The organism is Klebsiella terrigena, assembly GCF_006539725.1.
Classification (GTDB): Bacteria; Pseudomonadota; Gammaproteobacteria; order Enterobacterales; family Enterobacteriaceae; genus Klebsiella; species Klebsiella terrigena.
On record NZ_BJNO01000008.1, the window covers coordinates 57,672 to 113,400 of the forward strand.

Consider the following 55,729-nt stretch of genomic DNA (forward strand, 5'->3'; position numbering starts at 1 on the left):
GCTGGCGGGCCGCCTGATCCCGCGCCAGTCGGTAGCCGATATCTCCTGACGTTCTCCCCCGGCCGCTCACGGTGGCCGGACTCGCTCCCGGCTTTCCCTGCTTCTCTTTTCTTTTTCTTTTTCTTGTTCTTTTTCTTTCTTTTCTCTTTCTCTTGTTGTTTCTCTTTTTCCCTGCGCCCCTCATCTGCTGCGCCGCGCTATCGTTCCCACGCTCATTATTCGCCCGCCATCTAAATAATAATCATTTTCATTTATCAATAGCCTGTGCTATACAACATAGCACAGGCTATAAATGATGATTAATTGACCGCAACGTTGTGAGGGATCCTATGCTGCACCTGCCACCGCTGAAACACCTGATGTTTGCCGCCACTTTGGCGATCCTCGCCGTCGCCCCCGCGCAGGCGAAAGAGAAATTTAAGGTTATCACCACCTTTACGGTGATCGCCGATATGGCGCAGAACGTGGCCGGCGATGCCGCCGAGGTGAGCTCAATTACCAAACCGGGGGCCGAGATCCATGAGTATCAGCCGACGCCGGGCGATATCAAGCGCGCCCAGGGGGCACAGCTCATTCTCGCCAACGGTCTGAACCTAGAGCTGTGGTTCGCCCGCTTCTACCAGCATTTAAACGGCGTGCCGGAAGTGGTGGTCAGCAACGGGATTCAGCCGATGGGCATCAGCGATGGCCCCTATAACGGCAAGCCCAACCCGCACGCGTGGATGTCGGCGGACAACGCCCTAATCTACGTCGATAACATCCGCGACGCGCTGGCGAAATACGATCCGGACAACGCCGACATCTATCGCCGCAACGCCGAGACCTACAAGGAAAAAATCCGCCAGACCATGGCGCCGCTGAAAGCGCAGCTGGCGAAGCTGCCGGAGGATAAGCGCTGGCTGGTCACCAGCGAAGGCGCATTCTCCTACCTCGCCCGCGATAACGGCCTGCAGGAGCGCTACCTCTGGCCGATTAACGCCGACCAGCAGGGCACGCCGCAGCAGGTGCGTAAAACCATCGACACCATGAAAAAAGAGCATATCCCGACCATCTTCAGCGAAAGCACCATCTCCGATAAACCGGCGCGCCAGGTCGCACGTGAAGCGGGCGCCCACTACGGCGGCGTGCTCTACGTTGACTCCCTGAGCACCGCCGATGGCCCGGTGCCGACCTATCTCGATCTGCTGCGGGTGACCACGCAAACCATCGTCCAGGGCATCAACGACGGCCTGAGGAAACAGTCATGAGTACAGCGACGGCCGGGCTGGTCATCGACAGGGTCAGCGTCACCTACCGCAACGGCCATACCGCGCTGCGGGATGCCTCCTTCAGCGTCCCGCAGGGTTCAATTGCCGCGCTGGTCGGCGTCAACGGCTCGGGGAAATCGACCCTGTTTAAGGCGCTGATGGGCTTCGTGCGCCTGGCGCGCGGCGAGATTGCGATCCTCGGCCGGCCGGTCAACCAGGCGCTGCGGCAAAACCTTGTGGCCTACGTCCCGCAGTCCGAGGAGGTCGACTGGTCGTTCCCGGTGCTGGTGGAAGACGTGGTGATGATGGGCCGCTACGGCCATATGGGCTGGCTGCGGCGGGCAAAGCCTCGCGACCACGAGATCGTTGACGCGGCGCTGGCGCGCGTAGGCATGAGCGAATACCGCCATCGGCAGATCGGCGAACTCTCCGGCGGGCAGAAGAAGCGCGTGTTCCTTGCCAGAGCCATCGCCCAGCAGGGCAAAGTGATCCTGCTGGATGAACCCTTTACCGGCGTTGACGTGCAGACCGAAGCGCGGATCATCGCCCTGCTGCGGGAGCTGCGCGATGAGGGCTGCACCATGCTGGTCTCAACCCACAACCTCGGTTCGGTCAGCGAATTTTGCGACTACACCGTGATGGTCAAAGGCACCGTCCTCGCGAGCGGCCCAACCGAAACCACCTTTACCGCCGAGAATCTGGAGCTTGCCTTTAGCGGCGTGCTGCGCCACGTGGTGCTCAAAGGCGGCGAGGATCGCATCATTACCGACGATGAGCGGCCGTTTATCAGCCGTCGGGCTACGGGAGGCGAAGGATGAGCTGGCTGATGGAGCCGTTTGGCTATCAGTATATGCTGAACGCGATGTGGGTCTCCGCCCTGGTCGGCGGCGTGTGCGCATTTCTCTCGTGCTACCTGATGCTTAAAGGCTGGTCGCTGATTGGCGATGCCCTCTCCCACTCGATCGTCCCCGGCGTGGCGGGCGCCTATATGCTCGGCCTGCCCTTTGCGCTGGGCGCCTTTCTCTCCGGCGGGCTGGCGGCGGGCAGCATGCTGTTTCTCAACCAGCGCTCAAAGCTCAAGGAGGATGCGATTATCGGGCTGATTTTCTCCTCCTTCTTCGGTATCGGGCTGTTTATGGTGTCGCTCAACCCGACCTCGGTCAATATTCAGACCATCATCCTGGGCAATATTCTGGCGATTGCCCCGGAGGATATTATCCAGCTGGCGGCGATTGGCTTTATTTCGATAATCATCCTGCTGCTGAAGTGGAAAGATCTGATGGTCACCTTTTTCGATGAAAGCCACGCCCGCTCCATCGGCCTCAACACCACCGGACTCAAGCTGCTGTTCTTCACCCTGCTGGCGGCCTGTACCGTAGCGGCGCTGCAGACCGTGGGCGCGTTTCTGGTGATTTGCCTGGTGGTCACCCCCGGCGCCACCGCCTGGCTGCTCACCGACCGCTTTCCGCGCCTGCTGGCGATCGCCGTCGCCATCGGCAGCCTGACCAGCTTTTTCGGTGCCTGGCTGAGCTACTATCTGGACGGCGCCACCGGCGGCATCATCGTGGTGGCCCAAACGCTGCTGTTTTTGGTGGCATTCGTCTTCGCGCCAAAGCACGGCCTGCTTGCCAGCCGCCGTCGCGCCAGGGAGGCCTCATGCTGACCGCTCTGCTCGAACCCTTCCAGTTCTCTTTTATGATCAACGCCATGCTGGTGGCGGCGATCGTTGCCGTTCCCTGCGCCCTGCTGTCGGTGTTTTTGGTGCTGAAAGGCTGGGCGCTGATGGGTGACGCCATGAGCCACGCGGTATTTCCCGGGGTGGTGGTGGCGTATATCGTCGGCATTCCCTTCGCCATCGGCGCCTTTATTGCCGGGCTGTTCTGCGCTATCGCCACCGGCTATCTTGATGACAATAGCCGCATCAAGCGCGATACGATTATGGGGATCGTCTTTTCCGGCATGTTTGGCGCCGGGCTGGTGCTGTACGTCGCCATTCAGTCCGAGGTGCATCTCGACCATATTCTGTTCGGCGATATGCTGGGCATCTCCGCCAGCGATATCGCGCAAACGTCGACGATCGCCCTGGCTATTGCGCTGATTATTGGGCTGAAGTGGCGCGATTTTCTGCTGCACGCCTTCGACCCGCATCAGGCTAAGGCCAGCGGTTTACGCTGCGGGCTGCTGCACTACGGGCTGCTATGCATGATTGCGCTGACGATCGTCGCGACGCTGAAAGCGGTGGGGATTATTCTGTCGATTTCGCTGCTGATCGCCCCGGGCGCCATCGCGCTGCTGCTGACGCGGCGCTTTATCAGCGCGCTGCTGCTGGCGGTGGCGCTTGCGGTGAGCTGTTCGCTGGGGGGCGTCTGGCTGTCGTTCTATCTCGATAGCGCCCCGGCGCCGACCATCGTGGTACTGTTCACCGTGCTGTTCATCGTGACGTTCGTTTATACGTCGATCCGCGACAGCCGGACGCAGGCCGATTCCGCTGAGGCGTCGGGCCGCGGCTAGCGCCCGGAAAGGTGCCGGCTATTTTTTAGGCCGGTATTTTTCCGGCAGCTCGGGGACCGGGCGGCGGTCATCAATCAGATGACGGATGGTTAATATCGGGTGGCGCCAGAGCATTCGCGGCCCCGCCCAGCGCATAATCTGCTTCATCTCTTCGCGTTTCGCCGGCTGGTAGCAGTGCACCGGGCACTGCTTGCAGGCCGGCTTCTCTTCACCGAACACGCATTTATCCAGCCGCTTATCGGCATAGCCGTTGAGCGCCTGATAGTGCCCCGCGTCGGCCGTGGCATCGGGGCAGCGGCGCTGATAGAGCGAAATCATCCTGCTGATGGTCTCTTTTTCGCGATCGATACGTTTCCCCGCCATAGCCACTCCCCGGCAATAAAGATGCACGTATAATACACCTTCAGGCGGCGCGGCGCAGCCGGTTACTCCCTGAGGATTAGGCCGGTTTATCCAGGTGTCCGAGCGGTTTTTCCGGGAAGCAGACGTCGCGTACCCGGCGCTTGAGCTCCGCCGCGTCGGGGAAGCCCTCATCCTGCTTGCGATCCCAGATTTGCACATCGTCGACGGTGATGGTGAATATTCCCCCGGTTCCCGGCACCAGCGTGACCGAGCCGATGTCGGTGCTGAAGGTGTGCAGCAGCTCCTGCGCCATCCAGCTGGCGCGCAGCATCCAGTTACACTGGGAGCAGTAGGTGATGGTAATGGCGCGCTTAGTCATTTTTATCCTCAATAATTTCCACCTGAATGATCAGGTTCGTTAATCGTTAAGCCGAATTGTAATCAACTTTATGAATAAAATGTGGAGATATAATGAATTAGTTGCAAATGGTAATAATTATCATTAGTATTCGCAAAAGCACAGGGAATGCATTCGCCAGCGCAGGGAAAGAACGGGGTGAATCGACAAATCTGGAAGTAACGCGTGAGCCGATACTAATAATTATCAAGGCGTGGCTACTATGTACAAATCCACTCAATCAACGGCATGGTTTAAGAAAAGCCTGCTGGTGACTTCTTTGCTCGCAGCAATTTATCAGACCTCCGCCGGGGCGGCTGACAGCACCAATAAAAACCTCACCAGCGATGCATTATCCGACGATAGCTCGGAGCTGATGACCGTGACCGCACCCGCCCCCGTGCTGAAAGCCGGCAGCGAACACACCATTAGCGCTCAGGATCTGCAGGACAAAGGCGCCAAAGATTTTGGCTCCATCATGCGCTATGAGCCGCTGATTGGCGCCACCGGTGCCAGCGGCGGTTCGGGCAACGGTAAAAGCGGCTTCGACCGCGGCGGCTACACCGGCTACAACATTCGCGGCATGGAGAGCAACCGCGTCGGGATCGACGTTGACGGCATCGCTCAGCCAAACGCTACCGGACGCAGCTACGTTAGCCGATCGGGCCTCAACACCTTCGGTATTGGCCGCGACTACATTGACCCGTACATGTACGGCAGCATCAATATTCAGTCCGGCGCCACCTCCAGCGAAACGGCCAACAGCTCCATCGGCGGTAACGTCTCTTTCCGCCCGAAATCTGCCGACGACTATCTGCATCCGGGTAAAACCAGCGCCTTCGGCTACCGCAGCGGCTACGACTCTGCCGACCGCAGCTGGCACAACGGCGTCACCATCGCCGGCGGCGACGAGACCCTGCGCGGGATCTTCGTCTACAGCCGTCGCGACGGCCAGGAAACGGAAAATAACAGCGGAACCGTCGATTCGTATCCGGCCAACTGGCACTCCGACGCCTTTATGACCTCCGGGATCTGGCAGCCCAATGACGAGCATAAGCTGACCGGCACCTTTGATTACTACCATAAAACCAACCATACGCACTACGACGCCTGGGACTCCAGCGGCAACAGCGTTATCGGCACCGCCAACCAGACCAGCCAGACGCGCCGCTGGGGGCTGAGCCTGAAAGATGACTGGACGCCGATGAACGACTATATCGATAGCGTGTCGACTAAGGTCTATTACCAGCATACCGAGGCCCACGACTGGACCTATATGCCGGATAGCACCGCCCTCTCCATGGAGACCGTGAACTCGAACTTTGACACCGACACCTGGGGGTTCCAGACCGCGCTGGCCAAATCCGTGGGCCGTCACGACCTGAGCGGCGGCCTCAACGCCAGCACCACCAAAACCCAGCGTCCGTTCAGCCAGTCGCCGGTGCCGAGCGTCTACACCGCGATCATGCAGCCGGAAGCGGATAGCCGCGGCTACATCATCGCCGGCTTCGTGCAGGATAAGATTAACTTCGATCTCGACAGCCATAACTTCGCCGTGATCCCGGGCATTCGCGTCGTGCATCAGTCGACCAAGCCGGAGAACCTCTCAGACCTGACCACCAACAGCAGCGTGCTGACCGGCTCCGCCGTCTCGACGCTGTACGGTAAGAACTCCGACACCCAGGCGCTGCCGTCGCTGGCCCTGCAGTACGATATGACTCCGCGCCTGATGACCTACCTGCAGTACCAGCGCGGGGCGCAGTTCCCGAACGCCAGCCAGCTGTACGGCTCGTGGAACCTCGGTTCCAGCTATGCCGGACGGGCGCAGTACGCGCTGATCGGCAATACCGATCTGAAAACCGAAACCAGCGATAACTTCGAGTGGGGGATGAAGGGCGAAGTGACGGAAGGCATCACCATGCGCACCGCCCTGTTCTACAACAGCTATAAAAACTTTATCGCCTACAGCCGCTACACGCGCTCCGGCAACCCGGATCGCTTCACCAACGTACCGTCGAATATCTATACCATTTATCAGGCGGAAAACCGCGATAAGGCCTATATCTACGGCGGCGAAATCAGCGCCAAATTTAACTTTGGCACCTGGTTTGAAGAGGTTAACGGCCTGAGCGCCACCCTCGCCTACGGCTACAGCGAAGGGAAATCGAAGTCCAGCTATAACGGCGACAAGTACGTCGACCTCGATAGCGTCGCGCCAATGAAGGCGATCGTCGGCGTCGCCTGGGACGACCCGGCAAAAGTCTACGGTACCGCGCTGACCGCGACCTTTGTGAAGGGCAAACGCGCCAGCACCACCAACCGCGAAAGCTATACCAACACCGGCTCGGCAATCACCGACTCCACGAGTGAATATATGCGCGTGCCCGGCTACGGTATGCTCGACTGGACCGCTTACTGGCAGGTGGCGAAGAACGTGCGCCTGAACGGCGGGGTTTACAACATTACCGATCGTAAATACTGGGATTACCTGAGCAGCCGCAATATCGAGACATCGACCAACCAGGATGCCAACGATAAAGCGCTGGCGACGATGCCTGGCCGTACCTGGCAGCTGGGCGTGAACGTCGATTTTTGATAGACCCAATAATAAGAAACCTGCCCCCGGCCGCGATGCCGGGGATACTCATCGTAGAGAAGGATGTGAATTATGCGAGACGCTCAACATCAACATGCCCCGCTGTGGCAGCACTATCTGACCACTAAAGCGCAATCCTCCGCCAAATACGCCCGCGATATCGCCGCCGAAATGGGGATCAGCGAAGCCGAGCTGACCGAAGCCCGCCTCGGCTACGATGCCGTGCGCCTGCAGGACGACGCCCGCGCGATCCTGGCCGCGCTGGAAGCGGTCGGCGAAACAAAGTGTATTTGCCGTAACGAATATGCGGTCCACGAGCAGGTCGGCGAATTTACCCACCAGCACCTCAACGGCCACGCCGGGCTGGTGCTCAACCCGCGGGCCCTCGACCTGCGCCTGTTTCTCAGCCAGTGGGCCAGCGCGTTCCACCTGACCGACGGCGATCGCCAGAGCATTCAGTTTTTCGATCATCACGGCGACGCGCTGCTGAAGGTCTACGCCACCGAACAAACCGATATCGCCGCCTGGGATGCGCTGATTGCCGGGCACACCCAGAGTGAGCCGACGCCGCTGGCGATCCGTCCGGTCGAGGCAGCAAAATATGCTGACGCCGTCGACGGCGCCGCGCTGGAGAGCGAGTGGCGCGCGATGACCGACGTGCACCAGTTCTTCGGCCTGCTGAGAAAGCATAACCTGGCGCGCCAGCAGGCTTTCCGGGCGGTGAGCGACGACCTCGCCTGCCGCATCGAAAACGATGCCCTGCCGCGCCTGCTCGGCACCATCCGCGAAGAGGGCAACGAAATTATGATTTTCGTCGGCAACCGCGGCTGCGTGCAAATCTTCACCGGCGCGCTCGAAAAGCTGCTGCCGATGCGCGGCTGGCTCAATATTTTCAACAGCACCTTTACGCTGCACCTGCGCGAAGAGAGCGTTGATGAGGTTTGGGTGACCCGCAAACCGACCTCTGACGGTCACGTCACCAGCGTCGAGCTGTTCGCCAAAGACGGCACGCAGATAGCCCAGCTCTTCGGCCAGCGCAGCGAAGGCCACCCGGAGCAGGAGCAGTGGCGCAGCCAGGTTGACCGTCTGACGACGGAAGGACAGCTCGCATGAACCGCTGGCTCGTACTGCTGACGGCCTTGCCGCTGTTTGCCAGCGCCGCCGCCGAGCGCATTGTCTCTCTCGGCGGCGAGGTCACCGAAGTGGTTTACGCCCTCGATGCCCGGCAGCAGCTGGTTGCCAAAGACAGCACCAGCACCTGGCCCGCCGAGGCGCAGGCGCTGCCGGACGTCGGCTATCTGCGCCAGCTCAACGCCGAAGGGATCCTCTCGCTGCGCCCGACCCTCGTGCTGGCCAGCGCCCAGGCCCAGCCTTCGCTGGTGCTAAAAAAGGTACAGGAAAGCGGCGTGAAGGTCGTTGACGTGCCGGGCGGCTACAGCCTGGCGTCAATCGATAGCAAGGTCGCCACGATTGCCGCAGCCTTAGGTAAACAGGCGCAGGGCGATGCGCTGCTGCAGAAGGTGCACCAGCAGATCGCGCAGATCCCCACCCAACCGCTTAACAAGCGGGTGCTGTTTATTCTCAGCCACGGCGGGATGAACACCCTGGTCGCCGGGAAGCAGACCGCGGCCGACGGGGCGATCCGCGCCGCAGGCCTGCAGAACGCGATGCAGGGCTTCGACCACTATCGCAGCATGTCCCAGGAGGGCGTGGTCGCCAGCCTGCCGGACCTGGTGGTAATTTCCGCCGACGGGCTCAAGGGCATGGGGGGCGAAGCGGGACTGTGGAAGCTTCCCGGCCTCGCGCAAACCCCGGCGGGCCGCCATAAGCAGGTGCTGGTGATTGACGATATGGCGCTGCTCGGGTTTGGTCCGCGCACCCCGCAGGCGGTCATCACGCTGCGGCAGAAAGCGGAGCAGCTGCCCTGATGCGTGCCGCTCCCGCCCGTACTCTGTGGCTGATGCTGCTGCTGCTGGCGGGGCTGACGCTGTTCGCCACCACGCTTGGGGCGATGCGTCTGCCGCTCGCCAGCCTGTGGCCGTCCGGAGATGAGATGCTGCGCCATATCTGGCTGACGATCCGTCTGCCCCGCGTGCTGCTGGCGCTGCTGGTCGGCGCCGCGCTGGCGCTCTCCGGCTGCGTGATGCAGGGGCTGTTTCGCAACCCGCTCGCCGACCCCGGCCTGCTGGGGATCAGCAGCGGTGCGGCGCTGGCGGTGGCCTGCTGGCTGGTGCTGCCGCTGTCGGTGCCGGTACTGGTGGCGCTGTATGCCCCGATGTTGGCGGCCTTTATCGGCAGCCTGGCGGTGATGGTGGTGATTTTTATCCTTAGCCGGGCCGGCGACGGTTCGCTGTCGCGCCTGCTGCTGGTGGGGATTGCCATCAACGCGCTGTGCGGCGCGCTGGTGGGGGCGCTGGCGTGGATAAGCAACGATACCCAGCTGCGCCAGCTTTCCCTGTGGGGAATGGGCAGCCTCGGCCAGGCGGAGTGGTCTACGCTGCTGGTGGCGGCCACGCTGATGGTCCCGGCGTCAGCGGCGGTATGGCTGATGGCCTCGCGCCTCAACCTGCTGCAGCTTGGCGATGAGGAAGCGCACTATCTCGGGGTCAACGTCAGGGCGCTGCAGCGGCTGCTGCTGCTGTGCAGCGCCCTGCTGGTGGCGGCATCGGTCGCCATCAGCGGGGTGATCGGCTTTATTGGCCTGGTGGTTCCGCATCTGATGCGGATGTGGCTGGGCCCGGACCATCGCGGCCTGGTCCCCGGCTCGCTGCTCGCCGGCGCGATTTTACTGCTCCTCGCCGATACCCTCGCCCGCACCGTCGCCGCGCCCGCCGAAATGCCGGTCGGCCTGCTGACCAGCATGCTCGGCGCTCCGTGGTTTTTATGGCTCATTTTCCGCCAGCAGAGGACGAACGATGGATAACCACTATACCGCCCGCTCGCTGTCGCTGCGCGTCGGCCGACGCCTGCTGATTGACGATATCTCCCTGCAGCTAAGCGCGGCCGGAATGACCGCGCTGATTGGCCCAAACGGCGCGGGCAAATCAACCTTGCTCCGCCTGCTGACCGGCTTTTTAACCCCCGACAGCGGCGAACGGTGCGTGGAGGGCCGGCCGCTGGAAAGCTGGACGCCGGAGGCGCTCTCCCGCCGCCGGGCGGTGATGCTGCAGCGCACTCAGCTGCACGCCGACTGGCCCGTTGAGACGGTGATCGCCATGGGGCGCTCGCCGTGGGGCAAAACCCCGGACCTGCAGACCCTGCGCAGGGTAATGGCGGAGACCGGCTGCGACCATCTCGCCGGCAGACGCTACCCTTCACTCTCCGGCGGCGAGCAGCAGCGGGTGCAGCTGGCCCGCTGTCTCGCCCAGCTGTGGCGCGACGACGCGCCGCAGGGCTGGCTGTTTCTTGATGAGCCAACCTCGGCGCTGGACCTTTACTATCAGCAGCACCTGCTGCGCCTGCTAAAACGGCTGACCCGCGGCGGCCTGCTGCACGTCTGCATCGTGCTGCACGATCTTAACCTCGCCGCGCTGTGGGCCGACCATATCCTGCTGATGCATCAGGGAAAGCTGGTGGCGGAAGGCACGCCGCATGAGGTGATACGCCAGCCGATCATCAGCCGCTGGTACGGCGCCGACGTGCGCACGGGCCAGCACCCCGACCACGCCATTCCGCAGGTCTATCTGGCGCCCTAATCCCTCCACGAAGCGCGCGGCCGTCCGCGCGCTTCGCTGCAATGACATAACGTTCTGGCGTTGTCCGTACAATTCACGGTATTACCTGCTGAGCAACCGGCATAGCAATAAGCAATAACCCGCAACCGGAATACAGCCATTACAGCAGCGGGCACTTGTGAGCAAGTTTCGCTATGTTAGCTTTAGGATAATCGCCTGCCGCCCTGCCTCTATTTTTCCCCACGCGCACAAGGCGAGGAAAAGATTGCCCCGCTGCATTATCGCCTCTTCTTGCTCAAACTCATTTAGCTCATAAGTTTTACTCTGATCACATTTCAAACGATTTCTCTTTGCTCACCGCCTTTTGTTTCTATAAAAGAAACACACAAGGATAGAAAAACCACTCTGTTGTTAAAACAGGCCGTGAGAACAAAAATAAAGAGAACATTGATATGGCAGAACAACCGCTTTCTACAGCCAAGGTAAAAAATACCGGGCGCGTCCGATTTCTGGTGCTCGGGCTCGTGTTTATCAACATCATCATTAACTACATGGATCGCACCAATCTTTCCGTTGCCGCCACGCAAATGGCTGGAGATTTGCAGTTCACGCCGTTGCAGATGGGGCTGGTGTTTTCAGCCTTTGGTTGGATTTATGCCGCGCTACAAATACCCGGCGGATTTGTTATCGACCGCTTCGGGGCGCGCATTGTTTACGGCGTAGGGTTGTTTATTTGGTCGTTGATTACCGCCCTGCACGCGATTGCCAACAGCTTTGGCGGCCTGGTTGGCTTACGCCTGGGCGTCGGCGCATTTGAAGCGCCAGTCATGCCTTCCAATAATCGCGTGATTTCCAGCTGGTTCCCGGAAAACGAACGCGCCAGCGCCATCGGTATTTACTCTTCTGCGCAATTTGTTGGCCTGGCCTGCATGACACCGCTGCTGTTCCATATTCAGGAGCTGTATGGCTGGCGCGGTTTATTCCTGATTACCGGCGTCGTCGGGATGGTCTGGGCAGTGGTGTGGTATTACCTGTACCGCGAGCCGCTGGAACATAAAAGCGTTTCAAAGGCAGAGCTTGATCATATCCGCCAGGGCGGCGCAATTCTGGAAAGCCGTCAGGAAGCAGCCAAACGCAAGTTTGCATGGAGCGACCTGGCACTGATGTTCCGCAGCCGCAAACTGATTGGCATTTACTTTGGTCAGTTCACTATCTCCGCCACCTTCTGGTTTTTCCTGACCTGGTTCCCGACCTATCTGGTGCAATATCGCCATATGGATTTTATTAAGTCTGGCTATATCGCCTCCGTCCCTTATCTGGCGGCCTTCTTCGGGGTATTGCTGGCGGGGTTTGTCTCAGACCGTTTAATCAAACGTGGGGTCAGTGCAAGCTTTGCGCGTAAAGCCCCGGTAATTCTCGGCATGTCTTTAACGCTGTTTATCCTGGGTGCCAATTACACCGACAGCCCGACGCTCATCATTCTTTTCATGTCGATTGCTTTCTTTGGTAACGGCCTTGCCACCATCACCTGGGTGTTTGTGACGGCACTCGCGCCGCGTCATTTAATTGGTCTGGCAGGTGGGGTGTTTAACTTTACCGGCGCGCTATCGTCCATTGTGGTGCCCATTGCAATTGGCGCGCTAATCGACGGGCATAACTTTGCCCCTGCGCTGGCATTCATCGCCATTCTGGCAGGGCTTGGGATTTGCTCTTACCTGTTTGTGGTTGGGCGCATCGACCTGGACACGCCACCAGAGGTTAAGCCGCAGGAGTCACGAGTTGGGCGGTGAGTTGATTGAGCTGAGCAAGGCGCGGGGCAACCTGTTGTTTATCGGCGTCCCACATTCCGGCAAAAGCGATGGCTGCGTTGTGCGCCCCCAGAGGCTGAGCCATCGAAAGCTCGCCATCTTCATGGCGCCAGACAACGTGGCCAGACTCTCGCTGCTGGGCAAGTTTGGGGGCCATTTCCCGCCAGTGTTCAGGCGAGAAACGCGCTTGCAATGCCTCGTCGGTTTCGCTGGCAAGCAATGCCATTCCGATAACCGATTGCCATGCCGGAAGCGTGTGGAAACCAGCCAGAGCCTGGCTAACCTGGCTGCCCGGTTCAGAGTGATAGATGTAGATAACCTGGTCTTCCCACAGCACGCCGAGCGCCACCACGATATCTTTCGGCGCATGGCGTTCAAGCAAAGGCAAAGCCTGGGAAAACAGTGCAGAACCGCGAATCGCCTGTGCTGCCAAAGCGTGAATGCCCGGCCCAGGCAAATAGCGGCGTTGTTCATCCTGCTGGGTCAGACCAATCGCCGCCATGGTCATCAACAGGCGATTAACGCGGGTGGCATTAATCCCCATCAGGCGCGCCAGCTCCCGGCAACCAATTGCCCGGCCGCTGGTGACCAGATACTGCAAACAACGGATACCGTCGATAAGACTTTGATTCGGTTGTGATGACATAGCGCGCTTCAAATTCATTTAAGAACCACGATTTTATCGTCAGTTTTACAGGAAACAAACTTTATGCAAATTTTTCAGCAAACCCACGCCCGGGAATTCCCTTCTCAACAATTAAAAACAGACTTGCTGGTTGCCGGCGGCGGTCTCGCCGGGTTATGCGCAGCCCTTGCTGCCGCTCGCGATGGTTTGAACGTGGTTTTGGTGCAGGACAGGCCCGTTCTGGGGGGCAACGCATCGAGCGAAGTCCGTCTGTGGGCCAACGGGGCTACTTCACATATGGGGAACAATAATCGCTGGTCGCGCGAAGGCGGCATCATGGGTGAAATCATGGAGGAGAACGTTTACCGGAATAAAGAAGGCAATCCGGTGATGTTTGATCTCGTTTTGTTGGATATGGCCCGCAGTGAACCCAATCTGACGCTGCTATTGAACACCGCGTTATATGAGGTTTCTACCGAAAGGCAACGTATTACCAGCGCCAAAGGCTTCAACGCCATTAACGAAACCTTTTATGACATTGCCGCCAGCCAGTTTTGCGATGCGACCGGCGATGGCGTGCTGGGGCATCTAGCCGGGGCTGAATATCGCGTAGGCGCAGAAGACCCGGAAGAGTTTGATGAAAAAATGGCGCCGGGCGATAGCTTCGGCCACAAACTTGGGCACTCCATCTATTTCTACACCAAAAAAGGCAGCACGCCGGTTAACTTCATTCCCCCCTCCTTTGCCCTGAAAGATATCGAAGAAATCCCCCGCTACACGCGCCTGACATCAACGCTTAACGGTTGTGATTTATGGTGGCTGGAATGGGGAGGTCGCCTTGATACCATCCATGACAGCGAAGAAATTAAGTGGGAACTGTGGAAAATCGTCTGGGGTGTTTGGGATTACATTAAAAACTCAGGGCAATTCCCGGATGCTGAAAATATGACCATCGAGTGGGTCGGCGCGATCCCTGGTAAACGTGAAAGCCGCCGCTTTGTTGGCGACCACATCCTTTGCCAGCAAGATATTATTGAGCAGCGTGACCACTACGACGCGGTGGGTTACGGCGGTTGGTCAATTGATCTTCATCCGGCTGATGGCGTTTACAGCAAGCACGACGGCTGCCGCCAGTTCCACAGCAAAGGCACCTATACCATTCCTTATCGCAGCTTATACAGCCGTTCTATGGAAAACTTATTCCTGACCGGGCGTCTGATTTCCGCCTCACATGTCGCTTTTGGCAGTGCTCGCGTGATGTGTACCTGTGGTTTATTAGGCGAAGTGGTTGGCCGGGCGGCGGCGTTGTGCCACCAGCAGCAAATCACTGCACCACAGCTGGCAGAACAAAACCGCATCGGTTCACTGCAACGGCATCTACAACAAACCGGCTGCTATATCCCTCGCCAATGGTTGAGTGACCCGGCGTCTGGCGCACATGTGAGCACCAGCAGCGAATGGCAATTAACTGAGCTGCCGGCAAACGGTACATGGAAGGCATTGAATGAGCGCATGGCATTACTCCTGCCGCTCAAAGCGGGTGAAATCTTGCCTGAGTTGAATTTCACCTTACGTGCAGGTTCGCCGCAGCTGCTTAAAATCCGCCTGTTAGGCAGTGAACGCGCGGGTAATTTCACCCCTGAAACGCCACTGGGCGAGTGTGAAATTTCTGTCTTTGAAGCGGGTGAATACAGCGTGCAATTCCATTATCAAAGCGCACGCGATGAATATTTGTTCATCGTTTATGAGAGCAATGAACACATCGATATTGCGCTAAGCGACGTGCAGCTTCCGGGAATTATGACGGTGTTTAATGGCCTGAACGCCAGGGTTGCGAAGCATACACGCCAGGTCGCTGATGGCAACTATGGCGTGGATGAGTTCGATTTCTGGTTGCCGCGCCGCCAGCCAAATCAAATTCTTCCGGCACTTCGCCTGGCTTCACCACTGCGTTGCTACGCGCCAGAAAACCTGGTCAACGGCCGTTTGCGCCCGGAGCAGCACACCAATGCATGGGTACCTGCCGCTGACGATAGTTTGCCGACTGTGACCTGGCGTTGGGAACGGCCGCAGACATTACGCGCGCTAACGCTGGTGTTCGATAACGATTTTGATAACGCCATGGAAACGGTACAGATGGGCCATGCGCTGGCGGTGACGCCGCATTGCGTGACCCACTACCGTTTATGGGTTGATAACACCTTACTGGCGGAAGTATTCGACAACCGCCATTCCGTTTGCGAGCATCGTTTGCCCGAAACCATCAGTGCCCAACAGGTTAAACTGGAGATGGTAAAAACAGCCGGAAGCATTGCCGCGCTCTACTCTTTGAACGTCCGATAGACGAAAGCCACCGCAGTCTTAGCTGCGGCGGCTTACCTTCACCACAAAAATCATAAAATTCAGTTAATTAATAAAATCGATTCTCGCCAGCGAACTTGACTCTCATTTGGCTCAGGGTGTTGATGCCAATCGTAAGCGCCCTAATCCTATCGTGAGCCGCGCGATCGTCCGCGCCACCCGCTTTAGCAACTGGAACGCGGATCGCTGCATCTCGTTTCGTCACTTTCCCTGAAAGTCGTCTCTCCGTTATGATGTCTCTCCCATGTGATACCAACGAAAACAAAAAAGATCGCAACTAACACAGGGCATCTCCATGAGCCGATACCATGTATCCGGTAGTGAAGGCCAGTATGAGAAAGACTCTGGCGAACAAGTTTTGGCTAATAAGCTGGGGATCGCTGCTTCTGAAGAGATAGATGGGGCTGAACTTGTCCTGCTAGAACAACTCTACCAGGCGGTTTTTGAAGAACATTTCCCGGAAGGACAACTCAACGTAGCCTTGTTAAAAAGCTGGCATCGCCGCTGGTTAGGTAACATCTATGAGTGGGCTGGACAAGAAAGAGCAGTAAACATCAGCAAAGGTGGCTTTATGTTTGCCCCTTCAGCGCAGTTGCCAAAACTGCTGAACGAATTCGACACCAGGTATCTGGCTCAATACACGCCGTGTAGCGGCATGGACGAAGAACAACTCATCACCGCTATCGCCATTACCCATGTCGAGCTGATACTTATCCATCCATTCAGAGAGGGAAACGGGCGCCTGTCGCGACTGTTAGCCGACGTAATGGCCGTTCAGGGTGGGTACAAGCCGCTGGATTATCTAAGCTGGGAACAGAACAAAACCCAGTATATCTCGGCTATCCATGCAGGCGTATCAATGGACTACGAGCCGATGAGACACTGGGTCAGAGAAGCATTAAGAAGGGGCTAAACCGCAAGACGTAAATGAGCGAATTTTTTGCGCGTTGCTTCAAGGGAAGCTTCGATCTTCTCTGAGGACTGCCCTGTTTCAACAGCCGTAGAGGTTGCCACTGAGCGAACGATGTCAGCACGAGATGGCTTAGCGTAGCTTGCCTGAGTTTTTTTGTTGTTGCTCATAGTTACTCCTGAAAAGCTGGATCTGGGCTGAAAATCATTGCACAAACATTATACCAAATTTTCTATGTGAATTCACATCAAGCCCGTCCAATACTAAGTCCTTTCAGTAATGCATAAAGGATATAGACAGCCTGGGTTTCCAGGCCTGTAGCATGTGTGACAGCAGCTTTCGGCGCATCACGTCTGGCTGCCAACGTTTACGGGTTGCCACATCTTTATAGGTAATGTTGAATGGCTGCCCTACCGCATTGGTAACGCATTTTATCGTAATGATTGGTTTTGCTGTTGTACTGATTTTGACACCAGAACCCAGGGTGAATCTCTAGGGTTGTCAGTGATAAGATACGGCTTTCGTTCAGGACTAGGTAAGTAGATAACACGTCCTTGCTGGTCGAGATCAGGTTTCACGTCGATAGATAACTTATTGATTATAAACGACTGATTTAGTGTTATTTCATAAATGTATACCGGCAGTTTAAGTGTGTATACCAGATAGTAGTCAGAATACTTCTGGTATACAAATTTTGAGATTTATATGAGTTTACGTGGGTTTCACTTGGGGCCACATGAGCACTCAAAGACTTAAAAAACGAGTAAAATCAAAATGAAAGAGTCTATTGACAAGGATCTATCAGACCACACTCCGATGATGCAGCAGTATCTGAAGCTGAAAGCGCAGCATCCGGAGATCCTGCTGTTCTACCGCATGGGCGACTTTTACGAGCTGTTCTATGACGACGCTAAACGCGCCTCGCAGCTGCTTGATATCTCGCTGACCAAACGCGGCGCTTCGGCGGGCGAGCCGATCCCGATGGCCGGGATCCCCCACCACGCGGTGGAAAACTACCTCGCGAAGCTGGTGAATCAGGGCGAGTCGGTGGCGATTTGCGAGCAGATTGGCGATCCGGCCACCACCAAGGGGCCGGTCGAACGGAAAGTCGTGCGCATCGTCACGCCCGGCACCATCAGCGATGAAGCCCTGCTGCAGGAGCGTCAGGATAACCTGCTGGCCGCCATCTGGCAGGACAGCAAAGGCTTTGGCTATGCGACGCTGGATATCAGCTCCGGACGTTTTCGCCTCAGCGAGCCGGCCGATCGCGAAACCATGGCGGCAGAGCTGCAGCGCACTAACCCGGCAGAGCTGCTGTATGCCGAAGATTTTGCCGAAGCGGCGCTGATTGAAGGCCGCCGCGGCCTGCGCCGCCGTCCGCTGTGGGAATTTGAAATCGACACCGCGCGTCAGCAGCTGAATTTACAGTTCGGCACCCGCGACCTGGTGGGCTTCGGGGTTGAGAACGCCCCGCGCGGCCTGTGCGCGGCGGGCTGCCTGCTGCAGTACGTCAAGGATACCCAGCGCACCTCCCTGCCGCATATCCGCTCGATTACCATGGAGCGCGAGCAGGACAGCATCATCATGGATGCCGCCACCCGCCGTAACCTTGAGATCACCCAGAACCTGGCCGGCGGCACCGACAATACCCTCGCCTCGGTACTCGACTGCACCGTCACCCCAATGGGCAGCCGGATGCTTAAGCGCTGGCTGCATATGCCAATCCGCAACAGCACGGTGCTGATCGAGCGCCAGCAGACCATCGGTGCCCTGCAGGAGCGCTATAGCGAACTGCAGCCGGTGCTGCGTCAGGTCGGCGATCTCGAACGTATTCTGGCGCGCCTGGCGCTGCGCACCGCGCGGCCGCGCGATTTAGCCCGCATGCGCCATGCCTTTCAGCAGCTGCCGGCGCTGCGCGACATGCTGGCCGAGGTCCCCTGCGCTCCGGTGCAGCAGCTGCGCGATAAAATGGGCGAGTTCGCCGAGCTGCGCGAGCTGCTGGAAAAGGCCATTATCGACGCGCCTCCGGTGCTGGTGCGCGACGGCGGCGTGATTGCCCCGGGCTATAACGAAGAGCTCGACGAGTGGCGCGCGCTGGCCGATGGCGCCACGGACTACCTCGATAAGCTCGAAGTTCGCGAACGCGAACGGCTGGGGCTGGATACGCTTAAAGTGGGCTACAACGCGGTTCACGGCTACTACATCCAGATCAGCCGCGGCCAGAGCCAGCACGCGCCGATTCACTACGTCCGTCGCCAGACGCTTAAAAACGCCGAGCGCTACATTATTCCTGAGCTCAAGGAGTATGAAGACAAGGTGCTGACCTCGAAGGGCAAGGCGCTGGCGCTGGAGAAACAGCTCTACGACCGCCTGTTTGATATGCTGCTGCCGCATCTCGCCGACCTGCTGCAGAGCGCGAGCGCGCTGGCGGAGCTGGACGTGCTGATTAACCTCGCCGAGCGCGCCGAAACCCTCAACTACTGCTGCCCGACCTTTAGCGATAAGCCGGGCATCCGCATTGTCGAAGGCCGCCACCCGGTGGTCGAACAGGTGCTAAAAGAGCCGTTTATCGCCAACCCGCTCACCCTCTCTCCGCAGCGGCGGATGCTGATTATTACCGGCCCGAACATGGGCGGTAAAAGCACCTATATGCGCCAGACCGCGCTGATTGCGCTGCTGGCCTGGATCGGCAGCTACGTTCCGGCGGAGAAGGTCGACATCGGGCCCATTGACCGCATCTTTACGCGCGTCGGCGCGGCGGACGATCTGGCAAGCGGGCGCTCAACCTTTATGGTCGAGATGACCGAAACCGCCAATATTCTGCATAACGCCACCGAGCACAGCCTGGTGCTGATGGACGAAATTGGCCGCGGCACCTCAACCTACGACGGCCTGTCGCTGGCGTGGGCCTGCGCCGAGAACCTGGCGAATAAGATAAAGGCGCTGACCCTGTTTGCCACCCACTACTTCGAGCTCACCCAGCTGCCGGAGAAAATGGAAGGAGTGGCTAACGTCCATCTGGACGCGCTGGAGCACGGCGACACCATCGCCTTTATGCACAGCGTTCAGGACGGCGCGGCGAGCAAAAGCTACGGCCTGGCGGTCGCGGCGCTGGCGGGGGTGCCGAAAGAGGTGATCAAGCGCGCGCGCCAGAAGCTGCGCGAGCTGGAGAGCATTTCGCCCAACGCCGCGGCGACCCAGGTTGACGGCACGCAGATGTCGCTGCTGTCGGCGCCGGAGGAGACCTCCCCGGCTCTCGAAGCGCTGGAGCATCTTGACCCCGATACGCTGACGCCGCGCCAGGCGCTGGAGTGGATCTATCGGCTGAAAAGCCTGGCGTAATCCTCTTATCCTCTGAACGTCACTCCCGGGCGGCAGCGCTTCGCCCGGGAGTGAACCGCAGAAATGGCCGAAGAAACCGGCATGTTATCCCACCCGCTGACGTAAAAAATCGATAAACGCCCGCACTCTGGTCGGCACGTGCCGCGCATCCGGATAGACCGCATAGACCCCCTGCGGCGGAAAGCTGAGCTCCGGCAGCAGATGGACCAAACGCCCCTGAGCCAACGATGAGGCCACCAGCCACTCAGGCAGCAGCGCCACGCCGCTGCCGGCCAGAGCGAAGGCCATCAGCGCGTTGGCGCTATCCGCCGACAGGCGCGGGGTCTTTTTAATTTCAAAGCCGATAGCCTTGCGATCCCGACCGCTGAGCTGCCAGCGCAGCGGGGTTTGCAGACGCTCGTGAATAATCCACTCGGCCTGGGCCAGCTCTTCAAGGGTTGCCAGCGGATGCAGCGCCAGCCACGCGGGTGCGGCAACGGGCAGGATCGCGAAACGCGAGATCAGCGCCGCGCGGTAGCGCGAGTCCGCCAGCGTCCCGAGACGAATGGCGACATCAAAGCGTTCGGAGATTAAATCGGCGTGGTGCGAAGATGAAACGTGGCGCACGCGCAGCGCCGGATGCAGCTGGCTAAATTCGGCCAGGGCGGGAACAATCGCCCGCGTCCCGTACTCCGGGGTGGTGGTGATGCGCAGCTCGCCGCTTAACCCGGCGTGGCTGGCCCGCACCTCATCCTGGAGATTTTCCGCCGCCTTCAGCAGCCCGACGCTGCGCTGATAGAACACCGTCCCCGCGTCCGTCAGGGTCAGCCGTCGCGTGGAGCGTAAAAGCAGCGTCACGCCAAGCTCGCTCTCCAGCTGCCGCACGTTAAAGCTCACCACCGCCTTGGTCTGGGCCAGGGCGACCGCCGCCGCGGTAAAACTTCCGCAGTCCACCACCGCCACAAACATCGCCATACGTTGCAGATTCAGCATGCTAATTCAGCTTATTGTCAAAAAATATAAGACAGTATATCCCGCTTCGCCGCGTTTATCCCCGCGACGTCGGGGTTTAGAGTAGCGACCTTCTTTACCGGAGATCGCCATGACGTATCGCAGCAAGGTTGCCACCGTTTTTCTGCTCGGTTTTTTTCTCGACTTAATCAATATGTTCATCGCCAGCGTTGCCTTTCCCGACATGAGCCGGGCGCTTAACGCTTCCATCGGCGAACTGACCTGGGTCAGCAACGGCTATATCGCCGGGCTCACGCTGGTGATCCCCTTCAGCGCCTGGCTTGCACAGCGATTTGGCGCCCGCCGCGTTTTTCTGCTGTCGCTGCTGCTGTTCAGCGCGGCGGCGCTGGGAGCCGGAATGGCGGATTCGCTAAGCGCGCTGATTTTCTGGCGCGCGCTGCAGGGGATGGGCGGCGGACTATTAATTCCCGTTGGTCAGGCGATGACCTGGCAGTACTTTCAGAGCCACGAGCGGGCAAAGCTCTCCGCCGCGGTGATGCTGGTCGGGCTGCTGGCGCCCGCCTGCTCTCCGGCGCTTGGCGGGCTGCTGGTGCAGACCTTCAGCTGGCGCTGGGTCTTCTTTGCCAGCCTGCCCGTCGCTTTTCTGACGCTTATCCTGGCCGCCTGCTGGCTTGAGAAAGAGGCGAAGGCGACGCGTCCGAGGCGCTTTTTACACCTGCCGCTGCTGGCCGACCCGCTGCTGCGCTTCGCGATGCTGATTTACCTCTGCGTTCCCGGCACGTTTATTGGCATCAACGTCGTCGGCCTGTTTTACCTGCAAACCCTCACCGGCATGTCGCCCTCCGCCGTCGGGTCGCTGATGCTGCCGTGGTCGCTGGCATCGTTTGTGGCGATCGCCCTGACCGGCAGATACTACAATCGCTTCGGCCCCCGGCCGTTTATTATCAGCGGATGCCTGCTCCAGGCGGCGGGGATCCTGCTGCTGATCGGCGTAGGGCCGCAGACCCCGGCGATCGCCCTGATAAGCGCCTTCACGCTGATGGGTGCGGGCGGCAGCCTGTGCAGCAGCACGGCGCAAAGCAGCGCCTTTTTGAATATCGCCAATCACCACCTGCCGGACGCCAGCGCGCTGTGGAATATCAACCGCCAGCTCAGCTTTTTAGCCGGTGCGGCGCTGCTGGCGACGCTGCTCAGCGTCCTGTTGCACCACTACCCCACCGCGCTGGCATGGCGCGGGGTGTTTATTACCGCGGCCGGGGTAACCCTTATCCCCCTGCTGAGCTGCCTGCGATTCGACAACCGGGCGCTGGTCCTGCGCCTGCATAGCAAAATGGAGAAGAAATGAGCGCATATTTTGAGGAAGTTATTGATGCCCACGTGGTCATTGAAAACTGGTTAGGCCGCAAGGAAGGGAGCGCGGAGGCGTTAATGGCGCGCTTTACCCCCGATTTTACGCTGGTTGCCACCGGCGGCACCCGGATGGACCATCCAACGGTCAGCCACTTTTTCCAGCAGGCCGGCGGCAGCCGCGCGGGCCTGACCATCGCCATTGATAGCCTCACGGAGCTTGCCCGCTGGCACGACGGCGCGGCGGTTCTCTATCGCGAAACGCAGACCCTTCCCGGACAGACGCCGACGGTGCGCTGGTCAACGGTGGTGTTCAGGCAGGAAGATGAGCGGATTTTGTGGCGACACCTGCAGGAGACCTGGCAGGGGTAGAGTAAGGCAGGCTAAAAAAAGAAAAGGCCCAATCGAAGGATCGGGCCTTTTTTAAGAAAAATGTCTTATTCGCGGAATAGCGCTTCGATGTTCAGCCCCTGACCCTGCAGGATTTCCCGCAGGCGGCGCAGGCCTTCAACCTGGATCTGACGCACGCGTTCGCGGGTCAGGCCAATTTCACGACCTACATCTTCAAGCGTAGCGGCTTCGTAGCCCAGCAGGCCAAAACGACGCGCCAGGACTTCACGCTGCTTGGCGTTCAGTTCGAACAGCCATTTGACGATGCTTTGTTTCATATCATCGTCCTGCGTGGTGTCTTCCGGGCCGTTATCTTTTTCATCGGCCAGAATATCCAGCAGCGCTTTTTCCGAATCACCGCCCAGCGGCGTATCCACCGAGGTGATGCGCTCGTTCAGACGCAGCATACGGCTAACGTCATCAACCGGCTTATCCAGCTGTTCGGCAATCTCTTCCGCACTCGGCTCGTGGTCCAGCTTATGGGACAACTCGCGCGCGGTACGCAGATAGACGTTCAGCTCTTTAACAATATGGATAGGTAAACGAATGGTACGGGTTTGGTTCATAATCGCCCGTTCAATCGTTTGACGAATCCACCAGGTTGCATAAGTAGAAAAACGGAACCCACGTTCCGGGTCAAACTTTTCAACCGCGCGGATCAGCCCCAAATTGCCCTCTTCAATCAGATCCAGCAGCGCCAGACCACGATTGCTGTAACGACGGGCAATTTTTACCACCAGACGCAGGTTACTTTCTATCATCCGGCGGCGTGAAGCGACATCACCACGCAACGCGCGTCGGGCGAAGTAGACCTCTTCTTCAGCCGTCAGCAGCGGGGAATAACCAATCTCACCAAGATAGAGCTGTGTCGCATCAAGCACGCGTTGCGTTGCGCCTTGCGACAGGAGATCCTCCTCGGCCAGATCGCTATCACTGGGTTCCTCTTCTACTAAGGCTTTCTCGTCGAAAACCTCAACTCCGTTCTCATCAAATTCCGCGTCTTCATTTAAATCATGAACTTTCAGCGTATTCTGACTCATAAAGATGGCTCCTACCCGTGATCCCTGAGCAAAGCACCTTCGCTAAATATCAATTCAAACGTCGCCAGGACAGGTTTTTAGCCCCAAAGCAGAGCGGCATTCACCGCCCCGGCGCCTTTTAACTGACGTTATGCTTATGCGTACTTCGCCAAATTATCGCTGCGGTAAATACTGCAGCGGGTTGACGGATTTCCCCTTGTAACGAATTTCAAAATGTAATCTTGTCGAGCTGGTTCCGGTGCTACCCATGGTAGCGATTTTCTGCCCCGCTTTAATTTCCTGTTGCTCCCGGACCAGCATGGTATCGTTATGAGCGTAGGCACTCAGGTAATCATCGTTGTGTTTGATGATAATAAGATTACCGTAACCGCGCAGTGCGTTACCGGCATAGACGACGCGTCCATCAGCGGTCGCGACGATAGCCTGTCCTTTACTGCCTGCAATGTCGATGCCTTTATTACCGCCCTCGGCGCCGCTAAAGTTCTCGATAACCTTGCCATCAGTCGGCCAGCGCCATGAAGAGATCGGCGAACTGGTTGACGTGCTGCTTGCAGTCGGTTGGTTGCTGCTGATAGCTGGAGCCGTAACCGGCGCAACGACTGTCGTTGCTGGCTTATTATTCGGCAACATCTTAGTAGCATTCTGTTCACCTGAGGATTCAGAATACGTAATAGTTGGTTGCGACGCAACCACTGCGGTTGATTTTTGTGCAGGATGTGCGGCCGCCGTCGCACCTCCGCTTGCCTGAGCGCTGGCCTGAGCAACGGCGTTATCGCCGGTGATTGGCTGGCCCGCGGAGTTGCCGACCTGCAGCGTCTGGCCGACGTTCAGGCCGTACGGTGCCGGGATATTATTGCGCTCAGCAAGGTCGCGGAAATCGTTGCCTGTCACCCAGGCAATATAGAACAGCGTGTCGCCGCGTTTGACGGTGTAGCTGCTGCCGCCGGTATAGCTGCCTTTCGGAATATCGCCATATTTGCGGTTATAAACGATCTTGCCGTTCATGGTCTGCACCGGCTGCTGGGCTACCGGCTGCTGAGCCATCGGCTGAATTTGGGTCGGCTGGGTCTGAACCGGCTGCGCCTGAGGCACGGCGGTGGATCCCGTTTTAGCCGGCGGGGTAATCAGCATCCCGGAGCTGGTCCCGGAGGAGGAAGCTCCTCCCGCCGAACTGACCGGTGCAGGCGGATTATTCGTGTTTGTACAGCCTGCCAGCCACAGCGAAACCAGCGATAGTGCCGCAATACGGCTTAAGGTAAATTTTGGGCTTCCCGCGCTCATTTATCCCCCAGGAATAGGTTAACTACCAATATCTTGCTTACCGGGCAACGCCCGGCCAGGACACTGAAAATGTGTCCACCCTACGCCTAAAATCAGGCAAAAAAAACCTGGAATAATCCGGGTCTCACGCCAGCTCCCCTTGTACCAGGGGAACGAAGCGAACGGCTTCGACGGTATCAATAACAAACTCATTACCGCGACGACGGATCCGTTTCAGAAACTGATGCTCTTCACCTACCGGTAAAACCAGCACGCCACCTTCATCCAGCTGCGCCAGCAGGGCCGGCGGAATTTCCGGCGGCGCGGCGGTGACGATAATCGCATCAAAAGGTGCTCGCGCCTTCCAACCCTGCCATCCATCGCCATGACGGGTTGAAACATTATGTAAATCAAGTTGTTTGAGGCGACGCCTCGCCTGCCACTGCAGGCTCTTAATGCGCTCGACCGAACAGACGTGATGCACCAGCTGCGCCAGGATCGCCGTCTGATAGCCCGAGCCGGTGCCAATTTCCAGCACCCGTGACTCCGGCGTCAGCGTCAGAAGCTCCGTCATCCGCGCCACCATGTAGGGCTGCGAAATGGTTTGCCCCTGACCAATCGGCAGCGCGGTGTTTTCCCACGCCTTATGTTCGAAGGCCTCATCGACAAACTTTTCCCGCGGCACCAGCGAAATCGCTTCGAGCACGCGCTCGTCAACGATGCCCTGAGTGCGGAGCTGATTCAGCAGGCTTTCAACACGTTTGCTTACCATTGGCTGTCTACTCCGACGCGATCGAGCCAGTCGGTGACCACTTCATGGGCCTGGTGGGCGGTTAAATCAACGTGCAGCGGCGTCACCGAAACGTAGCCTTCATCTACCGCCGCAAAGTCGGTATCGGGCCCGGCATCGTGCTTCTCGCCCGGCGGGCCAATCCAGTACAGGGTATTGCCGCGCGGATCTTTTTGCGGGATAACCTGATCGGCCGGATGGCGGCTGCCGCAGCGGGTCACGCGGATGCCTTTAATCTGCTCAAGGGGCAGATCGGGGACGTTGATATTGAGAATGCGCCCGGTGCGCAGCGGCTCGCGGCTGAGCGCGCGCAGAATGGTGCAGGTGATGGCCGCCGCGGTGGCGTAATGCTGATGGCCGTTTAGCGAAACGGCCAGCGCCGGAAAGCCAAGGTGGCGGCCTTCCATCGCGGCAGCAACGGTACCGGAGTAGATAACGTCATCGCCAAGATTCGGCCCGGCGTTGATACCGGAGACCACGATATCCGGACGAGGGCGCATCAGGGCGTTAACGCCGAGATAGACGCAGTCCGTGGGCGTGCCCATCTGGACGGCGATATCGCCATTGTCAAAGGTGAAGGTACGTAATGAAGACTCCAGCGTCAGGGAGTTCGATGCGCCGCTGCGGTTACGATCGGGTGCGACAACCTGGACCTCAGCGAATTCCCGTAAGGTCTTCGCCAGGGTCTGAATGCCCGGCGCATGAATCCCGTCATCGTTACTCAGCAATATTCGCATAGTCACCCGTTGTATTGATAAGTTCCCTTACCACGCTGGTGGCGAAGCTGCCCGCTGGCAGCCAGAAACGCAGTTCAACGGTGACGTCATCCCACCAGTTCCAGCGCATCTGCTGCGGATAGAGCAGCATCGCCCGGCGTGCCGCCTCTACTTTTTCACGCACCAGCAGCGCCTGGAGCTGCGTCTCTTCGGCCACCGCCGCCTGCTCGGCGGCCAGCGCATCGCGTTGGCTGCCCCAGTCGCCGCTACCCGGCAGCGCAGCGGTAATCAGCAGCTCGCGGTTATCAACCCGCCCCTGCAGTTCCGCCAGCTCTTCAGGCGCAGCGACAAACCAGCTGCCGCGCCCCGCTAATTGTAGCGCATCGCCATCAACAACCTGATTAAATTCTGTTTTTTTTAATCTAATACTGACCTGCTGATTAAACAAGCCGCTACGTGCCGCCGAGAGCCAAAAACTGCGTTTATTTCGATCGCGTACCGGGGCTCCGCTCTCCGCCCAGCGCAGCGCGCCCAGCAGGTTGCTGCCGCCAATCCCAAAGCGCTGCGCGCCAAAATAGTTCGGCACGCCGCCGGCAGCGATGGCCTGCAGGCGCTGCTCGACATCATCGCGGTGGCTGACTTCGCGCAGGATCAGGGTGAACTGGTTGCCCTTCAGCGCCCCAAGGCGCAGCTTGCGCTTATGGCGCGCGTACTCCAGCACCTGGCAGCCTTCGAGCTGAAACTTGCTGAGGTCAGGTATCTCTTTACCCGGCACCCGGGCGCAGAGCCACTGTTCGGTTACCGCGTGCTTATCCTTCTGCCCGGCAAAGCTGACTTCCCGGGCATGGATTTTAAGGAATTTTGCCAGCGCGTCCGCAACAAAGCGCGTGTTGCACTCCTTTTTGAGGATCCGCACCAGCACGTGCTCGCCTTCGCCATCGGGCTCAAAGCCGAGGTCTTCTACCACCACGAAGTCTTCCGGGCTGGCTTTCAGCAGCCCCTGCCCCTGCGGTTTACCGTGCAGCCAGGTGAGTTCGTTGAAGGCGATCATTGCGCCGCCTTACGCAGCAGCGCCACCGCTTCACAGGCAATGCCTTCGCCGCGCCCGGTAAAGCCGAGCTTTTCGGTGGTCGTCGCCTTCACGTTGACGTCGTCCATATGACAGCCAAGATCTTCGGCGATGAAAACGCGCATCTGCGGAATATGTGGCAGCATTTTCGGCGCCTGGGCAATGATGGTGACGTCGACGTTGCCGAGGGTATAGCCTTTCGCCTGAATCCGGCGCCAGGCTTCGCGCAGCAGCGCGCGGCTGTCGGCGCCTTTGAAGGCCGGATCGGTGTCAGGGAACAGCTTACCGATGTCCCCCAGCGCCGCCGCGCCCAACAGGGCATCGGTTAGCGCATGCAGCGCAACGTCGCCATCGGAGTGGGCCAGCAGCCCCTTCTCGTAAGGAACGCGCACCCCGCCAATAATGATTGGGCCTTCACCGCCAAAAGCGTGTACGTCAAAACCATGTCCAATTCGCATTAAGCCTTCTCCTGGTGTCGGGAACGGGTAAGGTAAAATTCTGCCAGCGCCAGGTCTTCCGGGCGCGTCACTTTAATATTATCAGCGCGTCCGACTACCAGTTCGGGATGGAAGCCGCAGTACTCCAGCGCCGACGCTTCGTCGGTGATGGTTGCGCCTTCGTTGAGCGCACGCGTCAGGCAGTTAAAGAGTAATTCACGCGGGAAAAACTGCGGCGTCAGCGCATGCCACAGGTCGTTGCGATCGACGGTATGGGCAATGGCGACCTTGCCGGGTTCAGCGCGCTTCATGGTATCGCGAACCGGTGCCGCCAGGATGCCGCCAACGCGGCTGGTTTCGCGTAGCGCCAGCAGGCGGGTGAGATCGTCCTGATGCAGGCACGGGCGCGCGGCGTCATGCACCAGCACCCACTGCGCATCGGGCAGCGCCTGCAGGCCAGCAAGAACGGAGTCGGCGCGTTCGCTGCCGCCGTCAACGACGGTAATCTGCGGGTGGGAAGCCAACGGCAGTTGGCTAAAGCGGACATCGCCGGGGCTGACGGCAATCACCACGCGCTGGACGCAGGCGTTGGTCAGCAGCGCGGCGACCGCGTGCTCGAGAATCGTTTTGTTACCGATTGAGAGATATTGTTTCGGGCATTCCGTTTGCATACGACGGCCAAAACCGGCCGCCGGCACCACGGCGCAAACGCCCGGAAAAGTGGCTGCCATGTCGTAATCCTGGGCTTATTTATCGATTATTCTGCGCCGAACCCTGATTGCGTTTAGACGCATCCGGGACCAGACGATAAAACGTTTCACCCGGGCGGGTCATACTTAGCTCGTTGCGCGCGCGTTCTTCGATAGCTTCCTGACCGCCGTTGAGGTCGTCGATTTCCGCAAACAGCTGATCGTTGCGCGCTTTTAATTTACCGTTAGTGTCCTGCTGAGCGGAGACATCGTCATTAACCCGACTATAGTCATGCAGACCATTTTTGCCGAACCACAGCGAGTACTGTAGCCAGACCAGCAAAGCCAATAATAGCAGCGTTAATTTACCCATCCTGCCCCCTGAAAAACGGCATCATCATCCGATAACTCGCCCGAGCGTTTTACTCCGACGCGCGGACGATGCCGCGTAACGCGGGGACTGTACCACATTTTTGTCGTCGATACCCAGGCTTGATTCATACACCAAAAGGACTATCCCAGCAGCCAGAGAAACAGCAGGCCGAACATCAGTCCGATAGTCAAAATCGTCGCGCAAGAGCTATAGAGGAGTTTACCATTCAACAGCGAATGCAGCGCAATACCGACCACCACGGCGACCGGCATCAGTGCGAGGAAGAACGGCCAGGTGTAGAGAAGGAAAAACAGCGTGTTGCTGCCATAGATGAGGAAGGGAATACCCAGAGCCAGCAGCCACGAGATAAATCCCACGGCGGCGCCTGACAAAGACCAGGTGGTCTCGTCATTCGCCACCGGAGGTGGTTCTGAACGAATCATACTGAGGTTCTGGGTATTACGCATATCGAATCCTGTTCACCGGGCGACCAGCATCTCAGTGCCGCCACCGTTTCAGGATCTGATAATATCTCGCTGTCTGAGCAGGTCTAATAGTTGGTGCACCAAATTTGTTACCAATTGTTCACCATCCAGATGAATTTCCGCCTTTTCCGGTGCTTCATATACGGAGTCAATCCCGGTAAAATTGCGTAATTCGCCCGCGCGCGCCTTCTTGTACAGCCCTTTCGGATCTCGCGCCTCGCAGATGGCCAGCGGCGTATCGACGAACACTTCGATAAAGCGCCCTTCCCCCAGCCGCTCGCGCACCATCTGCCGCTCGGCGCGGTGCGGGGAGATAAAGGCCGTCAGGACAACCAGCCCGGCCTCAACCATCAGCTTAGCCACTTCACCCACGCGGCGGATGTTCTCTTTGCGATCGTCGTCGCTAAAGCCCAAATCGCTGCACAGGCCGTGGCGAACGTTGTCGCCATCCAGCAGATAGGTGCTGACGCCGGCCTGCTGGAGCGCCTCCTCCAGCGCGCCGGCAACGGTCGATTTACCGGAGCCGGAGAGCCCGGTAAACCACAGCACCACGCCGCGATGGCCGTGGCGCTGCTCGCGCTGCTGCTGAGTGACCGGATGGGCATGCCAGACGACGTTTTCGTCATGCTGCGCCATTACTTGCCTCCCAGCAGATCGCGAGCGTCCCAGTGCGGGAAATGCTTACGGATAAGCTGGTTCAGCTCCAGCTCAAACGCGCTGAACGACGAAGCGGACGCCTGAGCGTGCTCCTGCGGTTCGCGCACCATGCCGGCGCCGACGGTCACGTTCGACAGGCGGTCGATAAAAATAAGCCCCCCGGTCACCGGGTTGTTCTGGTATTTGTCCAGCACCAGCGGCTCGTCAAAGGTCAAATCCACGAGGCCGATGCCGTTGAGCGGCAGCGATTCCACTTCCCGCTGGGTCAGATTGTTAATATCAACCTGGTAGCGAATGCCGTCCACGCGGGCGCGGGTTTTCTTGCCGGCAATTTTGATATCAAAGCTCTGGCCCGGAGAGAGCGCCTGTTCAGCCATCCACACCACGTCAATGCTGGCGCTCTGCACGGCCGGCAGGGATACCTGCGCATCGACCAGCAGGTCGCCACGGCTGATATCAATCTCATCCTTCAGCACGATGGTGATCGCTTCCCCGGCACCGGCTTCCAGCAGGTCGCCGTCAAAGGTCACGATGCGCGCGACGCTGGATTCCACGCCCGACGGCAGCACCTTCAGACGCTGGCCGACCGTCACTTTGCCGGAGGCTACGGTACCGGAGAAGCCGCGGAAATCGAGGTTGGGACGGTTAACAAACTGCACCGGGAAACGCAGCGGCTGGCTTTCGACCGGGTGATGGATCTCTACGGTTTCCAGCACTTCCAGCAGCGTCGGGCCGCTGTACCAGCCCATCTTGTCGCTCTGGCTGGCAACGTTGTCCCCTTCCAGCGCGGAAAGCGGCACGAAGCGAATATCGAGGTCGCCAGGCAGCTGCCCGGCAAAGGTCAGATACTCTTCGCGAATCTGATTGAAGCGCTCTTCGCTGAACGCCACGAGGTCCATCTTATTCACCGCCACCACCAGGTTTTTAATCCCCAGCAGCGTCGAAATAAAGCTGTGACGACGGGTCTGATCCAGCACGCCTTTGCGCGCGTCAATCAGCAGGATCGCCAGATCGCAGGTCGAGGCGCCGGTCGCCATATTGCGGGTGTACTGCTCGTGCCCCGGCGTATCGGCAATAATAAACTTGCGCTTTTCGGTAGAGAAATAGCGGTAGGCCACGTCGATAGTGATGCCCTGCTCGCGCTCCGCCTGCAGGCCATCCACCAGCAGCGCCAGATCCAGCTTCTCGCCCTGGGTTCCGTGACGCTTGCTATCGTTGTGCAGCGATGAGAGCTGATCTTCATAGATCTGGCGGGTATCGTGCAGCAGGCGCCCAATCAGCGTGCTTTTGCCGTCATCGACGCTGCCGCAGGTCAGGAAACGCAGCAGGCTTTTGTTCTGCTGCGCGTGCAGGTAGGCTTCAACGCCGCCTTCATCAGCAATTTGTTGTGCAATTGTCGTATTCATGGCGGCTCCTTAGAAATACCCCTGACGTTTCTTCAGCTCCATCGAGCCTGCCTGATCGCGATCAATCATGCGACCCTGACGTTCGCTGGTCGTGGAAACCAGCATCTCTTCAATAATTTCCGGCAGCGTTTGCGCGTTGGACTCCACCGCGCCGGTCAGCGGCCAGCAGCCGAGGGTACGAAAACGCACCATCTGCTGTTTGATAACCTCGCCCGGCTGCAGGTCGATACGGTCGTCATCGATCATCATCAGCATGCCGTCACGCTCGAGAACCGGGCGCTCTGCCGCCAGGTACAGCGGCACGATTTCGATATTTTCCAGATAGATGTACTGCCAGATATCCAGCTCGGTCCAGTTAGAGAGCGGGAAGACGCGGATGCTTTCACCTTTGTTAATCTGGCCGTTGTAGTTGTGCCACAGCTCCGGGCGCTGGTTTTTCGGGTCCCAGCGGTGGAAGCGGTCGCGGAACGAGTAGATACGCTCTTTGGCGCGAGACTTTTCTTCATCGCGGCGGGCGCCGCCGAACGCGGCGTCGAAGCCGTATTTGTTCAGCGCCTGCTTGAGACCTTCGGTCTTCATGATATCGGTATGCTTGGCGCTGCCGTGGACAAACGGGTTGATGCCCATCGCCACCCCTTCCGGGTTTTTGTGCACCAGCAGCTCGCAGCCGTAGGCCTTCGCGGTACGGTCACGGAACTCGTACATCTCACGGAATTTCCAGCCGGTATCAACGTGCAGCAGCGGGAACGGCAGGGTTCCCGGATAAAACGCTTTACGCGCCAGGTGCAGCATCACGCTGGAATCTTTGCCGATGGAGTACATCATCACCGGATTTGAAAATTCGGCGGCCACCTCGCGAATGATATGGATGCTTTCCGCCTCCAGTTGTCGCAGGTGAGTGAGTCGTTTTTGGTCCATTACCGTTCCTTATAAGGCCTGTTGCACCGGGCCTAAGCCAGATTGACCACAGAAGAGTCAAAGCCCTCTGCGTTCGTTGTGTGTTGAAACCAGGCGAGCTGCTGATGGAGCTGCACCACTTCACCCACCACCAGCAGCGCCGGCATTGGGGCATCTTTCGCCAGATGTTCCAGTTGTTCTAACGTGCCGATCGTCGTTTGCTGATCGGCGCGCGTACCGCGGGAGATAACCGCCACCGGCGTGTTTCTGTCGCGCCCGTGCGCGATCAGCTGCGCGCTAATCTCTGCCGCCTTCATCGTGCCCATGTAGATAGCCAGCGTTTGCCGACTCTGCGCCAGCAGCGCCCAGTCGAGCGCCGCGCTGTCCGCCTTGTAGTGGCCGGTAACAAAGGTCACGCTCTGCGCGTAATCGCGGTGGGTCAGCGGGATCCCGGCGTACGCCGTCGCGCCCGCTGCTGCGGTTACGCCGGGGACAACCTGAAAGGAGATCCCCGCCGCCGCTGCCGCCTGCAGCTCCTCGCCGCCGCGGCCGAAAATAAACGGATCGCCGCCCTTCAGGCGCACCACCGTTTTGCCCTCTTTCGCCGCCTCGACCAGCATCCGATTCGTCTCATGCTGCGGCACCGAATGCTCGCTGGCGCGTTTACCAACGCAGATCATCTCCGCATCGCGGCGTACCAGCTCGCGGATCTCCGGCGTCACCAGGTGGTCGTAAAACACCACGTCCGCCCGCTGCACCGCCTGCAGGCCGCGCAGGGTAAGGAGTCCGGCATCACCCGGTCCGGCGCCGACAAGTATGATTTCACCCGACCGCTTTTCCGGCTGATGAAGCTCATCTTCCAGCGCCTTGTCCGCAGCGGCTTTATTTCCGGCAATCATCAGGCTGGCAAAGCGGCCGTTGAAAACGCGCTCCCAGAAACGACGTCGCGCCGCGGTGGTGGTGAGATGCGTTTTAATATGATGCCGCCAGTAGCTTGCCGCTTCGGCAACGCGTCCGAGGTTGGTCGGCAGCAGAGCTTCAATTTTTTCGCGGATCAGCCGCGACAGTACCGGCGCCGAGCCGCCGGAAAAAATCGCCACCAGCAGTGGCGAGCGATCGACAATGGAGGGGAAGACCACCGAGCAAAGCGGCTGGTTATCCACCACGTTAACCAGGCGAAAGCGGGCGTTCGCCGCGGCAGAAACCCGCTGGTTCAGCGCGTCGTCTTCGGTGGCGGCAATCACCAGGAAAACGTCATCGATCTGCTGTTCCTGAAACTCCTGCGCGCGCCACGCGATCTCCTGGCGTTCGACCTGTTCAGCAAGCTCATCGGACAGCTCAGCGGCCACAACCTGCACCTTCGCCCCCGCCCGACGCAGAAACATTATCTTGCGCGCGGCAATCTCGCCGCCGCCGATAACCAGCACCGGCCGCGCTTTTAATTCGGCAAATAAGGGCAAATAGTCCACGATGTAACAGCTCACTTACAATCAGTCATAGTGCGACTATAGGGTGCCACTTAGAGCAAATGAAATTACGAAATGGAATGAGTTGTTACTCAAAGGAATAACGGCCTGGGAAAGCTAAGATCAAAAAGTGCTTAACATGCGACTTTTCCGCTATTTAAGAGCAAATGAAATTGTTTAACCTCGGTCACAGTTTCATACTAAGCGGGTCAAATTGTTATGTTCCCGTAAGGACCCTCTTATGTTTTCCGCGTTGTGCCGCCGCCTGCTTCCACTGGCGCTTGGCGCAGGTTTTGTCTTCTCCGCCCCGGCTTTTAGCGCTATGGGCGAAACCGCTAATACGCAGGCTCGTCATATCGCCACCGTTTTCCCCGGAAGAATGACCGGATCGCCAGCAGAGATGCTGTCGGCGGACTACCTGCGTCAGCAGTTCGCGCAGATGGGCTACCAGAGCGATATCCGCAGCTTTCATACCCGCTATATCTACACCACCAAAAACCAGCGGCAGAACTGGCAAAACGTTACCGGCAGCACGGTGATTGCCGCCCACGAGGGCAAGGCGCGCCAGCAGATAATCATCATGGCGCACCTCGATACCTATGCCCCAATGAGCGATAGCGACGTGGAAAAGAACCTCGGCGGCCTGACCCTGCAGGGGATCGACGACAACGCCCTTGGCCTTGGCGTGATGCTGGAGCTCGCCGAGCGCCTCAAGAACGTGCCTACCCACTACGGCATTCGCTTTATCGCGTCCAGCGGTGAAGAGGAGGGTCGCCTCGGGGCACAGAATCTGCTGAAGCGGATGAGCGACGCGGAGAAGAAAAACACCCTGCTGGTGATCAACCTCGATAATCTGGTGGTCGGCGACAAGCTCTATTTTAATAGCGGTCGCAGCACGCCGGCATCGATTCGCAAGCTCACCCGCGACCGGGCGCTGGCCATCGCCCGTAGCAAAGGCGTTGCCGCCTTCAGCAACCCGGGGCTGAACCGCGACTATCCGCAGGGCACCGGCTGCTGTAACGACGCCAGTATTTTTGATAGCGCCGGGATCCCGGTGCTGTCGGTGGAGGCCACCAACTGGTCGCTTGGTAAGAAAGATGGTTTCCAGCAGCGGGCAAAATCACCCGCCTTCCCTGACGGCTCCAGCTGGCACAGCGTGCAGCTGGATAATCAGCAGCATATCGACAAGGCGCTGCCCGGCCGCATCGAACGCCGCAGCCGCGACGTCGTCAAGGTGATGCTGCCGCTGGTGAAAGAGCTGGCGAAGGCCGATAAGCGCGGCTAGCCGGTGTTTTGCTGGTCTCCCAGGAAGGGTCATATCCCCGCTGGTGCGGGGAACACATAGCCTCGTCGCTGAAAAAGTTCTTTGTCGGCGGTTTATCCCCGCTGGCGCGGGGAACACTAGACCCCCACGCGGCGCAGCACCTGCGCAACCGGTTTATCCCCGCTGACGCGGGGAACATGCCGTACTGACGCTTTACCTCGGGTGGAAAGGCGGTTTATCCCCGCAGGCGCGGGGAACACCCGTTGACGTTCTGCAGGGCATAAACCCCCTGCGGTTTATCCCCGCTGGCGCGGGGAACACCTGCTCTGTACCTCTTTTAAAGATCTAAATCTTGGGTTATCCCCGCTGGCGCGAGGAACACTTCCCGTTCAACGATACACAGAGCCTGAACACCGGTTTATCCCCGCTGGCGCGGGGAACACGGGAGATTAAAACATAAGTTGTGGTGGAATGGCGGTTTATCCCCGCTGGCGCGGGGAACACGTTCTGATTCAGGCCGCTGATACTGATCTGGCCGGTTTATCCCCGCTGGCGCGGGGAACACTGCTGTGCTGTTCGACCACGAAATCAATGAAACGGTTTATCCCCGCTGGCGCGGGGAACACAGCCAGGTCGACGTTAACCTTGTCCTGCTCATCGGTTTATCCCCGCTGGCGCGGGGAACACCTGAGGTTCATGCTGTTGATGTCGCTGGCCATCGGTTTATCCCCGCTGGCGCGGGGAACACTGAATACTGGCCAACAGAGCGGAGATCTGGTTCGGTTTATCCCCGCTGGCGCGGGGAACACCTATGTCGGTCGGCGAAATCATCGCGAAGGCGCGGTTTATCCCCGCTGGCGCGGGGAACACTTGAAGTACGGCTCCCCCATCTTCACGAACGGCAGTTTATCCCCGCTGGCGCGGGGAACACTCAACACTCTCAACAAATGATTGCGATGGCATCGGTTTATCCCCGCTGGCGCGGGGAACACTGATAACCGGAGGCCATAATTGCGCGCTCATCCGGTTTATCCCCGCTGGCGCGGGGAACACACCACGCGCACGCCATACCAGCGCATGCCGCTCGGTTTATCCCCGCTGGCGCGGGGAACACTCCGTGTCCCGACACTGGAGGCTGACGCCGTTCGGTTTATCCCCGCTGGCGCGGGGAACACGAATACGGTATATAAAGAAAGAGCGATAGATTCGGTTTATCCCCGCTGGCGCGGGGAACACCGCGTCGTCCTTTGCGGTTAACGTCATACCGACGGTTTATCCCCGCTGGCGCGGGGAACACCACGGGCGGCACGGGATGGCGACAGGCAGCGCCGGTTTATCCCCGCTGGCGCGGGGAACACCGGTTCCAGATCACCAGATCAGCATCAACTGGCGGTTTATCCCCGCTGGCGCGGGGAACACATGTTTTTCGCAAAACACAGTTTCTGTCAGAACGGTTTATCCCCGCTGGCGCGGGGAACACAGAGGCGTGCCAGGCTCAGTGGTACCGCGTTGCGGTTTATCCCCGCTGGCGCGGGGAACACAGCAACATCGCGCTCAAGCTGATCGATAGTCGCGGTTTATCCCCGCTGGCGCGGGGAACACTGAACCCGATCATACCCGGTTAAGTTCCCCGCCGGTTTATCCCCGCTGGCGCGGGGAACACACCTGAGATACGGTGGTAAAACACGCTATCGTCGGTTTATCCCCGCTGGCGCGGGGAACACATGGGGATGGGTAAATGAGCGAATCAAAAGAACGGTTTATCCCCGCTGGCGCGGGGAACACATAAAGTTTGCTGTGTAATTTCTTTCATTACCCGGTTTATCCCCGCTGGCGCGGGGAACACGCATTAAGGAGCGCCTTTCCTTTGGGCCCTAACGGTTTATCCCCGCTGGCGCGGGGAACACTGGCAAAGCGTAAAATTGCGCTCTGCGAAATCCGGTTTATCCCCGCTGGCGCGGGGAACACATTTCCGAACGTCGCTCATCCCTGGTCATATCCGGTTTATCCCCGCTGGCGCGGGGAACACTGCCGCTAGTGCCGGTGGGCCTCTTGGGGCGGCGGTTTATCCCCGCTGGCGCGGGGAACACTCTAATTCTATGCAACTGAATTAAAAGACTTTTTTCAACACACTAAATCCTACCAAACTTTCCGTATTTTTAAAGAACACTAACTTATTGAATTTTAATGGGTAAAAATGACACCAGTCTCAGCCCATCCAGATCTACCGGAATACGTCGGTTTTCACCGAAAGTCTGAAATTCAAATCCTGATTCAGTATTCGTTGCCCATGCCATCACGACATTTCCCTCTTGCGCCAAAACGGAGATTTGTAGCCATATCATCTCGCGGAATTTGGCCGAAATATCGCCAACATACACCCCAGCACGAATCTCCAGTAGCCAGACTGCCAGCCTTCCTCGCAGTCGCGGCGGTACATTTTCAGTCACAACAACCAGCATACTCATCCTCAATTACTCCGATGGCCAGAGTCTCCCAACGAGACAGGAAGTGGGATCGCAACGGGTTGCGAATCTTCAGGGGGAGCTGGAGGTTGGATTTCCCCCGCGGCGAGAACCTCTTCAATAAGTGGAATCAGTCTCGCTAGCGTCTTACCGCTACGGAAAATATCCCGACAGGCAAGACGAACTTCCCTGTCCGGTGCAACCGGATTGCGGCGAGCAATTTCAAACGCTTTGGGCACCACGGTGTCGAATTTGATGATATCTGCGATATCGTAGACAAAGGAAAGTGGTTTACCGGTATGTACAAAACCAATGGCTGGCGCATACCCAGCAGCCAGCACTGCTGCCTCCGTCACGCCATAGAGGCAAGCTGTCGCTGAACTGATGCACTGGTTGATAATATCGCCCTTCTCCCAATCCTTGGGATCGTAGCGTCGGCCTTGCCACTTAACTCCATATTGTTTCGCCAGTAATGAATAAGTCGCCCGAACCCGACTGCCTTCAATGCCGCGTAGTTGATCAACCGAACGGCGGCCTGGCGCCGGCTCACCAAATCGCAGCTCAAACATTTTACGCACGACTTTTAAACGCAAATCATCATCAAGTGCCAGCTTTGCCTGATAGAGTAATTTATCTGAACGCGCACCGCCCGGCTGACCCGATGCATACACGCGAACTCCGGCTTCCCCTACCCATACCAATAATGTCCCCACCTGAGCAGCTAAACGAACGGCAGCATGAGAAACACGCGTTCCAGGCTCGAGCATAATACAAGCTACAGACCCGACAGGAATATGGGTACGAACCCCCGTTTTGTCGATTAACACAAAAGCGCCGTCGATCACATCTATCTGCCCATATTGAAGGAAGATCATCGACACACGATCTTTCAATGGGATCGGATTAAGAGGAAGCCAGCTCATCAGCGCCTCCTTTTCACCATCAACATCCCACATCCCATCGCTTTGCTTTTTCCCAACCCGGAAAATAACGCCTGTTCAAACAATAAAGCATCGGTAATTATAAGCGTGCCGGAAAAATCAACGCTACTAAAAGCAATCGGGTTGTCCTGTGCTTTACGAACAAAACGGTGCTGCTGATATGCCTGCACGCAAGCGTATCGCGTCGGTATTTCGCTGCTTTCCGTACCGGCCCATTGGGTAAAATCGTCAGGTTCAGGCTGAAGTAGACGGAAACCATGTTGATTCCCCTGCATTTCCAGCCAGTCCTGCGCAGCCTGCTGCTGTAATTCCCACCATTTTTCCTGCTCTACGCCGTTCGCTTTAGCCTGATGCTTTGCATTCATCATGACATCGCTACGTTTACCATTACGTGTAATCACCGGATTAGCGCGTAACTGAAAATCAAGCACCAGCCCCTCCGTCAGCTGAGGGCTAAATGATTTAGTTTCAACCAGAAACAAAGTGTGCTGCGTTGACGGAGGCGTCGTTGAGAGCATAAAAAAGCCGCCACGCTCTTCCTGACGGAACAAAAACTGGCGCTCTTTCTGTTCAGGAAAGAGCTGCCATAGCCACTGGTGGCTGGCGTAAGGCCGGGCTGAATCCCATTTTTTCAACATTTCCGGCTGTAGATTATTAAACCGGAGCTGGATACGAGACAGGTACATTAGGCTCTCCCCTGCAGTGGCCCGCTGAAGCGGGTGTAGCTACTAAACTGCCAGCGCTGGCGGCTTACAGGCTGATTATTGCTACGCTGCTTTTGCTGCCAGCTCAGACTGACTTCATTTGGGTCATCCCAGTAACAAACGCCTGCGCTTAAGATAGTGCCATTTAATTCCACCGGGCATATCTCCTGCCTCGCCTGGATAAAGACGTCCTTTAAATCACCGCGCATTAAACGAGGCGCCAACGGTAATGCTAAAGGACAGGACTTACGCCCAAGATAGAGAGGGAAATGTGGGGTCAATAACGCCTCGAGCAGTGCCGGCAGCGTGCATGGTGCTCCGGGTGTTGCGCTTAATGCCACGTGCCAGTAGCCGTCGCAGCGATACTCCCGCTGCGAAATCAGGGTTCCGATCTCATCGGGGGCAAGTCTAAGTTCATCCCGACGCGTGTAGTAACGATACTTTTTGCTTTCTCGCGGCGCACTTACGGTGTGATAGTCCCGCAGCCATCGATCCTGAGAGGAAAGCGCGTGCACGGCCAGATGATAATGCTGATTAAAATTATTCAGCCGCTCTTCCTCTTCCCGCCGAATACCCAGCGCTGCGGCAAGTAATCCCAGCAAGGCAGATCGCGTTGGAACTGTCGCCGAAGGACGGATTTCTCCGGGTGCTTCTTCGCCCCACGATGCCAGGGGCGCATACAGTTGGAAAACCAAATATTCCTTCATCATTCATCCTTACTGGCTAACAAAGGCCAGTAATTCCGCCAGCGTCCCTTCACTTTTCTGCACGTTCAATTCTTTATAATTGTCAGTACAGTTCCCATATACGCTATTGAAGCTGTCACGCTGCTGCTTCAAGCGGGTAATAGCCGCCGTAATTTGATCGGCATCGCGTACCGGCTGGAAAAATGCCGCAGCCAAAGAGCGCGGCTGTTTTTTACCGATTTCAGCCAGTGCATAAGAAGCATAAGCTCGAGAGGCAAAGCTATTTTGTTTACCAGTTGGAGAAACCGTAAGCGCCGTTTCGGTCAGTGCCGCAATCGCACGTTTCGCCAGTTCCTCATTACCACCAAGATTTTCCACCAACAAATCGCGGCTGATGCAGATATAGGTATAGAAAAGCGCCGAAGCAAAACCCTGCTCACCCATATGACCGGAACCGGCGTCTTCTTCTTTATTGTTCAGATCGTCAACGGCGGTGAAAAAATCAGATTCAATGGTCACAGCGCTCACCCCTAACGCATGAGAAACCTGACAGGCAGCTTCGACGTTGAACTCCGGCGTTGATGCCAGCATACGGCCAAATAGCGCCATATCTACGCTACGCTGCTCCTTCCTGAGCAACTTAACTTCTTCTTCACTGGGCTCACGTTTATCGGCAATCAGCTTATCAACCAGCTGTTTAATCAAAGTAATTTCGTGATGGCTGACATGAACAATTTGTTCAATTTCGAGGTTTTTTTCATCGGGCGCATTTTTATCATTTTTCAGCTTACCGAATTGAGCAGCAATTTTTTCTGCCGCCCCTTTCGCCACTTTCGCCGCGATACCACCCGCAATCATCGGCCGAAAAACATAATCCACGCCAATTCGTCGGGAACGTTTGCCGATGAAACCATCCAGCGCTTCTTCAAAGGTGTCAGATACGCGCCAGGCACGTTTCAGGCTTTGCGACGAAACGCGCAGACGCTCCACGCCCCCCATATAGGCTGTTTTAGGCCTACCGGATTCATCGCGGTTCAGGTTAGCAGGCGCGTAGGCGGTTAATAAATGCAGTTGAATAAAGGTGGTCATCGTTAAATCCTTCTAAAAATGATTATTTGCTATATGACGCAGAAAGATATTCATTCGCCCAACGGATGCGATTGCGCTCAAAGGGATCACGGGGTTCCGACTTGTGCTCTTCTTGCCTTTGCCACTCTTCCATCCACAAAAAAATACTGTCGGCCAGCGATAAGACATTAACCCCTTCAGTACCACGAATCGTCACCGCGTGGATTAACAGCTGATAAAACGTTTCCGGATCGGAAGCCTTTTGCAGACGTTCAAAACGTAGAGTAGAAACGCACGGCGTTGAGCCGTTGAGTTTTTCCCCCAGCTGCGCGGCAAAGCTTGTTTTTTCGTTATGCTTTTTGATATGCGCGGCGATGCTGGCAAACAGCGCCAGCGCCATTTCATCAAGGGGTTGCAGCGGCATATGTTCAAGAAGAGAGTGACGGAGCGCGCCGTATCCTTCACACATCATTGCGCCGTAGGGCGGCTCCATTCTTTTCAGCTCCGCCCGCCAGGCTCGTCCGTTAATGCGCTGATTCTCTCGCGTCGAGTATCGCTCAGATAATGCGGCAAACCAGTTAATCAGCGCTTTTTGTGCTTTGGCATTAGTGATTCTGCGCAGTGCCGCAGTATGACTATTCAGCATGTTCAACCTCCTCTTATTATCCAACCAGCGCCAGTACATCCTTATACGCTTTATGTTTACGATAGCCGCTCTCAAGCTCCTGTCGCGCCTTCAGCTGACGGAGCAGGATATCGTCCGGGCTATCGGCGTCAGTGAGGATTTCGCGGTCAAAAACGTTAAAGAGATAGGCGTGTAATTCACGCTCCCATACTTTCACCGCGAGATGAGTCGACGTCTCTTGACGTAATGAATCAATCGCCAGTACCCCTTGCAACGTTCGAAAAGCAGGCTCAGTTTCCTGCCAGAAGGCGATATCTATCATGCTGAAGTCAACTTTGGCTTCTTTCGGATTAGCAAACCGGGCGCTTTTTAGTGCATTTCTCAGTAATATCAGCGCCTCTGAAGCCAGTACCAGTACTTTATTGAGCGCTTCCAGAAATTGCTCCGCATGCGAAGTGCTGATTAACGGAATACGGTGCTGGTACCAGCAGCGAGCTTTGGCATTATCCATGTCCCATGTAAAGCACCACAGTCCGATATTTTTCTGTTGGCTGGCCGAGCGAACCACCTTTGCCGGCTGCATTTTGTTAAATTTATCCTCACGTTCGAGAATAAGCCCCAGCCAGTCTTTATAGCTGATGCCACCCGGCTGCCCTTTTAATGCCAGCCAGGGGGAGGAAGAGTCTTTTAGCGCCCGCCGATAGGGGGAAAATGGATGCCGCCAACCGTCATACTGAACGCCATAGTTTTTTGCGCGCATTTGCCGTAACAGCGACTCATGTTCCTCACCGCATAAATCACAGTTCCCCGCCTCAGTATGGGTGAAATCCAGCTCAATCCGTCGCGGCATTCCCCAGTAAGCCTGCAAAGGATGCGCATTCTCCGGCGTTACCACATTGCCTGCCTTTTCACTGGTCCTGGTCGGCGCAAGCCAGGGGAAAATCAGCGGGAACTGTGCTGACGTCGGTGCGTTTTCCTCGGGTAAAACGTTAAGCCAGAGCTTGCGCCAGAGCGGAAACTTATCTTCTTCTTGCGGGACCACCAGCGTGGTTAGCGGTCCACCGCCGCGCATTCCGACACGATAGCCCGCTCCGCCGGCCGGAGAGTTAGTTTGTACCGCAAACAGAGCAATAGCAGCACAGTGGGGACATATTCGTTCAACGTTACCTCGTTTAACAAAATGATCTTTATTGAGCTTTAGCGTATTGCCGCCAGGCGCATCAATCAGCAGCCCGGCAATAGTGCTATATTCAGTATCAAGAGGATCGTAACTTTGTAGAAAGGAAGGTTTTTGTTCGCCGAACTGCAGAGCGGGAGAAAGGGCACGCAATGCGCGCTGCCATCCTTCAGGTTCAATACCCTCATTCCAGATATCTCCCCAGTCTTCTTTATCTTCAGGGGCGATGGCACATTGCAGGATACCTATCAACATTTGCCATGCCGCCCCCTGAAAATCAGCCCGAGGAAACGCGAGATCCTGAATTCTGTTATCAAGAATATCGCATAGCGCAACTTTCGTTTTTTCTCCGTCGGAGAAAAGGACAGGAAGCCATTTTTCCGTACTCAAATCCATAGAGTTACTCCTGTAAAACTGGAATTCAGCAGAACCAACCACTTGTTGAAGGAGAAAAAAGGATTGGCTCCCAGCCCAACATTTGGGTAGAAAACATCGTAACCAAGTTTTCGGATGCCATCAATAATAAAACAAGAAGTCACTTATAATAAATAAGCCAGATTTTTAATATTGCTATAATTACGTTCATGCTTATTTTAATGACAATAATTAACAAAAAACGAATATATCACATTTCAAATGTGCAAATGGTTCACACGTCAGCAGGAGTAAAAAGCGTCTGCTGGGGGGAAAAACTGTTGTCCTCATAGCCAGTAAGCTATAATCTTACTATAGCTTACTGGCTATGAGGGATCGTAATGTGGGACATAGAAACGACGGACGCTTTCGATGAGTGGTTTGAGGCACAGACGGGTGCACTGCAGGAAGACATGCTGGCCGCGATGGTGATTTTATCCGAGTATGGCCCACAGTTAGGTAGGCCGTTTGCAGATACCGTGAATGATTCTGCTTTTCCGAACATGAAAGAACTGCGCGTCCAGCATCAAGGCAACCCAATCCGCGCTTTCTTTGCGTTTGATCCTTGCCGCCATGGCATCGTGCTATGCGCCGGAGACAAAACGGGGTTGAACGAAAAGAAATTTTACAGAGACATGCTCAGGCTTGCCGATAATGAATACCGTAAGCACCTGAATAAATGAGGAGTTACTATGGCTACCCTTAAAGAACTGATGGCTAAGCAAAGTCCAGAAAGCCGGGAACGTATTGCCGAAAAAGTGGAAGAACTTCGCCAGACGATCGCTTTAAATATGCTTAGGGAAGAGCTGAATATTTCTCAAACGGAGCTGGCGGCGGCGATGGGCGTTAAGCAGCCAACGGTCGCAAAAATGGAGCAAGCAGATAACGATCCCCGCCTGTCGACCCTGAAACGTTACGTCACCGCTCTGGGCGGCGAACTCAGTATTGACGTGAAGCTCCCAACAGGCAAAAGGGTCGCATTTCACCTCTGAAAAAATGGAGCGAGGCTGGCGGCTCAGGCTAACTCACCAGCTAAATTGAACTGCCAGCCCCCTGCAGCTTTGTCCGGGAAATCAAAAGATGATGACTGAAAGCCCGCAGTATCTCCGCTACTGGGGAAAAACAGCAAAAACAACGGATAGCAAGCATAACGCCTATCATCTCCTGGCATACCATTGCCTTGACGTCGCAGCCTGCGGATATTTCATCGTCAAAAACAATATTTTTAACACCAGAGATATATTAAAAGAGTGTGACATCTGCGGGACAGATGCAGAAAACTGGATCGTCTGGCTCTTTGCCAGCCACGACATTGGAAAATATGCCCGGGGCTTTCAAAAATATGCACTATTCCCGGACTCACCGTTAGTTCCTCCTATTAATAGCATTTCAGCTTTTGAACGGCATGATTCTTTAGGCTTTTATTTATGGGGGAAATTACTTGAAGAATGGTCTGAAGATAATAATGAAATTATTCCAGGTATTCCCCTGGAGAATCGTTCCAGTTTCAAAAGCGCCTTAAATATATGGATGCTCGTGAGCATCGGCCACCACGGAATCCCCCCTGATACGCTAAAAAATAGCAGCCCTCTGGCATTCAGCGACGAGGACATTGCGGTAGCAACGCATTACCTGGAAACAGTAAGTCAGCTATTTCCCTTTACGCTGCCTGCAGAATGGAAGGTCAAAGCAGGAAGAAAACGCTTAAAACAGCACAGCTGGTTTTTTGCTGGCATAGTCACCATCGCCGACTGGATGGGCTCGGATGAAACACAATTTCCACCGCTCAGCAGCCCCATGCCTCTAGAAGCCTACTGGCCTCTTGCCTGCGAAAAAGCTCAACGAGCCATCCTCAAAATCCCGCAGCGGTCACAACATAGCCGCTATCAGGACCATCAGGCGCTCTTCCCGTTTATTCATACTCTTACGCCTCTCCAGCAGCGAGCAAGTACGCTGGATATCTCTGCGCCGGGTCCGCAGCTGGTCATTCTGGAGGACGTTACCGGAGCAGGTAAAACCGAAGCGGCGTTAATCCTGACGCATCGTTTAATGTCCGCTAATAAGGGGCACGGACTCTACGTTGGGCTGCCGACAATGGCGACCGCAAACGCCATGTATCAACGGCTGACAGGGGCTTATCAGGCGCTGTTTACCAAAGATGCCAGGCCATCGCTGATGCTGGCGCATGGCGGCCGACAGATGTCGGATGCTTTTCGACAGTCGGTCTGGCAACCATCGGGGGAAACGGCTGAAGACTATTCTCGCGACGATGGCAACGCCGCCGGTGAATGCCATATCTGGTTTGCCGACTCGCGGAAGAAAGCGCTGCTGGCGGAAGTGGGGGTTGGGACCCTGGATCAGCTGTTAATGGCCGTCATGCCCTTCCGCCACCAGTCGCTACGCCTGCTCGGAATACGCGACAAGATTTTGCTGCTGGATGAAGTTCATGCCTACGATGGCTATATGGTGAAACTGCTGGAAGGATTGCTCCAATTTCATGCATCCCAGGGCGGAAGCGCTATTATTTTAAGCGCGACGCTCCCTGCCGCCTTACGGGAGAAATTGCTCAGCGCATTTAACAAAGGTGCGGGATTTGCCACTACCGAAACGGACAGTGATGCGGGCTACCCATGGTTAAGCCATCTATCTGCCACAGGGTTGAAAGAAGAAGCGCTCACGACACGCCCGGAAGTTCAGCGCACCGTTATCGTTAGCTGGATCCAGCAACATCGGGAAGCGCTGGAAATTATCTATCGTGCAGTCGAAGCCGGGCAATGCGTATGTTGGATCCGTAATACGGTTGATGAAGCACGCGATGGTTATCAGCAGCTGTTGCATGAAAAGCGCATCCCTGAACAGGACCTGCTACTTTTCCACAGCCGCTTCGCCTTTACCGATCGTATTGCCATTGAGAATAAAACCCTCGGCTGGTTCGGCAAAGATGCACCCGTTTCAGCGCGGCGGGGGAAAGTATTGATCGCCACTCAGGTTGTCGAACAAAGCCTCGATCTGGATTTTGACTGGATGATCTCGGATCTGGCGCCAATAGATTTGTTGATCCAGCGCGCCGGTCGACTTCAGCGCCATATCCGCACTGCCGGTGGGGAACGCAAAGCGATACTGCCCGATGAACGTCAGCCACCGATACTGCATATTTTAGCGCCAGAATGGCAGGAACAGGCTGGGCAAGGTTGGCTGGGAAAAGAGCTGCAAGGAACCGGCTTCGTTTATTCCGACCACGCCTGCTTATGGCGCACTCAGGCGCTGCTGCGTCAATATGGCGAAATCAGGATGCCGGAAAATGCCAGGGCATTGGTTGATGGCGTCTATGAACAGAAAATTCCTGCCCCAACCAGCTTACAGGCACTTTCTGACGTCGATTTCGGCAAGGTGCTGAGCCAACGTTCCGTCGCAACGCAAAACCTACTACGCCACGATATCGGCTACGATCGGGAGGCCAGCGATTTCTTATGGGATAAAGATCGGGAGTTTTCTACCCGTCTGGGCGAAGAGAGCGTTGATATCTACCTCGCCTGGCTGGATGAAGAAAATGAACTGCATCCTATCGTGATGGAGGGCGACTTCCGCTGGGAAATGAGCCGATTATCGGTACGTCTATCGTGGTGGAAAAAGAGATCGGCAGGATTTTTACTTCCCGGCGAGGAGGCGCTTGAACGATTTCGTAAGAAACAACATCGCCCGTCCGCGCAGGTGGTGCTGGTATCGTCAGAAGGTGAAGCGAGTTACTACAGTAAACGGGAGGGGCTAGCCAGTAATCCCCCAGGGTAAAAGTCCTGCACCAATACTCCCGGAAGCGGCGCGATGCGCCGTCCGGGACTTTTATCAACCCTCGTGCAGCCCGCACTCGCGCTTCAGGCCGAAGAAGCGCGTCTCTTCTTCCGCCATCCCCGGCTCCCATTTACGGGTGGTGTGGGTATCCCCCACCGAAAGGTAACCCTGATCCCACAGCGGATGGTATTTCAGACCGTGCTTCTGCAGGTACTGATAAACGGTGCGGTTATCCCAGTCGATAATCGGCAGCACCTTAAATACCCCGCGCTGAATCGCCAGCACCGGCAGCGTTGCCCGGCTACCTGACTGCTCGCGGCGCAGGCCGGCAAACCAGGTACGGGTGTTTAGCTCCTGCAGGGCGCGGTTCATCGGCTCAACCTTGTTGATGTCATTGTATTTCTCAATGCCGTCAACGCCCTGCTCCCACAGCTTGCCGTAGCGGGCTTCCTGCCAGGCTGGGCTGGTCTGCGCCCGGTAAACCTTCAGGTTCAGCTGCAGCTTGTCGGTTAGCTCATCGATAAACTGATAGGTTTCCGGGAACAGGTAGCCGGTATCGGTGAGGATCACCGGAATATCCGGACGGATCTGGTTAACCAGATGCAGGCTAACCGCCGCCTGAATACCAAAGCTTGAAGAGAGTGCGTAGTCGCCGGGCAGGTTTTCCAGCGCCCACGCCACGCGTTCTTCGGCGCTGAGCTTCTCCAGCTGAGCGTTGGTTTCTGCCAGCTGCAGTACGCGTTCAACTTTCGGCAGTTCATTTAGCGCGTTGAGATCGAGTACGGACATAGTTACCTCGTTATTTTCCCTTCACCTTATCCCCTTCCCGTCAACGGAGAGGGGATCGTCAGGCGTGGATAAAGACCTTTATTCCCAGAAATCACGGGCTGGATCGAGCACCGGGCGCACGATACCCGCACGCACCGTAAAGTCGCCGAAGCCTTCACCCGCTTCGCGCTCTTTCGCCCAGCGCCCGACCAGTTCATCAATCGAGTCGAGAATTTCCGACTCGGTAATATTTTCGCGATACATGCGCGGAATACGCGTTCCGCTGCGGTTGCCGCCAAGGTGCAGGTTATAGCGGCCCGGCGCTTTACCGATCAGGCCAACTTCCGCCAGCAGAGCGCGGCCGCAGCCGTTCGGGCAGCCGGTCACGCGGGTGACGATATGCTCCTCGCCCACCCCGTACTTGCTCATCACGCCGTCCACCTTATCAATAAATGACGGCAGGAAGCGTTCCGCCTCGGCCATCGCCAGCGGGCAGGTCGGGAAGGAGACGCAGGCCATCGAGTTTTCACGCTGCGGGGTGACGTTATTCATCAACCCGTGATCGCGAGCCAGCTTCTCGATCTTCGCCTTCTGATCTTCCGGCACGCCGGCAACGATCAGGTTTTGGTTGGCCGTGATGCGGAACTCGCCTTTATGGATCTTAGCAATCTTCAGCAGACCCGTTTTCAGCGGACGCCCCGGATAATCAAGGATACGACCGTTTTCAATAAACAGCGTCAGGTACCAGTTATTATCGATACCTTTTACCCAGCCAATCCGATCGCCGCGACCGGTAAACTCATAGGCGCGGATCGGCTCGAACTTAATGCCGGCACGGCGCTCAACTTCGGCTTTAAAGGTGTCAACGCCAACGCGTTCCAGGGTGTATTTCGTTTTTGCATTTTTGCGGTCGGTACGGTTACCCCAATCGCGCTGGGTCGTGACCACAGCTTCCGCCACGGCCAGAGTGTGCTCAAGCGGCAGGTAGCCGAATTCGCTGGCGGTGCGCGCATAGGTTTTCTTGTTGCCGTGCTCAATGGACAGACCGCCGCCGACCAGCAGGTTAAAGCCCACCAGCTTGCCGTTTTCGGCAATCGCCACGAAGTTCATATCGTTGGCGTGCAGATCGATATCGTTCTGCGGCGGGATAACCACGGTGGTTTTGAACTTACGCGGCAGATAGGTCTGGCCAAGGATCGGCTCTTCGTCGGTGGTGGCCACCTTCTTCTGATCGAGCCAGATCTCCGCGTAGGCGCGGGTGCGCGGCAGCAGGTGCTCGGAGATCTTTTTCGCCCATTCGTAGGCTTCAGCATGCAGCTGAGACTCGTTCGGGTTAGAGGTGCACAGCACGTTACGGTTCATATCGTTGGCCGTCGCCAGCGCGTCCAGCCCCACAGAGTGCAGCATCTGGTGCACCGGCTTGACGTTCTTCTTCAGAATGCCGTGGAACTGGAAGGTCTGACGGTTGGTCAGACGAATGCTGCCGTAGATGGTGTTATCGGCGGCAAACTTATCAATCGCCTGCCACTGTTTGGTGGTGATCACCCCACCCGGCAGGCGGCAGCGGAGCAGCATCGCGTGACGCGGCTCCAGCTTCTGCGCCGCGCGTTCGGCGCGGATGTCGCGGTCATCCTGCTGATACATGCCGTGAAAGCGGATCAGCAGGAAGTTATCGCCCCTAAAGCCGCCGGTAAGGGGGTCGTTTAAGTCTTCTGCGATGGTGCCGCGCAGGTAGTTGCTCTCTACCTTCATACGCTCGGCGTCGGTCAGTTTACCTTCGACCACCAGCGGTCCTGGATGTTTTTCGCTCATTAGTAGACATCTCGCTGATAACGGCGCTCAACGCGCAGCTCACTTAAAAATTCGTCCGCCGCTTCGGCGTCCATCGCGCCGAATTCGGCAATCACTTCCAGCAGCGTCCGCTCAACGTCTTTCGCCATGCGATTGGCGTCGCCGCAGACATAAATATGGGCACCGTCATTAATCCAGCGCCACAGTTCGGCCCCCTGCTCGCGCAGCTTGTCCTGAACGTAGACTTTTTGTTGTTGATCGCGGGACCAGGCCAGATCGATGCGGCTCAGTACGCCCTCTTTGACGTAGCTTTGCCATTCAACCTGGTAAAGGAAATCTTCCGTAAAGTGCGGGTTGCCAAAGAACAGCCAGTTCTTGCCCTCGGCGCCTTCCGCCGCGCGCTGCTGCATAAATGCGCGGAATGGTGCAATGCCGGTACCCGGGCCAATCATGATGACCGGCGTCTGCGGGTTCGCAGGCAGGCGGAAGTTATCATTGTGTTCAATAAAGACGCGGACTTCGCCATCTTCTTCCACGCGATCGGCGAGGAAGCTGGAGGCGCCACCGGCGCGCGCGCGGCCTTCAATATCATAGCGCACCACGCCAACGGTCACGTGAACTTCGTTTTCCGTTTCCGCCTGCGACGAGGCAATCGAGTACAGGCGCGGCGTAAGCGGGCGCAGCAGGTCAATCAGCGCCTGGGCATCCAGCTGTGCCGGAGAGAAGCGCACCATATCGACGATCGGCGTGGTGGCCGCGTAGTGTTGCAGCTGCGCTTTATCGCCCACCAGCGGCAGCAGCGTTTCGCTGCGCGTTAGGGTGGCATAGTTCTCCACGATGTTGGCGGTGTTCACCGTCAGCTCAAAGTGCCACGTCAGCGCTTCGGCCAGCGGCAGCGTCTTACCGTCTACGCTCACCGGCTCGTCGCCCTTCAGCCACAGCAGTTCGGCCAGCTCGTTGACCAGCGCCGGATCGTTCTGATACCAGATGCCCAGCGCATCGCCGGGCTGATAGCGCAGGCCGGAGTCGCCAAGATCGATTTCAACGTGGCGCACGTCTTTTTCTGAATCACGGCCGGTGATTTTTTGGTTTACCGAAAGCGTCGCGGTCAGCGGCGCTTCTTTGGTATAGGGGCTGGTATGAATGTCATTGACCGCGCCGCTTGTCGCCAGCTGAGCCGGCGTCGCCGCCGGCGCACGGGCTTTCAGCACCTCGACCACGCGGGTGCGCCATTCGGCCGCAGCGCCCTGATATTCAACGTCGGAGTCAACGCGATCGAGCAGACGCTCCCCGCCCAGCTCGGCCAGCCTGCTGTCGAAATCTTTACCCGACTGGCAGAAGAATTCGTAGGAGGTATCGCCCAGACCAAAGACCGCAAAGGCGGTGCCTTCGAGCTTCGGCGCTTTTTTCGAGAGCAGGAATTTATGCAGCGCGACGGCCTCTTCCGGCGGCTCACCTTCACCCTGGGTTGAGGTCACGACGATCAGCAGTTTTTCGGAGGCTATTTGTTTGAATTTATAGTCGCCTGCGTTAACCAGCTTGACGTTCAGCTGCGCTGCCTGAAGGTCGTCACGCAGCGCTTCGGCCACGCGGCGGGCGTTGCCGGTTTGCGAGGCGGAAAGCAGCGTAATGCTTGGGACTTCCGCAGCCTGGGCCGGAGCGGCAGCCACCGCGCCGGAATGCTGATTCAGCACGCCCCAAAAATAGCCGGAAACCCAGGCAAGCTGGGTCGGTGTGAAGTCTGTCGTGGCCGCCTGCAGGCGCGCCATTTGCTCCGGGTTGAGCGGGAGCAAATTGGAAGATGGGACCTGTGTCGTCATGCGTCGTTATGTTCCAGTAAGCAAAGCTGTTATTCGCACCCTGTCAGCGCGGCAAAAACAGAAGAGAATGTAAGGGTAACGGCGCAGATAGTAACAATTAAAGAAGGGATGGAAATAACAAATAACCAAATGGACTAACCTGTTTTACCTATAGTTATTAACAACAAAATCGATTAAATAACCACATGAAATATAAAGAGATAATATGCATCAGTTCGGTGAATGTGGCGATTTTCCGCTCAGGGCCGTTTTAGTTAATGCTAAAAAATGTACTTTCCGGTACCCTACGGCGGTTTTTTTGTCTTATTGAGAGTAAAAGATGTCCACCACCCTGTTTAAAGATTTTATCTTCGAAGCCGCCCACCACCTGCCCCACGTACCGGAAGGTCATAAGTGCGGTCGCCTGCACGGTCACTCTTTTATGGTGCGTCTGGAGATTACCGGCGAAGTCGATCCGCATACGGGTTGGATCATGGATTTTTCCGAGCTGAAGGCCGCCTTCAAGCCGACCTACGATCGTCTGGATCACTACTATCTGAACGATATTCCTGGGCTGGAAAACCCGACCAGCGAAGTGCTGTCGCGCTGGATTTGGCAACAGGTTAAGCCCGTAGTGCCGCTGCTGAGCGCGGTGATGATTAAAGAGACCTGCACGGCGGGCTGCATCTATCGCGGCGAGTGATTAAAGCCTTTGTGTCGATGGTCAATATTCCTTAGATAACGCCATGTTAGCCTAGATGCTCTCGGTATCTGGGGCGCAATATGGCTGACGATTTTGATATTATTATCATCGGTGCAGGGATAGCCGGCACCGCCTGTGCTCTACGCTGCGCGCGGTCAGGACTTTCGGTCCTGCTGCTCGAACGCGGCGAACTTCCCGGCAGTAAAAATCTCTCCGGCGGGCGCCTGTACTGCCGCGCGCTCGCCGAACTTCTCCCTCATTTTCAACAATCCGCCCCGCTTGAACGTCGTATCACCCAGGAAAACCTGACCCTGCTGACCGACGATGGCGCCACAACCTATTCCAGCCTGCAGCCCAGCGGTGACTCCTGGAGTTTACTGCGCGCCCGTTTCGATCCGTGGCTGGTTAGCCAGGCCGAAGGTGAAGGCGTGCAGTGCGTGACCGGCGCGACGGTCACGGCTCTGTATCGCGAAAACGGCCGGGTTTGCGGGGTCATTTGCGATAATGAAACGCTGCGCGCCCGCTACGTGGTGCTGGCGGAAGGGGCCAACAGCGAGCTGGCGGAGCGCCACGGTTTACTCCCGCGCCCGTCCCCAACCGCCATGGCGCTGGGGATCAAAGCGGTGCTGGCAATAGAGCGCAAGGCGCTGGAAGATCGTTTCCGCCTTGAGGGCAATGAGGGAGCGGCCATGATATTCACCGGCGGGGTCTGCGGGGATTTACCCGGCGGCGCGTTCCTTTATACCAATCAGGAGACGCTCTCATTCGGTATCGTCTGCCCGCTCTCCTCGCTGGGCAAAGGGACGGTACCTGCCTCCGGGCTGCTGGATCGCCTCAAATCCCATCCAGCCCTGCGCCCTCTGCTGCAGGGCAGCGAAACGCTGGAATACGGCGCGCATCTGGTACCTGAAGGCGGCCTGCACGGCATGCCGACGCAGTATGCCGGGGATGGCTGGCTGCTGGTCGGCGACGCGCTGCGCACCTGCGTCAATACCGGCTTCACCGTGCGCGGAATGGACATGGCGTTAATCGGCGCCCAGGCGGCGGCGCAAACGTTAATCCACGCCTGTCGGCACGGCGCGCCGCAAAATCTGTTTGCGCAATATCAGCAGGAGATCGAGCGCAGCCTGCTGTGGGAGGTGCTGCAGCGCTATCGGCACGTTCCCGCGCTGCTGCAGCGCCCCGGCTGGTATCGCCGCTGGCCCGCGCTGATGGACGATATCTCCCGCGAACTCTGGCAGCAGGGCGAAGGCCCCGTCCCGCCGCTGCGTCAGATAGTCTGGCGTCATCTTCGCCGTCACGGCCTGCATCATCTGGCAGGCGATCTTGTCAGGAGCTTACGATGTCTGTAGCGCGTAACGTCTGGCGCCCCGCCGCCGACCCGCATATTGTCCCGACGGCTGCGCCCGACCAGGAAGTCGTCGAACGGCTCATTGCATCCTGTCCCGCCGGGCTTTTTTCACGGACTGCGGAAGGCGGCATGCAGGTCGACTACCGAGGATGCCTGGAGTGCGGCGCCTGCCGGCTATTATGCGATGAGGCAACGCTCAAAGAATGGCGCTATCCTGACTCTGGATTTGGTATTACATTCCGTTTTGGCTAATAAAACGACGCTAAATAATTCAGGTTGCAGGAGGGCTAGCGCATTCGCAGCCTGAATGATGACGAGAAAAATATGAAGGACACACCATGCCCCTGTTACACCTGCTACGACAAAATCCGGTCATCGCGGCCGTCAAAGATAACGCCAGCCTGCAGTTAGCCATCGATTCCGAGTGCCAGTTTATCTCCGTGCTGTACGGCAATATCTGCACCATCAGCAACATCGTGAAGAAAATCAAAAACGCCGGTAAATACGCGTTTATTCATGTCGACCTGCTGGAGGGGGCGTCGAATAAAGAGGTGGTGATTCAGTTTTTGAAGCTGGTTACCGAAGCGGACGGGATCATCAGCACCAAAGCGCCGATGCTAAAAGCGGCCAGGGCGGAGGGCTTTTTCTGCATTCATCGCCTGTTTATCGTCGACTCTATTTCCTTTCACAATATCGACAAGCAGGTGGCACAGTCCAATCCGGACTGTATTGAAATCCTGCCGGGCTGCATGCCAAAAGTGCTGGGATGGGTGACGGAGAAGATTCACCAGCCGCTGATTGCCGGCGGCCTGGTCTGCGACGAAGAAGATGCGCGTAATGCGATGAAAGCTGGCGTGGCGGCCCTTTCAACCACCAACACCGGCGTCTGGAAATTAGCGAAGCAGCTTAACTAATCGTGCGCGCTGGCTGCCAGTGCTTCAAGCACCGGTAGCCAGTCATCCACGATGCCTACATCTGCCTGGGAGAACACCGGCGCGCCGGCGTCATGATTAATCGCCACGATAAATCGGCTATCGCGCACTCCCGCCATCAGCGCCGCCGCCCCCGATGCCCCCGCCACAATGCAGATATCCGGGGCCAGGAGATGGCCGGATATCCCCACCAGGCGATCGGCATCATGCTCACCATTCATCACCCGCGCTCGGCTGTAGCCCGCTTCCGCGCCCAGATTTTGCGCAAGCACCGCGATGCTTTCCGCATCGGCCTCCTCGCCGCCCTGCCCAACAACCAGCACCCGCTCCGCCGTGGCTAAAGGATGCGCTCCCGTGCGCTCAACGCGCTCAATCTCCTTCAGCCAGTCGGGCTGCGCCGCGGGGACGATACGGCGCTCCGGCAGGCCGCAAGGTAAATCCCCGGACGCCTTCCCCCCGGCCTGGCGCGCCAGTGAGAGGCACAGCGGCCGGGCGCTCACCTCCAGCGTGGCCGTCAGCGCGTTGCCCCAATGAGGCTTCGTCACCCAACCTTCCGCCGCGTTCAGCGATTGCACCTGACATACGCTACTTCCCCGCAGGCGCCAGGCCAGCCGCGTGGCCAGCTCATCGGCCAACGCCCCCTCCGGGAACAGCACTATATCCGCCGGCGTCTGCCGCCACTGAGCGACCAGCGCATCCAGAAGCTGCCCGGCGACCTCCGCCCCGGCGTCTGACGTCCAGCGCTCGAGATCCGCCGAAGCGAGATCGTTTGCCGCCAGCCAGCCGCCTATCGCGGCGCTGTCGCCGGCCGTCATCACTATCGCAATCTTCATGGCCGCATCCTCTGGCATAAATAGTTCTCCCACAGCGCCCTGGCTTTCTCCTGCGCCGTCGCGCCCTCCACGATAGCGGCCGCGCGCCGCTGCGCCGGACGAGTCAGACGCAGGCACCGTACGTCGGGCTGCGCCTCAGCGGTCGCCGCCTGGCGCACGATATCCGCCTTTGCCGCCACCAGGCGCTGGCGCATGCCGGGCACCGGGAGCGCCACTTCGCCGCACTGCCTGACGGCAATCACCGCCGGTAGGCGCACCCGGCAGCGGCGGATACCGGCGTCCGTTCGCTGCTCGACAACGGCGAAAGGCGGTTCGAGCGTAAAGCGTTCAACCTGGTTGAAACAGGGCCAGCCGAGCATTTCCGCCAGCAGAAAAGGCGTCTGACCATTTTGCCCTTCGCTGCTCTGACAGCCGGTCACGATCAGCTCTCCGCCGTGGCTACGCTGCCAGTCGGCAATCTGTCCGGCGATAAACGAGGGCGCGAAGCGCAGATCCGCAGCCACTTCCAACAGCACCCGCTGGTCAAAGCCCAGCGCAGCAAAGTAGCGCAGCCAGTGCAGCGCGCGCTCGTCGCCAATACTTAATGCGGTCAAGGTCATCCCGCAGCCCGCGCCGCGCTGGGCCAGCAGCAGC

Annotated in this window: 54 protein-coding genes and 1 CRISPR repeat array (2 of these 55 only partly in view); of the genes, 24 read left to right on the forward strand and 30 right to left on the reverse strand. The window is 57.5% G+C overall.

Features of this window, described 5'->3' with window-relative positions:
* From RTE01_RS11540 to sitD, 5 genes are all read left to right on the forward strand, one after another.
* On the forward strand, window positions 1–49 hold the final stretch of the coding sequence (locus RTE01_RS11540; protein ID WP_134527406.1) for a LacI family DNA-binding transcriptional regulator. It extends 914 nt beyond the left edge of the window; the window shows 49 of its 963 coding nt (coding positions 915–963); its start codon lies off the left edge, out of view; it ends in the stop codon at window positions 47–49.
* Between the two features lie 280 nt (window positions 50–329).
* On the forward strand, window positions 330–1,247 hold the full coding sequence (locus RTE01_RS11545) for a metal ABC transporter substrate-binding protein (protein ID WP_134527409.1): 918 nt from the start codon (window positions 330–332) through the stop codon (window positions 1,245–1,247).
* Window positions 1,244–2,065 carry a manganese/iron ABC transporter ATP-binding protein gene (locus RTE01_RS11550; protein WP_134527412.1) on the forward strand — a complete coding sequence of 274 codons (822 nt, stop codon included), beginning with the start codon at window positions 1,244–1,246 and terminating at the stop codon, window positions 2,063–2,065. The genes RTE01_RS11545 and RTE01_RS11550 overlap by 4 nt, the downstream gene beginning before the upstream one ends.
* Window positions 2,062–2,910, forward strand: a complete 849-nt coding sequence (gene sitC, locus RTE01_RS11555) for an iron/manganese ABC transporter permease subunit SitC (RefSeq protein WP_041146920.1) — start codon at window positions 2,062–2,064, stop codon at window positions 2,908–2,910. Before RTE01_RS11550 ends, sitC begins: the two co-directional genes overlap by 4 nt.
* Complete coding sequence (gene sitD, locus RTE01_RS11560; protein ID WP_134527415.1) at window positions 2,904–3,758, forward strand: iron/manganese ABC transporter permease subunit SitD; 855 nt, start codon at window positions 2,904–2,906, stop codon at window positions 3,756–3,758. The genes sitC and sitD overlap by 7 nt, the downstream gene beginning before the upstream one ends.
* A gap of 18 nt (window positions 3,759–3,776) precedes the next feature.
* Here the strand turns inward: sitD and RTE01_RS11565 are convergent, their stop codons facing one another.
* Together RTE01_RS11565 and RTE01_RS11570 are read right to left on the reverse strand one after the other, a co-directional pair.
* Complete coding sequence (locus RTE01_RS11565; protein ID WP_123552087.1) at window positions 3,777–4,121, reverse strand: nitrous oxide-stimulated promoter family protein; 345 nt, start codon at window positions 4,119–4,121, stop codon at window positions 3,777–3,779.
* Window positions 4,122–4,197: 76 nt separating this feature from the next.
* Window positions 4,198–4,479: an Rdx family protein gene (locus RTE01_RS11570; protein ID WP_041146923.1), complete on the reverse strand. Its 282-nt coding sequence runs from the start codon at window positions 4,477–4,479 to the stop codon at window positions 4,198–4,200.
* A 241-nt stretch (window positions 4,480–4,720) separates the two neighbouring features.
* Here RTE01_RS11570 and RTE01_RS11575 point away from each other — a divergent pair, with 241 nt between their 5' ends.
* The 6 genes from RTE01_RS11575 to RTE01_RS11600 all read left to right on the forward strand — a co-directional run bounded on the left by RTE01_RS11575 (window position 4,721) and on the right by RTE01_RS11600 (window position 12,557).
* A complete protein-coding gene (locus RTE01_RS11575; RefSeq protein ID WP_123552086.1) occupies window positions 4,721–7,093 on the forward strand; it encodes a TonB-dependent receptor domain-containing protein in 2,373 nt (790 codons plus the stop codon).
* 72 nt (window positions 7,094–7,165) lie between these two features.
* Entirely contained in the window at window positions 7,166–8,206 is a 1,041-nt protein-coding gene (locus tag RTE01_RS11580; protein WP_134527418.1) for a hemin-degrading factor, read from the forward strand.
* Window positions 8,203–9,021 carry a heme/hemin ABC transporter substrate-binding protein gene (locus RTE01_RS11585; protein WP_134527421.1) on the forward strand — a complete coding sequence of 273 codons (819 nt, stop codon included), beginning with the start codon at window positions 8,203–8,205 and terminating at the stop codon, window positions 9,019–9,021. Before RTE01_RS11580 ends, RTE01_RS11585 begins: the two co-directional genes overlap by 4 nt.
* Window positions 9,021–10,016 (forward strand): FecCD family ABC transporter permease, encoded by a 996-nt coding sequence (locus tag RTE01_RS11590; RefSeq protein WP_041146927.1) that lies wholly within the window; start codon window positions 9,021–9,023, stop codon window positions 10,014–10,016. The genes RTE01_RS11585 and RTE01_RS11590 overlap by 1 nt, the downstream gene beginning before the upstream one ends.
* A complete protein-coding gene (locus tag RTE01_RS11595) occupies window positions 10,009–10,788 on the forward strand; it encodes a heme ABC transporter ATP-binding protein (protein WP_134527425.1) in 780 nt (259 codons plus the stop codon). Before RTE01_RS11590 ends, RTE01_RS11595 begins: the two co-directional genes overlap by 8 nt.
* Before the next feature lie 431 nt (window positions 10,789–11,219).
* Window positions 11,220–12,557: an MFS transporter gene (locus RTE01_RS11600; RefSeq protein WP_134527428.1), complete on the forward strand. Its 1,338-nt coding sequence runs from the start codon at window positions 11,220–11,222 to the stop codon at window positions 12,555–12,557.
* On the opposite strand, the gene RTE01_RS11605 is transcribed toward RTE01_RS11600, so the two are convergent.
* On the reverse strand, window positions 12,526–13,221 hold the full coding sequence (locus RTE01_RS11605) for an IclR family transcriptional regulator domain-containing protein (RefSeq protein ID WP_123552080.1): 696 nt from the start codon (window positions 13,219–13,221) through the stop codon (window positions 12,526–12,528). The two genes, RTE01_RS11600 and RTE01_RS11605, sit on opposite strands and share 32 nt — an antisense overlap.
* A gap of 63 nt (window positions 13,222–13,284) precedes the next feature.
* On the opposite strand from RTE01_RS11605, the gene RTE01_RS11610 reads away from it, so the two are divergent.
* Both RTE01_RS11610 and RTE01_RS11615 read left to right on the forward strand, forming a co-directional pair.
* On the forward strand, window positions 13,285–15,543 hold the full coding sequence (locus RTE01_RS11610; RefSeq protein WP_141335034.1) for an FAD-dependent oxidoreductase: 2,259 nt from the start codon (window positions 13,285–13,287) through the stop codon (window positions 15,541–15,543).
* A 313-nt stretch (window positions 15,544–15,856) separates the two neighbouring features.
* Window positions 15,857–16,474 carry a Fic/DOC family protein gene (locus RTE01_RS11615; protein WP_123552078.1) on the forward strand — a complete coding sequence of 206 codons (618 nt, stop codon included), beginning with the start codon at window positions 15,857–15,859 and terminating at the stop codon, window positions 16,472–16,474.
* On the opposite strand, the gene RTE01_RS26160 is transcribed toward RTE01_RS11615, so the two are convergent.
* Window positions 16,471–16,641: a hypothetical protein gene (locus RTE01_RS26160; protein ID WP_162829812.1), complete on the reverse strand. Its 171-nt coding sequence runs from the start codon at window positions 16,639–16,641 to the stop codon at window positions 16,471–16,473. The genes RTE01_RS11615 and RTE01_RS26160 overlap by 4 nt on opposite strands.
* Window positions 16,642–17,245: 604 nt before the next feature.
* On the opposite strand from RTE01_RS26160, the gene mutS reads away from it, so the two are divergent.
* The gene (gene mutS, locus RTE01_RS11625) at window positions 17,246–19,813 is read left to right on the forward strand and encodes a DNA mismatch repair protein MutS (RefSeq protein WP_134527435.1); all 2,568 of its coding nucleotides are present in this window, start codon (window positions 17,246–17,248) and stop codon (window positions 19,811–19,813) included.
* Window positions 19,814–19,897: 84 nt separating this feature from the next.
* Here mutS and RTE01_RS11630 read toward each other — a convergent pair whose 3' ends face one another.
* Window positions 19,898–20,785: a LysR family transcriptional regulator gene (locus tag RTE01_RS11630; RefSeq protein ID WP_134527438.1), complete on the reverse strand. Its 888-nt coding sequence runs from the start codon at window positions 20,783–20,785 to the stop codon at window positions 19,898–19,900.
* A 109-nt stretch (window positions 20,786–20,894) separates the two neighbouring features.
* Here RTE01_RS11630 and RTE01_RS11635 point away from each other — a divergent pair, with 109 nt between their 5' ends.
* Both RTE01_RS11635 and RTE01_RS11640 read left to right on the forward strand, forming a co-directional pair.
* Window positions 20,895–22,109 (forward strand): MFS transporter, encoded by a 1,215-nt coding sequence (locus RTE01_RS11635; RefSeq protein WP_115192027.1) that lies wholly within the window; start codon window positions 20,895–20,897, stop codon window positions 22,107–22,109.
* Window positions 22,106–22,483 (forward strand): DUF4440 domain-containing protein, encoded by a 378-nt coding sequence (locus RTE01_RS11640; protein WP_134527441.1) that lies wholly within the window; start codon window positions 22,106–22,108, stop codon window positions 22,481–22,483. Before RTE01_RS11635 ends, RTE01_RS11640 begins: the two co-directional genes overlap by 4 nt.
* A gap of 65 nt (window positions 22,484–22,548) precedes the next feature.
* Here the strand turns inward: RTE01_RS11640 and rpoS are convergent, their stop codons facing one another.
* The 13 genes from rpoS to cysG all read right to left on the reverse strand — a co-directional run bounded on the left by rpoS (window position 22,549) and on the right by cysG (window position 33,780).
* On the reverse strand, window positions 22,549–23,541 hold the full coding sequence (gene rpoS / locus RTE01_RS11645) for an RNA polymerase sigma factor RpoS (protein WP_004866938.1): 993 nt from the start codon (window positions 23,539–23,541) through the stop codon (window positions 22,549–22,551).
* A gap of 153 nt (window positions 23,542–23,694) precedes the next feature.
* On the reverse strand, window positions 23,695–24,822 hold the full coding sequence (gene nlpD, locus RTE01_RS11650; protein ID WP_041146939.1) for a murein hydrolase activator NlpD: 1,128 nt from the start codon (window positions 24,820–24,822) through the stop codon (window positions 23,695–23,697).
* 124 nt (window positions 24,823–24,946) lie between these two features.
* Window positions 24,947–25,573, reverse strand: a complete 627-nt coding sequence (locus RTE01_RS11655) for a protein-L-isoaspartate(D-aspartate) O-methyltransferase (protein WP_041146940.1) — start codon at window positions 25,571–25,573, stop codon at window positions 24,947–24,949.
* Complete coding sequence (gene surE / locus RTE01_RS11660; RefSeq protein ID WP_134527444.1) at window positions 25,567–26,328, reverse strand: 5'/3'-nucleotidase SurE; 762 nt, start codon at window positions 26,326–26,328, stop codon at window positions 25,567–25,569. Before surE ends, RTE01_RS11655 begins: the two co-directional genes overlap by 7 nt.
* A complete protein-coding gene (gene truD, locus RTE01_RS11665; protein WP_141335036.1) occupies window positions 26,309–27,358 on the reverse strand; it encodes a tRNA pseudouridine(13) synthase TruD in 1,050 nt (349 codons plus the stop codon). Before truD ends, surE begins: the two co-directional genes overlap by 20 nt.
* Window positions 27,355–27,834 carry a 2-C-methyl-D-erythritol 2,4-cyclodiphosphate synthase gene (ispF, locus tag RTE01_RS11670; RefSeq protein ID WP_041146943.1) on the reverse strand — a complete coding sequence of 160 codons (480 nt, stop codon included), beginning with the start codon at window positions 27,832–27,834 and terminating at the stop codon, window positions 27,355–27,357. Before ispF ends, truD begins: the two co-directional genes overlap by 4 nt.
* A complete protein-coding gene (ispD, locus tag RTE01_RS11675; protein WP_141335038.1) occupies window positions 27,834–28,544 on the reverse strand; it encodes a 2-C-methyl-D-erythritol 4-phosphate cytidylyltransferase in 711 nt (236 codons plus the stop codon). The genes ispF and ispD overlap by 1 nt, the downstream gene beginning before the upstream one ends.
* Window positions 28,545–28,563: 19 nt before the next feature.
* Window positions 28,564–28,875, reverse strand: a complete 312-nt coding sequence (gene ftsB, locus RTE01_RS11680; protein ID WP_045857570.1) for a cell division protein FtsB — start codon at window positions 28,873–28,875, stop codon at window positions 28,564–28,566.
* A 140-nt stretch (window positions 28,876–29,015) separates the two neighbouring features.
* Window positions 29,016–29,342 (reverse strand): DUF3561 family protein, encoded by a 327-nt coding sequence (locus RTE01_RS11685; RefSeq protein ID WP_041146946.1) that lies wholly within the window; start codon window positions 29,340–29,342, stop codon window positions 29,016–29,018.
* A gap of 48 nt (window positions 29,343–29,390) precedes the next feature.
* Complete coding sequence (gene cysC / locus RTE01_RS11690; protein ID WP_041146947.1) at window positions 29,391–29,996, reverse strand: adenylyl-sulfate kinase; 606 nt, start codon at window positions 29,994–29,996, stop codon at window positions 29,391–29,393.
* Window positions 29,996–31,423 carry a sulfate adenylyltransferase subunit CysN gene (gene cysN / locus RTE01_RS11695; RefSeq protein ID WP_041146948.1) on the reverse strand — a complete coding sequence of 476 codons (1,428 nt, stop codon included), beginning with the start codon at window positions 31,421–31,423 and terminating at the stop codon, window positions 29,996–29,998. Before cysN ends, cysC begins: the two co-directional genes overlap by 1 nt.
* A 9-nt stretch (window positions 31,424–31,432) precedes the next feature.
* Window positions 31,433–32,341 (reverse strand): sulfate adenylyltransferase subunit CysD, encoded by a 909-nt coding sequence (gene cysD / locus RTE01_RS11700; protein ID WP_041146949.1) that lies wholly within the window; start codon window positions 32,339–32,341, stop codon window positions 31,433–31,435.
* Window positions 32,342–32,373: 32 nt separating this feature from the next.
* Window positions 32,374–33,780, reverse strand: coding sequence for a siroheme synthase CysG (gene cysG / locus RTE01_RS11705; RefSeq protein WP_166793788.1), 1,407 nt, complete (start codon window positions 33,778–33,780; stop codon window positions 32,374–32,376).
* Window positions 33,781–34,027: 247 nt separating this feature from the next.
* Here cysG and RTE01_RS11710 point away from each other — a divergent pair, with 247 nt between their 5' ends.
* A complete protein-coding gene (locus RTE01_RS11710; protein ID WP_134527447.1) occupies window positions 34,028–35,071 on the forward strand; it encodes an aminopeptidase in 1,044 nt (347 codons plus the stop codon).
* Window positions 35,072–35,098: 27 nt separating this feature from the next.
* Window positions 35,099–37,140: direct repeats of the CRISPR family, unit length 29 nt; unit sequence CGGTTTATCCCCGCTGGCGCGGGGAACAC.
* Between the two features lie 84 nt (window positions 37,141–37,224).
* Here the strand turns inward: RTE01_RS11710 and cas2e are convergent.
* The 7 genes from cas2e to casA are packed head-to-tail and all read right to left on the reverse strand — an operon-like array spanning window position 37,225 to window position 43,112.
* Complete coding sequence (gene cas2e, locus RTE01_RS11715; RefSeq protein WP_134527450.1) at window positions 37,225–37,518, reverse strand: type I-E CRISPR-associated endoribonuclease Cas2e; 294 nt, start codon at window positions 37,516–37,518, stop codon at window positions 37,225–37,227.
* 2 nt (window positions 37,519–37,520) lie between these two features.
* The gene (gene cas1e / locus RTE01_RS11720) at window positions 37,521–38,438 is read right to left on the reverse strand and encodes a type I-E CRISPR-associated endonuclease Cas1e (RefSeq protein ID WP_134527453.1); all 918 of its coding nucleotides are present in this window, start codon (window positions 38,436–38,438) and stop codon (window positions 37,521–37,523) included.
* Complete coding sequence (gene cas6e / locus RTE01_RS11725; RefSeq protein ID WP_134527456.1) at window positions 38,438–39,142, reverse strand: type I-E CRISPR-associated protein Cas6/Cse3/CasE; 705 nt, start codon at window positions 39,140–39,142, stop codon at window positions 38,438–38,440. Before cas6e ends, cas1e begins: the two co-directional genes overlap by 1 nt.
* Window positions 39,142–39,867: a type I-E CRISPR-associated protein Cas5/CasD gene (gene cas5e / locus RTE01_RS11730; protein WP_134528626.1), complete on the reverse strand. Its 726-nt coding sequence runs from the start codon at window positions 39,865–39,867 to the stop codon at window positions 39,142–39,144. Before cas5e ends, cas6e begins: the two co-directional genes overlap by 1 nt.
* 9 nt (window positions 39,868–39,876) lie before the next feature.
* Complete coding sequence (cas7e, locus tag RTE01_RS11735; RefSeq protein ID WP_134527459.1) at window positions 39,877–40,935, reverse strand: type I-E CRISPR-associated protein Cas7/Cse4/CasC; 1,059 nt, start codon at window positions 40,933–40,935, stop codon at window positions 39,877–39,879.
* Window positions 40,936–40,957: 22 nt separating this feature from the next.
* Window positions 40,958–41,560 (reverse strand): type I-E CRISPR-associated protein Cse2/CasB, encoded by a 603-nt coding sequence (gene casB, locus RTE01_RS11740; protein WP_134528629.1) that lies wholly within the window; start codon window positions 41,558–41,560, stop codon window positions 40,958–40,960.
* Between the two features lie 16 nt (window positions 41,561–41,576).
* Window positions 41,577–43,112 carry a type I-E CRISPR-associated protein Cse1/CasA gene (gene casA, locus RTE01_RS11745; protein WP_134527462.1) on the reverse strand — a complete coding sequence of 512 codons (1,536 nt, stop codon included), beginning with the start codon at window positions 43,110–43,112 and terminating at the stop codon, window positions 41,577–41,579.
* Window positions 43,113–43,471: 359 nt separating this feature from the next.
* Here casA and RTE01_RS11750 point away from each other — a divergent pair, with 359 nt between their 5' ends.
* From RTE01_RS11750 to cas3, 3 genes are all read left to right on the forward strand, one after another.
* Window positions 43,472–43,813: a type II toxin-antitoxin system RelE/ParE family toxin gene (locus RTE01_RS11750; RefSeq protein WP_134527465.1), complete on the forward strand. Its 342-nt coding sequence runs from the start codon at window positions 43,472–43,474 to the stop codon at window positions 43,811–43,813.
* A gap of 9 nt (window positions 43,814–43,822) precedes the next feature.
* The gene (locus tag RTE01_RS11755) at window positions 43,823–44,122 is read left to right on the forward strand and encodes a helix-turn-helix domain-containing protein (RefSeq protein WP_088402265.1); all 300 of its coding nucleotides are present in this window, start codon (window positions 43,823–43,825) and stop codon (window positions 44,120–44,122) included.
* A gap of 88 nt (window positions 44,123–44,210) precedes the next feature.
* Window positions 44,211–46,919 (forward strand): CRISPR-associated helicase Cas3', encoded by a 2,709-nt coding sequence (cas3, locus tag RTE01_RS11760; protein WP_409372337.1) that lies wholly within the window; start codon window positions 44,211–44,213, stop codon window positions 46,917–46,919.
* Between the two features lie 54 nt (window positions 46,920–46,973).
* Here the strand turns inward: cas3 and cysH are convergent, their stop codons facing one another.
* The 3 genes from cysH to cysJ all read right to left on the reverse strand — a co-directional run bounded on the left by cysH (window position 46,974) and on the right by cysJ (window position 51,298).
* Window positions 46,974–47,708 carry a phosphoadenosine phosphosulfate reductase gene (cysH, locus tag RTE01_RS11765; protein WP_041146958.1) on the reverse strand — a complete coding sequence of 245 codons (735 nt, stop codon included), beginning with the start codon at window positions 47,706–47,708 and terminating at the stop codon, window positions 46,974–46,976.
* 78 nt (window positions 47,709–47,786) lie between these two features.
* Window positions 47,787–49,499 (reverse strand): assimilatory sulfite reductase (NADPH) hemoprotein subunit, encoded by a 1,713-nt coding sequence (gene cysI, locus RTE01_RS11770; RefSeq protein WP_141335040.1) that lies wholly within the window; start codon window positions 49,497–49,499, stop codon window positions 47,787–47,789.
* Window positions 49,499–51,298: an NADPH-dependent assimilatory sulfite reductase flavoprotein subunit gene (gene cysJ, locus RTE01_RS11775; protein WP_134527468.1), complete on the reverse strand. Its 1,800-nt coding sequence runs from the start codon at window positions 51,296–51,298 to the stop codon at window positions 49,499–49,501. Before cysJ ends, cysI begins: the two co-directional genes overlap by 1 nt.
* 319 nt (window positions 51,299–51,617) lie before the next feature.
* Between cysJ and queD the strand changes: the two genes are divergently transcribed.
* From queD to RTE01_RS11800, 4 genes are all read left to right on the forward strand, one after another.
* On the forward strand, window positions 51,618–51,980 hold the full coding sequence (queD, locus tag RTE01_RS11785) for a 6-carboxytetrahydropterin synthase QueD (protein ID WP_041146961.1): 363 nt from the start codon (window positions 51,618–51,620) through the stop codon (window positions 51,978–51,980).
* Between the two features lie 80 nt (window positions 51,981–52,060).
* A complete protein-coding gene (locus RTE01_RS11790) occupies window positions 52,061–53,332 on the forward strand; it encodes an FAD-dependent oxidoreductase (RefSeq protein WP_134527474.1) in 1,272 nt (423 codons plus the stop codon).
* The gene (locus tag RTE01_RS11795; protein ID WP_041146963.1) at window positions 53,323–53,583 is read left to right on the forward strand and encodes a ferredoxin family protein; all 261 of its coding nucleotides are present in this window, start codon (window positions 53,323–53,325) and stop codon (window positions 53,581–53,583) included. Before RTE01_RS11790 ends, RTE01_RS11795 begins: the two co-directional genes overlap by 10 nt.
* An 86-nt stretch (window positions 53,584–53,669) precedes the next feature.
* Complete coding sequence (locus tag RTE01_RS11800; protein ID WP_041146964.1) at window positions 53,670–54,245, forward strand: glycerol-3-phosphate responsive antiterminator; 576 nt, start codon at window positions 53,670–53,672, stop codon at window positions 54,243–54,245.
* On the opposite strand, the gene RTE01_RS11805 is transcribed toward RTE01_RS11800, so the two are convergent.
* On the reverse strand, window positions 54,242–55,096 hold the full coding sequence (locus tag RTE01_RS11805) for an electron transfer flavoprotein subunit alpha/FixB family protein (RefSeq protein WP_134527477.1): 855 nt from the start codon (window positions 55,094–55,096) through the stop codon (window positions 54,242–54,244). The genes RTE01_RS11800 and RTE01_RS11805 overlap by 4 nt on opposite strands.
* Window positions 55,093–55,729, reverse strand: the 3' portion of a protein-coding gene (locus RTE01_RS11810; protein ID WP_141335042.1) for an adenine nucleotide alpha hydrolase family protein. 146 nt of this gene lie beyond the right edge of the window; the window shows 637 of its 783 coding nt (coding positions 147–783); its start codon lies off the right edge, out of view — the gene reads right to left on this strand; its stop codon occupies window positions 55,093–55,095. Before RTE01_RS11810 ends, RTE01_RS11805 begins: the two co-directional genes overlap by 4 nt.

What these genes read in the sequence shown, in the direction of transcription:
- RTE01_RS11545 (WP_134527409.1), top strand. Translation starts at nt 330, where the DNA reads ATGCTGCACCTGCCACCGCTGAAACACCTGATGTTTGCCGCCACTTTG.
- RTE01_RS11550 (WP_134527412.1), top strand. Translation starts at nt 1,244, where the DNA reads ATGAGTACAGCGACGGCCGGGCTGGTCATCGACAGGGTCAGCGTCACC.
- sitC (WP_041146920.1), top strand. Translation starts at nt 2,062, where the DNA reads ATGAGCTGGCTGATGGAGCCGTTTGGCTATCAGTATATGCTGAACGCG.
- sitD (WP_134527415.1), top strand. Translation starts at nt 2,904, where the DNA reads ATGCTGACCGCTCTGCTCGAACCCTTCCAGTTCTCTTTTATGATCAAC.
- RTE01_RS11565 (WP_123552087.1), bottom strand. Translation starts at nt 4,121, where the DNA reads ATGGCGGGGAAACGTATCGATCGCGAAAAAGAGACCATCAGCAGGATG.
- RTE01_RS11570 (WP_041146923.1), bottom strand. Translation starts at nt 4,479, where the DNA reads ATGACTAAGCGCGCCATTACCATCACCTACTGCTCCCAGTGTAACTGG.
- RTE01_RS11575 (WP_123552086.1), top strand. Translation starts at nt 4,721, where the DNA reads ATGTACAAATCCACTCAATCAACGGCATGGTTTAAGAAAAGCCTGCTG.
- RTE01_RS11580 (WP_134527418.1), top strand. Translation starts at nt 7,166, where the DNA reads ATGCGAGACGCTCAACATCAACATGCCCCGCTGTGGCAGCACTATCTG.
- RTE01_RS11585 (WP_134527421.1), top strand. Translation starts at nt 8,203, where the DNA reads ATGAACCGCTGGCTCGTACTGCTGACGGCCTTGCCGCTGTTTGCCAGC.
- RTE01_RS11590 (WP_041146927.1), top strand. Translation starts at nt 9,021, where the DNA reads ATGCGTGCCGCTCCCGCCCGTACTCTGTGGCTGATGCTGCTGCTGCTG.
- RTE01_RS11595 (WP_134527425.1), top strand. Translation starts at nt 10,009, where the DNA reads ATGGATAACCACTATACCGCCCGCTCGCTGTCGCTGCGCGTCGGCCGA.
- RTE01_RS11600 (WP_134527428.1), top strand. Translation starts at nt 11,220, where the DNA reads ATGGCAGAACAACCGCTTTCTACAGCCAAGGTAAAAAATACCGGGCGC.
- RTE01_RS11605 (WP_123552080.1), bottom strand. Translation starts at nt 13,221, where the DNA reads ATGTCATCACAACCGAATCAAAGTCTTATCGACGGTATCCGTTGTTTG.
- RTE01_RS11610 (WP_141335034.1), top strand. Translation starts at nt 13,285, where the DNA reads ATGCAAATTTTTCAGCAAACCCACGCCCGGGAATTCCCTTCTCAACAA.
- RTE01_RS11615 (WP_123552078.1), top strand. Translation starts at nt 15,857, where the DNA reads ATGAGCCGATACCATGTATCCGGTAGTGAAGGCCAGTATGAGAAAGAC.
- RTE01_RS26160 (WP_162829812.1), bottom strand. Translation starts at nt 16,641, where the DNA reads ATGAGCAACAACAAAAAAACTCAGGCAAGCTACGCTAAGCCATCTCGT.
- mutS (WP_134527435.1), top strand. Translation starts at nt 17,246, where the DNA reads ATGAAAGAGTCTATTGACAAGGATCTATCAGACCACACTCCGATGATG.
- RTE01_RS11630 (WP_134527438.1), bottom strand. Translation starts at nt 20,785, where the DNA reads ATGCTGAATCTGCAACGTATGGCGATGTTTGTGGCGGTGGTGGACTGC.
- RTE01_RS11635 (WP_115192027.1), top strand. Translation starts at nt 20,895, where the DNA reads ATGACGTATCGCAGCAAGGTTGCCACCGTTTTTCTGCTCGGTTTTTTT.
- RTE01_RS11640 (WP_134527441.1), top strand. Translation starts at nt 22,106, where the DNA reads ATGAGCGCATATTTTGAGGAAGTTATTGATGCCCACGTGGTCATTGAA.
- rpoS (WP_004866938.1), bottom strand. Translation starts at nt 23,541, where the DNA reads ATGAGTCAGAATACGCTGAAAGTTCATGATTTAAATGAAGACGCGGAA.
- nlpD (WP_041146939.1), bottom strand. Translation starts at nt 24,822, where the DNA reads ATGAGCGCGGGAAGCCCAAAATTTACCTTAAGCCGTATTGCGGCACTA.
- RTE01_RS11655 (WP_041146940.1), bottom strand. Translation starts at nt 25,573, where the DNA reads ATGGTAAGCAAACGTGTTGAAAGCCTGCTGAATCAGCTCCGCACTCAG.
- surE (WP_134527444.1), bottom strand. Translation starts at nt 26,328, where the DNA reads ATGCGAATATTGCTGAGTAACGATGACGGGATTCATGCGCCGGGCATT.
- truD (WP_141335036.1), bottom strand. Translation starts at nt 27,358, where the DNA reads ATGATCGCCTTCAACGAACTCACCTGGCTGCACGGTAAACCGCAGGGG.
- ispF (WP_041146943.1), bottom strand. Translation starts at nt 27,834, where the DNA reads ATGCGAATTGGACATGGTTTTGACGTACACGCTTTTGGCGGTGAAGGC.
- ispD (WP_141335038.1), bottom strand. Translation starts at nt 28,544, where the DNA reads ATGGCAGCCACTTTTCCGGGCGTTTGCGCCGTGGTGCCGGCGGCCGGT.
- ftsB (WP_045857570.1), bottom strand. Translation starts at nt 28,875, where the DNA reads ATGGGTAAATTAACGCTGCTATTATTGGCTTTGCTGGTCTGGCTACAG.
- RTE01_RS11685 (WP_041146946.1), bottom strand. Translation starts at nt 29,342, where the DNA reads ATGCGTAATACCCAGAACCTCAGTATGATTCGTTCAGAACCACCTCCG.
- cysC (WP_041146947.1), bottom strand. Translation starts at nt 29,996, where the DNA reads ATGGCGCAGCATGACGAAAACGTCGTCTGGCATGCCCATCCGGTCACT.
- cysN (WP_041146948.1), bottom strand. Translation starts at nt 31,423, where the DNA reads ATGAATACGACAATTGCACAACAAATTGCTGATGAAGGCGGCGTTGAA.
- cysD (WP_041146949.1), bottom strand. Translation starts at nt 32,341, where the DNA reads ATGGACCAAAAACGACTCACTCACCTGCGACAACTGGAGGCGGAAAGC.
- RTE01_RS11710 (WP_134527447.1), top strand. Translation starts at nt 34,028, where the DNA reads ATGTTTTCCGCGTTGTGCCGCCGCCTGCTTCCACTGGCGCTTGGCGCA.
- cas2e (WP_134527450.1), bottom strand. Translation starts at nt 37,518, where the DNA reads ATGAGTATGCTGGTTGTTGTGACTGAAAATGTACCGCCGCGACTGCGA.
- cas1e (WP_134527453.1), bottom strand. Translation starts at nt 38,438, where the DNA reads ATGAGCTGGCTTCCTCTTAATCCGATCCCATTGAAAGATCGTGTGTCG.
- cas6e (WP_134527456.1), bottom strand. Translation starts at nt 39,142, where the DNA reads ATGTACCTGTCTCGTATCCAGCTCCGGTTTAATAATCTACAGCCGGAA.
- cas5e (WP_134528626.1), bottom strand. Translation starts at nt 39,867, where the DNA reads ATGAAGGAATATTTGGTTTTCCAACTGTATGCGCCCCTGGCATCGTGG.
- cas7e (WP_134527459.1), bottom strand. Translation starts at nt 40,935, where the DNA reads ATGACCACCTTTATTCAACTGCATTTATTAACCGCCTACGCGCCTGCT.
- casB (WP_134528629.1), bottom strand. Translation starts at nt 41,560, where the DNA reads ATGCTGAATAGTCATACTGCGGCACTGCGCAGAATCACTAATGCCAAA.
- casA (WP_134527462.1), bottom strand. Translation starts at nt 43,112, where the DNA reads ATGGATTTGAGTACGGAAAAATGGCTTCCTGTCCTTTTCTCCGACGGA.
- RTE01_RS11750 (WP_134527465.1), top strand. Translation starts at nt 43,472, where the DNA reads ATGTGGGACATAGAAACGACGGACGCTTTCGATGAGTGGTTTGAGGCA.
- RTE01_RS11755 (WP_088402265.1), top strand. Translation starts at nt 43,823, where the DNA reads ATGGCTACCCTTAAAGAACTGATGGCTAAGCAAAGTCCAGAAAGCCGG.
- cas3 (WP_409372337.1), top strand. Translation starts at nt 44,211, where the DNA reads ATGATGACTGAAAGCCCGCAGTATCTCCGCTACTGGGGAAAAACAGCA.
- cysH (WP_041146958.1), bottom strand. Translation starts at nt 47,708, where the DNA reads ATGTCCGTACTCGATCTCAACGCGCTAAATGAACTGCCGAAAGTTGAA.
- cysI (WP_141335040.1), bottom strand. Translation starts at nt 49,499, where the DNA reads ATGAGCGAAAAACATCCAGGACCGCTGGTGGTCGAAGGTAAACTGACC.
- cysJ (WP_134527468.1), bottom strand. Translation starts at nt 51,298, where the DNA reads ATGACGACACAGGTCCCATCTTCCAATTTGCTCCCGCTCAACCCGGAG.
- queD (WP_041146961.1), top strand. Translation starts at nt 51,618, where the DNA reads ATGTCCACCACCCTGTTTAAAGATTTTATCTTCGAAGCCGCCCACCAC.
- RTE01_RS11790 (WP_134527474.1), top strand. Translation starts at nt 52,061, where the DNA reads ATGGCTGACGATTTTGATATTATTATCATCGGTGCAGGGATAGCCGGC.
- RTE01_RS11795 (WP_041146963.1), top strand. Translation starts at nt 53,323, where the DNA reads ATGTCTGTAGCGCGTAACGTCTGGCGCCCCGCCGCCGACCCGCATATT.
- RTE01_RS11800 (WP_041146964.1), top strand. Translation starts at nt 53,670, where the DNA reads ATGCCCCTGTTACACCTGCTACGACAAAATCCGGTCATCGCGGCCGTC.
- RTE01_RS11805 (WP_134527477.1), bottom strand. Translation starts at nt 55,096, where the DNA reads ATGAAGATTGCGATAGTGATGACGGCCGGCGACAGCGCCGCGATAGGC.